The 56,759-nt window shown below is 55.6% G+C and carries 57 protein-coding genes and 2 pseudogenes (2 of these 59 cut by a window edge); 18 read left to right on the forward strand and 41 right to left on the reverse strand.

Translation table 11 applies throughout. The features are described from left to right. The 9 genes from arnD to AC07U6_RS10930 form a co-directional block, all read right to left on the reverse strand. A protein-coding gene (arnD, locus tag AC07U6_RS10890; protein WP_494761947.1) for a 4-deoxy-4-formamido-L-arabinose-phosphoundecaprenol deformylase crosses the window boundary here: on the reverse strand, nt 1-345 show its beginning. The gene continues 552 nt to the left of window position 1, outside the view; 345 of the gene's 897 nt are visible here — the first part of the coding sequence; its start codon is at nt 343-345; its stop codon lies beyond the left edge, outside the window. After that, on the reverse strand, nt 342-2,324 hold the full coding sequence (arnA, locus tag AC07U6_RS10895; protein WP_494764454.1) for a bifunctional UDP-4-amino-4-deoxy-L-arabinose formyltransferase/UDP-glucuronic acid oxidase ArnA: 1,983 nt from the start codon (nt 2,322-2,324) through the stop codon (nt 342-344). The genes arnD and arnA overlap by 4 nt, the downstream gene beginning before the upstream one ends. Then, nucleotides 2,324-3,298: an undecaprenyl-phosphate 4-deoxy-4-formamido-L-arabinose transferase gene (arnC, locus tag AC07U6_RS10900; RefSeq protein WP_494761946.1), complete on the reverse strand. Its 975-nt coding sequence runs from the start codon at nt 3,296-3,298 to the stop codon at nt 2,324-2,326. The genes arnA and arnC overlap by 1 nt, the downstream gene beginning before the upstream one ends. 1 nt (nt 3,299) lies before the next feature. Further along, nucleotides 3,300-4,439 (reverse strand): UDP-4-amino-4-deoxy-L-arabinose aminotransferase, encoded by a 1,140-nt coding sequence (arnB, locus tag AC07U6_RS10905; RefSeq protein WP_494761945.1) that lies wholly within the window; start codon nt 4,437-4,439, stop codon nt 3,300-3,302. Nucleotides 4,440-4,882: 443 nt separating this feature from the next. Then, complete coding sequence (locus AC07U6_RS10910; protein ID WP_494761944.1) at nt 4,883-5,872, reverse strand: substrate-binding domain-containing protein; 990 nt, start codon at nt 5,870-5,872, stop codon at nt 4,883-4,885. A gap of 78 nt (nt 5,873-5,950) precedes the next feature. Further along, the gene (locus AC07U6_RS10915) at nt 5,951-6,988 is read right to left on the reverse strand and encodes an ABC transporter permease (protein WP_494764453.1); all 1,038 of its coding nucleotides are present in this window, start codon (nt 6,986-6,988) and stop codon (nt 5,951-5,953) included. A gap of 83 nt (nt 6,989-7,071) precedes the next feature. Then, the gene (locus tag AC07U6_RS10920) at nt 7,072-8,577 is read right to left on the reverse strand and encodes a sugar ABC transporter ATP-binding protein (protein WP_494761943.1); all 1,506 of its coding nucleotides are present in this window, start codon (nt 8,575-8,577) and stop codon (nt 7,072-7,074) included. Continuing rightward, nucleotides 8,574-10,088, reverse strand: coding sequence for a xylulokinase (gene xylB / locus AC07U6_RS10925; RefSeq protein WP_494761942.1), 1,515 nt, complete (start codon nt 10,086-10,088; stop codon nt 8,574-8,576). The genes AC07U6_RS10920 and xylB overlap by 4 nt, the downstream gene beginning before the upstream one ends. Nucleotides 10,089-10,091: 3 nt before the next feature. Then, on the reverse strand, nt 10,092-11,126 hold the full coding sequence (locus AC07U6_RS10930) for an NAD(P)-dependent alcohol dehydrogenase (protein ID WP_494761941.1): 1,035 nt from the start codon (nt 11,124-11,126) through the stop codon (nt 10,092-10,094). 222 nt (nt 11,127-11,348) lie between these two features. Here AC07U6_RS10930 and AC07U6_RS10935 point away from each other — a divergent pair, with 222 nt between their 5' ends. The 3 genes from AC07U6_RS10935 (at nt 11,349) to AC07U6_RS10945 (ending at nt 13,632) form a co-directional block, all read left to right on the forward strand. Next, nucleotides 11,349-11,879, forward strand: a complete 531-nt coding sequence (locus AC07U6_RS10935; protein ID WP_494761940.1) for a D-lyxose/D-mannose family sugar isomerase — start codon at nt 11,349-11,351, stop codon at nt 11,877-11,879. A gap of 109 nt (nt 11,880-11,988) precedes the next feature. Further along, complete coding sequence (locus tag AC07U6_RS10940) at nt 11,989-12,975, forward strand: LacI family DNA-binding transcriptional regulator (RefSeq protein WP_494764452.1); 987 nt, start codon at nt 11,989-11,991, stop codon at nt 12,973-12,975. Between the two features lie 87 nt (nt 12,976-13,062). Further along, complete coding sequence (locus AC07U6_RS10945) at nt 13,063-13,632, forward strand: pyridoxamine 5-phosphate oxidase (RefSeq protein WP_494761939.1); 570 nt, start codon at nt 13,063-13,065, stop codon at nt 13,630-13,632. A gap of 1,120 nt (nt 13,633-14,752) precedes the next feature. Here the strand turns inward: AC07U6_RS10945 and AC07U6_RS10950 are convergent. The 5 genes from AC07U6_RS10950 to AC07U6_RS10970 form a co-directional block, all read right to left on the reverse strand. Next, the gene (locus AC07U6_RS10950) at nt 14,753-17,137 is read right to left on the reverse strand and encodes a glucose/quinate/shikimate family membrane-bound PQQ-dependent dehydrogenase (protein ID WP_494761938.1); all 2,385 of its coding nucleotides are present in this window, start codon (nt 17,135-17,137) and stop codon (nt 14,753-14,755) included. Nucleotides 17,138-17,304: 167 nt separating this feature from the next. Continuing rightward, on the reverse strand, nt 17,305-19,452 hold the full coding sequence (gene pqqU / locus AC07U6_RS10955; protein WP_494761937.1) for a TonB-dependent receptor PqqU: 2,148 nt from the start codon (nt 19,450-19,452) through the stop codon (nt 17,305-17,307). A gap of 437 nt (nt 19,453-19,889) precedes the next feature. After that, entirely contained in the window at nt 19,890-20,600 is a 711-nt protein-coding gene (locus tag AC07U6_RS10960; RefSeq protein WP_494761936.1) for an ABC transporter ATP-binding protein, read from the reverse strand. Between the two features lie 10 nt (nt 20,601-20,610). After that, entirely contained in the window at nt 20,611-22,296 is a 1,686-nt protein-coding gene (locus tag AC07U6_RS10965) for an ABC transporter permease (protein WP_494761935.1), read from the reverse strand. Further along, the gene (locus AC07U6_RS10970; protein WP_494761934.1) at nt 22,280-23,323 is read right to left on the reverse strand and encodes an extracellular solute-binding protein; all 1,044 of its coding nucleotides are present in this window, start codon (nt 23,321-23,323) and stop codon (nt 22,280-22,282) included. Before AC07U6_RS10970 ends, AC07U6_RS10965 begins: the two co-directional genes overlap by 17 nt. Before the next feature lie 526 nt (nt 23,324-23,849). On the opposite strand from AC07U6_RS10970, the gene AC07U6_RS10975 reads away from it, so the two are divergent. The 3 genes from AC07U6_RS10975 (at nt 23,850) to AC07U6_RS10985 (ending at nt 25,606) form a co-directional block, all read left to right on the forward strand. Beyond that, nucleotides 23,850-24,170, forward strand: a complete 321-nt coding sequence (locus tag AC07U6_RS10975) for a hypothetical protein (RefSeq protein ID WP_494764451.1) — start codon at nt 23,850-23,852, stop codon at nt 24,168-24,170. A 22-nt stretch (nt 24,171-24,192) separates the two neighbouring features. Further along, complete coding sequence (locus tag AC07U6_RS10980) at nt 24,193-25,332, forward strand: iron-containing alcohol dehydrogenase (RefSeq protein ID WP_494761933.1); 1,140 nt, start codon at nt 24,193-24,195, stop codon at nt 25,330-25,332. A 112-nt stretch (nt 25,333-25,444) separates the two neighbouring features. Further along, nucleotides 25,445-25,606, forward strand: coding sequence for an RcnB family protein (locus AC07U6_RS10985; RefSeq protein WP_494764797.1), 162 nt, complete (start codon nt 25,445-25,447; stop codon nt 25,604-25,606). A gap of 172 nt (nt 25,607-25,778) precedes the next feature. Here AC07U6_RS10985 and AC07U6_RS10990 read toward each other — a convergent pair. The 5 genes and pseudogenes from AC07U6_RS10990 to AC07U6_RS11010 form a co-directional block, all read right to left on the reverse strand. Continuing rightward, nucleotides 25,779-26,360, reverse strand: a pseudogene (locus tag AC07U6_RS10990) (ATP-binding cassette domain-containing protein); the annotation flags it as partial. Nucleotides 26,361-26,526: 166 nt separating this feature from the next. After that, complete coding sequence (locus AC07U6_RS10995) at nt 26,527-27,294, reverse strand: hypothetical protein (RefSeq protein ID WP_494761932.1); 768 nt, start codon at nt 27,292-27,294, stop codon at nt 26,527-26,529. A gap of 239 nt (nt 27,295-27,533) precedes the next feature. Further along, entirely contained in the window at nt 27,534-27,983 is a 450-nt protein-coding gene (locus AC07U6_RS11000) for an RcnB family protein (protein ID WP_494761931.1), read from the reverse strand. A gap of 177 nt (nt 27,984-28,160) precedes the next feature. Then, complete coding sequence (locus AC07U6_RS11005; RefSeq protein WP_105590976.1) at nt 28,161-28,592, reverse strand: OsmC family protein; 432 nt, start codon at nt 28,590-28,592, stop codon at nt 28,161-28,163. Between the two features lie 192 nt (nt 28,593-28,784). Next, on the reverse strand, nt 28,785-29,135 hold the full coding sequence (locus tag AC07U6_RS11010) for a hypothetical protein (protein ID WP_494761930.1): 351 nt from the start codon (nt 29,133-29,135) through the stop codon (nt 28,785-28,787). 209 nt (nt 29,136-29,344) lie between these two features. Here AC07U6_RS11010 and AC07U6_RS11015 point away from each other — a divergent pair. The 3 genes and pseudogenes from AC07U6_RS11015 to AC07U6_RS11025 all read left to right on the forward strand — a co-directional run. Then, nucleotides 29,345-29,667 (forward strand): annotated as a pseudogene (locus AC07U6_RS11015) (TonB-dependent receptor domain-containing protein); the annotation flags it as partial. Nucleotides 29,668-30,022: 355 nt separating this feature from the next. Then, a complete protein-coding gene (locus tag AC07U6_RS11020) occupies nt 30,023-30,409 on the forward strand; it encodes an ApeI family dehydratase (RefSeq protein WP_494761929.1) in 387 nt (128 codons plus the stop codon). Next, nucleotides 30,400-30,906 carry an acyl-CoA thioesterase gene (locus tag AC07U6_RS11025; protein WP_494761928.1) on the forward strand — a complete coding sequence of 169 codons (507 nt, stop codon included), beginning with the start codon at nt 30,400-30,402 and terminating at the stop codon, nt 30,904-30,906. The genes AC07U6_RS11020 and AC07U6_RS11025 overlap by 10 nt, the downstream gene beginning before the upstream one ends. On the opposite strand, the gene fabG is transcribed toward AC07U6_RS11025, so the two are convergent. After that, a complete protein-coding gene (fabG, locus tag AC07U6_RS11030) occupies nt 30,892-31,650 on the reverse strand; it encodes a 3-oxoacyl-ACP reductase FabG (protein WP_494761927.1) in 759 nt (252 codons plus the stop codon). The genes AC07U6_RS11025 and fabG overlap by 15 nt on opposite strands. Nucleotides 31,651-32,052: 402 nt before the next feature. Here fabG and AC07U6_RS11035 point away from each other — a divergent pair, with 402 nt between their 5' ends. The 8 genes from AC07U6_RS11035 (at nt 32,053) to AC07U6_RS11070 (ending at nt 39,095) form a co-directional block, all read left to right on the forward strand. Further along, nucleotides 32,053-33,270 (forward strand): beta-ketoacyl-[acyl-carrier-protein] synthase family protein, encoded by a 1,218-nt coding sequence (locus AC07U6_RS11035; RefSeq protein WP_494761926.1) that lies wholly within the window; start codon nt 32,053-32,055, stop codon nt 33,268-33,270. Nucleotide 33,271: 1 nt separating this feature from the next. Next, the gene (locus tag AC07U6_RS11040; RefSeq protein ID WP_494761925.1) at nt 33,272-34,777 is read left to right on the forward strand and encodes a phytoene desaturase family protein; all 1,506 of its coding nucleotides are present in this window, start codon (nt 33,272-33,274) and stop codon (nt 34,775-34,777) included. Continuing rightward, the gene (locus tag AC07U6_RS11045; RefSeq protein WP_494761924.1) at nt 34,768-35,997 is read left to right on the forward strand and encodes a beta-ketoacyl-[acyl-carrier-protein] synthase family protein; all 1,230 of its coding nucleotides are present in this window, start codon (nt 34,768-34,770) and stop codon (nt 35,995-35,997) included. Before AC07U6_RS11040 ends, AC07U6_RS11045 begins: the two co-directional genes overlap by 10 nt. Then, nucleotides 35,994-36,254 (forward strand): acyl carrier protein, encoded by a 261-nt coding sequence (locus AC07U6_RS11050; RefSeq protein WP_205065426.1) that lies wholly within the window; start codon nt 35,994-35,996, stop codon nt 36,252-36,254. Before AC07U6_RS11045 ends, AC07U6_RS11050 begins: the two co-directional genes overlap by 4 nt. Nucleotides 36,255-36,272: 18 nt before the next feature. Further along, a complete protein-coding gene (locus AC07U6_RS11055) occupies nt 36,273-36,695 on the forward strand; it encodes a hotdog family protein (RefSeq protein WP_494761923.1) in 423 nt (140 codons plus the stop codon). Nucleotides 36,696-36,710: 15 nt separating this feature from the next. After that, the gene (locus AC07U6_RS11060; RefSeq protein WP_494761922.1) at nt 36,711-37,595 is read left to right on the forward strand and encodes an alpha/beta hydrolase; all 885 of its coding nucleotides are present in this window, start codon (nt 36,711-36,713) and stop codon (nt 37,593-37,595) included. A gap of 115 nt (nt 37,596-37,710) precedes the next feature. Next, the gene (locus tag AC07U6_RS11065) at nt 37,711-37,812 is read left to right on the forward strand and encodes a YoaK family small membrane protein (protein WP_172606533.1); all 102 of its coding nucleotides are present in this window, start codon (nt 37,711-37,713) and stop codon (nt 37,810-37,812) included. A gap of 266 nt (nt 37,813-38,078) precedes the next feature. After that, the gene (locus AC07U6_RS11070; RefSeq protein WP_494761921.1) at nt 38,079-39,095 is read left to right on the forward strand and encodes a GGDEF domain-containing protein; all 1,017 of its coding nucleotides are present in this window, start codon (nt 38,079-38,081) and stop codon (nt 39,093-39,095) included. Between the two features lie 63 nt (nt 39,096-39,158). Here the strand turns inward: AC07U6_RS11070 and lafU are convergent, their stop codons facing one another. The 21 genes from lafU to flgB form a co-directional block, all read right to left on the reverse strand. Continuing rightward, on the reverse strand, nt 39,159-40,052 hold the full coding sequence (gene lafU, locus AC07U6_RS11075) for a putative lateral flagellar export/assembly protein LafU (RefSeq protein WP_494761920.1): 894 nt from the start codon (nt 40,050-40,052) through the stop codon (nt 39,159-39,161). Beyond that, a complete protein-coding gene (gene motA / locus AC07U6_RS11080; protein ID WP_494761919.1) occupies nt 40,049-40,915 on the reverse strand; it encodes a flagellar motor stator protein MotA in 867 nt (288 codons plus the stop codon). Before motA ends, lafU begins: the two co-directional genes overlap by 4 nt. Before the next feature lie 11 nt (nt 40,916-40,926). Continuing rightward, on the reverse strand, nt 40,927-41,622 hold the full coding sequence (locus tag AC07U6_RS11085) for a FliA/WhiG family RNA polymerase sigma factor (RefSeq protein WP_494761918.1): 696 nt from the start codon (nt 41,620-41,622) through the stop codon (nt 40,927-40,929). Nucleotides 41,623-41,631: 9 nt separating this feature from the next. Continuing rightward, nucleotides 41,632-42,105 carry a flagellar basal body-associated FliL family protein gene (locus AC07U6_RS11090; protein WP_494761917.1) on the reverse strand — a complete coding sequence of 158 codons (474 nt, stop codon included), beginning with the start codon at nt 42,103-42,105 and terminating at the stop codon, nt 41,632-41,634. Nucleotides 42,106-42,107: 2 nt separating this feature from the next. After that, complete coding sequence (locus tag AC07U6_RS11095; protein WP_494761916.1) at nt 42,108-43,265, reverse strand: flagellar hook-length control protein FliK; 1,158 nt, start codon at nt 43,263-43,265, stop codon at nt 42,108-42,110. Then, nucleotides 43,265-43,567: a hypothetical protein gene (locus tag AC07U6_RS11100; protein ID WP_494761915.1), complete on the reverse strand. Its 303-nt coding sequence runs from the start codon at nt 43,565-43,567 to the stop codon at nt 43,265-43,267. The genes AC07U6_RS11095 and AC07U6_RS11100 overlap by 1 nt, the downstream gene beginning before the upstream one ends. Beyond that, nucleotides 43,567-43,950: a flagellar export chaperone FliS gene (gene fliS / locus AC07U6_RS11105; RefSeq protein ID WP_494761914.1), complete on the reverse strand. Its 384-nt coding sequence runs from the start codon at nt 43,948-43,950 to the stop codon at nt 43,567-43,569. The genes AC07U6_RS11100 and fliS overlap by 1 nt, the downstream gene beginning before the upstream one ends. Before the next feature lie 17 nt (nt 43,951-43,967). Continuing rightward, a complete protein-coding gene (fliD, locus tag AC07U6_RS11110; protein ID WP_494761913.1) occupies nt 43,968-45,284 on the reverse strand; it encodes a flagellar filament capping protein FliD in 1,317 nt (438 codons plus the stop codon). 217 nt (nt 45,285-45,501) lie between these two features. Further along, nucleotides 45,502-46,356 carry a flagellin N-terminal helical domain-containing protein gene (locus AC07U6_RS11115; protein WP_494761912.1) on the reverse strand — a complete coding sequence of 285 codons (855 nt, stop codon included), beginning with the start codon at nt 46,354-46,356 and terminating at the stop codon, nt 45,502-45,504. A 183-nt stretch (nt 46,357-46,539) separates the two neighbouring features. After that, nucleotides 46,540-47,583 (reverse strand): hypothetical protein, encoded by a 1,044-nt coding sequence (locus AC07U6_RS11120; protein ID WP_494761911.1) that lies wholly within the window; start codon nt 47,581-47,583, stop codon nt 46,540-46,542. Between the two features lie 9 nt (nt 47,584-47,592). Further along, on the reverse strand, nt 47,593-48,501 hold the full coding sequence (gene flgL / locus AC07U6_RS11125; RefSeq protein ID WP_494761910.1) for a flagellar hook-associated protein FlgL: 909 nt from the start codon (nt 48,499-48,501) through the stop codon (nt 47,593-47,595). Nucleotides 48,502-48,517: 16 nt separating this feature from the next. Then, a complete protein-coding gene (flgK, locus tag AC07U6_RS11130) occupies nt 48,518-49,888 on the reverse strand; it encodes a flagellar hook-associated protein FlgK (RefSeq protein ID WP_494761909.1) in 1,371 nt (456 codons plus the stop codon). Between the two features lie 2 nt (nt 49,889-49,890). Beyond that, nucleotides 49,891-50,196, reverse strand: a complete 306-nt coding sequence (locus AC07U6_RS11135; protein ID WP_494761908.1) for a rod-binding protein — start codon at nt 50,194-50,196, stop codon at nt 49,891-49,893. After that, nucleotides 50,196-51,299: a flagellar basal body P-ring protein FlgI gene (locus AC07U6_RS11140; protein WP_494761907.1), complete on the reverse strand. Its 1,104-nt coding sequence runs from the start codon at nt 51,297-51,299 to the stop codon at nt 50,196-50,198. The genes AC07U6_RS11135 and AC07U6_RS11140 overlap by 1 nt, the downstream gene beginning before the upstream one ends. 10 nt (nt 51,300-51,309) lie before the next feature. Further along, complete coding sequence (gene flgH, locus AC07U6_RS11145) at nt 51,310-51,972, reverse strand: flagellar basal body L-ring protein FlgH (protein ID WP_494761906.1); 663 nt, start codon at nt 51,970-51,972, stop codon at nt 51,310-51,312. Between the two features lie 76 nt (nt 51,973-52,048). Then, on the reverse strand, nt 52,049-52,834 hold the full coding sequence (flgG, locus tag AC07U6_RS11150; RefSeq protein ID WP_494761905.1) for a flagellar basal-body rod protein FlgG: 786 nt from the start codon (nt 52,832-52,834) through the stop codon (nt 52,049-52,051). 19 nt (nt 52,835-52,853) lie between these two features. Next, nucleotides 52,854-53,585, reverse strand: coding sequence for a flagellar basal body rod protein FlgF (locus tag AC07U6_RS11155; protein WP_105590945.1), 732 nt, complete (start codon nt 53,583-53,585; stop codon nt 52,854-52,856). A gap of 2 nt (nt 53,586-53,587) precedes the next feature. Beyond that, the gene (gene flgE / locus AC07U6_RS11160; RefSeq protein WP_494761904.1) at nt 53,588-54,781 is read right to left on the reverse strand and encodes a flagellar hook protein FlgE; all 1,194 of its coding nucleotides are present in this window, start codon (nt 54,779-54,781) and stop codon (nt 53,588-53,590) included. An 11-nt stretch (nt 54,782-54,792) separates the two neighbouring features. After that, the gene (flgD, locus tag AC07U6_RS11165; protein WP_494761903.1) at nt 54,793-55,467 is read right to left on the reverse strand and encodes a flagellar hook assembly protein FlgD; all 675 of its coding nucleotides are present in this window, start codon (nt 55,465-55,467) and stop codon (nt 54,793-54,795) included. Continuing rightward, complete coding sequence (gene flgC / locus AC07U6_RS11170) at nt 55,467-55,892, reverse strand: flagellar basal body rod protein FlgC (protein ID WP_494761902.1); 426 nt, start codon at nt 55,890-55,892, stop codon at nt 55,467-55,469. Before flgC ends, flgD begins: the two co-directional genes overlap by 1 nt. Nucleotides 55,893-55,894: 2 nt before the next feature. Beyond that, the gene (gene flgB / locus AC07U6_RS11175) at nt 55,895-56,245 is read right to left on the reverse strand and encodes a flagellar basal body rod protein FlgB (protein ID WP_494761901.1); all 351 of its coding nucleotides are present in this window, start codon (nt 56,243-56,245) and stop codon (nt 55,895-55,897) included. Nucleotides 56,246-56,343: 98 nt separating this feature from the next. Between flgB and flgA the strand changes: the two genes are divergently transcribed. Next, nucleotides 56,344-56,759, forward strand: the 5' portion of a protein-coding gene (gene flgA / locus AC07U6_RS11180) for a flagellar basal body P-ring formation chaperone FlgA (protein WP_494761900.1). 328 nt of this gene lie beyond the right edge of the window; only the first 416 of its 744 coding nucleotides appear in the window; its start codon is at nt 56,344-56,346; its stop codon lies beyond the right edge, outside the window.

Genomic DNA, 56,759 nt, shown 5'->3' on the forward strand with positions numbered 1-56,759 from the left:
GGTTTGCCAGGCGAAATGGTCCCAGGCATGCAGCCCGATTTCATGCTGCTTTGCCGCTGCGCGGATCAGATCCGCATGGCCACGGCCAATATTGCGCCCCGGCCACGCGGTCCCCGCCAGCAGAATATCCCAGCCGTAGAGCGATGCGGCGTTAGAACGCAGCATCTTCCACAGGAAACGCGGCTTCAGCAGCCGCCACAGGTGGCGGCCCATATTGTCCGGGCCAACGCTGAAAAAAAAACTCGCCTGAGTCTGTTGCTGCTGCAAAATTTCCAGCAGACGGGGCACCCCGTCACGGGTGCCGCGCCAGGTATCCACATCAATACGCAGACCAACATTGATCATTCAGCTGACTCTCCGCCATCTACCGAATTGAGGAAGAAATCCAGCGTGGCATCGATGGTACGGTTCATCTGTACCGTCGGCTGCCAGCCGAGCAGCCGTTTCGCATTACGAATCGACGGTTTACGGTGCTCAACGTCCTGATACCCCTTACCATAGTAGCTGCTGCTTTCCACCTCGCGGAATCCGGCAAACGGCGGGAAGCGGTGGCGCAGCGGATGGCGGTCAAAGCTCTCCAGCAGCTGCTCTGCCAGCTGTTTGATGCTGGCTTCGTTTTCAGGGTTACCGATATTAATAATCTGCCCGTCGCAGTTCTGCTGCTTGTTTTCAATAATCAAAAACAGCGCTTCAATGCCGTCACGAATATCGGTAAAGCAGCGCTTCTGCCGCCCGCCGTCGATCAGTTTAATCGGTGAACCTTCCACCAGATTGAGGATCAGCTGGGTAATCGCCCGCGAACTGCCGATACGGGCGGCGTTGAGGGTATCCAGCCGCGGTCCCATCCAGTTAAACGGCCGGAACAGGGTGAAGCGCAGCCCCTCTTTCTCGCCGTAGGCCCAGATCACCCGATCAAGCAGCTGCTTGGAGACAGAGTAAATCCAGCGCTGTTTGTTGATCGGACCGACCACCAGATTCGAGTGGTCTTCATCGAAGGTGTCATCGGTACACATACCGTACACTTCGGAGGTAGACGGGAAGATGATGCGCTTCTGGTACTTCACGCAGTCGCGAATAATCTTCAGATTCTCTTCAAAATCCAGCTCGAAAACGCGCAGCGGATTGCGGGTATATTCAATCGGCGTGGCAATGGCGACCAGCGGCAGTATCACATCACATTTTTTAATATGGTACTCAATCCACTCCGAGTGGATACTGATATCCCCCTCAACAAAGTGAAAGCGCGGATGGCCCACAAAGCGGCTGATGGCGTCGGAACCAATATCCAGGCCGTAAATTTCAAAATGATCATCCTGCAGCAGGCGATCGGTCAGATGATTGCCGATAAAGCCGTTTACGCCGAGGATCAGTACGCGAGTCAGGCGCTTAATTGCCGACACCGGCTGATTGTGCAGAATCGCCCCGCTGACCAGCCCCAGCGTTTGCGCCAGCTGCCGGCCCTGCATATAGACACCGCTGTCGCCCTGGCCGGTGACGATCTCCAGCGCGCCGTCTCCGCTGGCTACCACCAGCGGATTCACCGACAGCACGGTGCCCGGCTTAGCCGCCGGGAAATCATGCCTGACCGCCGACTGCCAGACGATAAATTTGCCGGAACCCACGAAGCTGAACGCGCCCGGCCACGGATCGGTGACCGCGCGCACCAGGTTGTGAATACGATGGGCTGGCTGAGTCCAGTCAATACGCCCGTCTTCCGGAGTACGACGCCCGACGTAGCTCGCCTGGCTTTCATCCTGTTCCCGCTCGGAAAAATCACCGCTTAAAATGCCGGGCAGGCTGACCGCCAACAGCTCGGCGCTGCTGAGGCACAGCTTGCGGTGCAGGGTGATCGCATTATCCTGCGGATCGATAGCGACCCGCTGCTGGGCGACAATTGCGCCAGCATCGGCACGCTTCACCATGCGATGCAGCGTGACGCCGGTTTCGTCTTCGCCGTTGACCAGCACCCAGTTCAGCGGCGCGCGGCCACGGTAGCGAGGCAGCAGCGAAGCATGCAGATTAAATGCGCCTTCGCTGGCGCTGTTGAGGATCGCGTCACTCAGCATCTGCCGATAGTGGAACGAGAAAATCGCCTGCGGTGCCATGGCTTTAATACGCTCAACCCACAGCGGATGGTTCACATCCTCCGGGGCATAGACCGGCACGCTCAGCTCTGCCGCCGTGCGCGCCACCGAACCGTAAAACTGATTTTCAGCGGCATTGTCGGCGTGGGTGAAAATGGCTTGGATCTCGAATCCCGCGGTGTGCAGCGCACGAATACCCGTGCAACCAATATCATGGTAGGCGAAAACTACTGCTTTCATCATTGCTTGTCCTGTGTGGAGTCGGCGTTGTGACTGACAACGCGCTGAATAAAATAGCGAGGGCGAGCGCGGACATCGTTGTAAATTCGTCCGATATACTCACCCAGCAGGCCCATGCCAATGAACTGCGCGCCGATAAAAATAAACAACACGGCAAACAGCATAAACACCCCTTCCGCCGACCACTCCGGCCCAAGGAACAAGCGCAACACGACCAGCAGCACGGCAATGGCAAATCCCGATAGCGCGATAATGCTGCCGAACACACTCAGCAGACGCAGCGGCGTGGTAGTCAGACAGGTAATCAGGTCGTACATCAGGTTAATCAGCCGCATAAAGCTGTATTTGGAATCGCCAAATTCCCGCTCGGCATGCATCACCGGAATTTCCGTCGCCCGACGGGCAAAGGTATTAGCAAGAATCGGGATAAATGTGCTGCGCTCGTGGCAGTGCAGCATCGCATCGATGATATGGCGGCGATAGGCGCGCAGCATGCAGCCGTAATCCCCCATCGCCTTACCGGTGGTACGCTGGATCAGGCGATTAATCATCTGCGAGGCACATTTGCGGAACCAGCTGTCCTGGCGGTTCTGACGCACGGTGCCCACCACGTCATAACCCTCCATCGCCACCGCGACCAGCCGGGGAATTTCCTCCGGCGGATTTTGTAAATCCGCATCCAGAGTGATAATCAGATCGCCCGATACGTGGCTGAATCCGGCCATAATCGCCGAGTGCTGGCCGTAGTTACGGTTGAGCAACACCGCTATCACCCTGCTACCCGGCAGTTCAGCGGCGGCGGTCAACATCTCCGCCGAGCTGTCGTTACTGCCGTCATCCACCAGCAGGATTTCATAATCCACCGTCAACGTGTCGCAGGCAGCCTGCGTCCGGCGAATTAACTCGTTCAGGCTGTCCTGTTCGTTGTAAACCGGGATCACCACCGAGACCTTTTTAATATCCTGGTCTGTCATCTTATTTACCTGCAATCTGGCGCAGTGCCGCGATGACGCGATCGGTATCTTCATCGGTCATCGTCGGGAACAGCGGGATGGAACAAATGCGCGCGGAATTCCACTCCGTATTGGGGAGCGTTAGGTCAGGGAAGCGTTCGCGGTAATATTTTTGCGTGTGGGCCGCACGGAAATGCAGCCCGCTGCCGATGCCCTGTTCCTTCAGGCGCTGCATCAGCTCATCGCGGTTGAGGCCGCAGGTTTGCGGATCGATGCGCAGAATAAACAGATGCCAGGCGTGCTGGTGCGGCCAGGCGGGCTGCTTCAGCGGCAGGAACGGCGTATCGGCAAGCTCAAGCAGATAGCGGCGGGCAATCTGCTCGCGGCGGGCATTATGCTGCGCCAGTTTTTTCAGCTGAACCAGGGCAATAGCGGCATTCAGATCGGCCAGATTGTATTTGTACCCTGGCGCGATCACTTCCGCCTGCGGCGCGCGGCCGTGGGTCTGGCGATCGTAAGCATCGACTCCCAGCCCGTGAAACTTCAGGCTGCGCACGCGGTCAGCCAGAGCCACATCATCAGTCACCACCATGCCACCTTCGGCGCAGCTCATATTTTTAATGGCGTGGAAGGAGAAAATCGCCGTTCCCGTCGCCCCGACGTGGCGGCCCTGATAAAAGGTGCCAGCGGCATGAGCAGCGTCATCGATTACCGGGATACCGTAGCGTTTACCCAGCGCGTGAATCGCGTCGATGTCGGCCGGTACGCCTGCGTAGTGCACGGGAATAATGGCTTTCGTGCGCGGGGTGATCGCCGCTTCAATCAGTTCGGGCGTGACCATCAGCGTATCGCGATCGACGTCGATCATCACCGGCGTGGCACCGAGCAGCGCAATCATATTTAGTGTGGAAACCCAGGTCATTGACGGTGTAATGACTTCATCGCCCGCCTGAATGCCCAGCCCCATCAGCGTAACGTGCATCCCGGCAGTTGCCGAGCTGACGGCGATCGCGTGTCTGTTACCCGTAAGCTGGCAAAATTCCTGCTCAAGCTGCTGATTTTTAGGACCGGTGGTGATCCAACCTGAACGCAAAACCTCTGCCAGCGCGTCAAGCTCTTCGCTGCCCATTGCCGGGCGGGAAAAAGGTAAAAACTCCAACATTGATTAATCTCTCTAAACAGTTATCACCAATAAACTGGCAGAAATTAACCGTGGGGCGTGCAAAAACGCACCTCGGGAAAAGTGAGTAATAGTTGGGATGACCTCGTGAAAACGCCAGCGGCGAAAACATCGCCGTTAGCCACGAAAACAGACCGGAACAATAACTCACTAACAACAGGTGAGTTATCTTAGCTTCGCGACTATACACAGAGCATAAATGAATTTTCTTAGGGGAAGATTAAGAACATCTGCGGGGGGAGATTAAATCAGGTTGGTTGTCGTGCCGTTTATCTAAAGATGGCACGACGAAATGTAACCTACCAGGATAAACCTGAAATATAAAATAAAATTCATGTTTTTGTCACAGAACATTTGTGAATATTGCGATTGAGACAAATACAAAAACAGGGCCACCTGCTAACTCAAGGTGGCCCGGTGATAGATTACTTACGCGCGTCCAGCAGCTGAGTGGCGTTTTCCGGGGTGACTTCGGTCCACGGTACGGAGTAGCGTTTTGATATACCGTCATCCCAGGCCATTTTGCCTTCGTACTGTTTCCAGATAGTGGACTGTGGCTGATAGCTGTCACCCTTCACCGCACGCAGCGCCACGTCGATTGAGCCCTGCATCTGCGCGTGCGCATCCTGCAGAATCGACACCATTTCACCTGCCTGTACCGCACGGATCGCATCGGAAACGCCGTCCACACCAGCGATCGCAAAGTCTTTCACATTCAGATTGGCACCTTTGATCGCTTCAATCGCTCCCAGCGCCATTTCGTCGTTCTGCGCGATCACGCCGTTAATCTGACCACGGTGTTTTTGTAACCAGTTTTCCATCAGCGGCAGCGCTTCGGCGCGTGACCAGTTGGCGGTTTTGCGCTCCAGCACCTTCACGTTACCGGCACCGCATTCGGCGATAGCTTTATCGTTGCCCTGGCCACGCTGGATCTCACCGCTGCCGCCCTTCGGCCCTTCAATGATCACCACGTTGCCTTTGCAGTTCATTTTCTTCAGAACCGCTTTGGCTTCCAGATAGCCGCCCAGCACATCATCGGACACCACTTCGGAGGTCATTTTGTCGGTATTCAGACGCGCGTTAGTCACCACCACTGGAATTTTCGCTTTGTTTGCCATGGTCACCACGTCGATATTCGCTTCGTAGTCCATTGGGTTAATAATAATCGCGTCGGCGTGGGTCTGAATGGCGGTTTCCGCCTGGTTATTCTGCACCATCGGATCGTATCGTCCGTCGTAAACGGTTAACTGTACGTCGCCGCTTTTGACCGCCGGATGCTCTTTACCGGCTTTCTCCATCAGTTGGACAAACTCCGCTTTCATTCCGTACATCAGCACCGCAATTTTAACCGGTGCGGCGTGAGCGGCCATACAGCCCATTAACAGGCCGGAGGTCAGCAGAGCTGTTTTCGTCATCTTATGCATTTTAACTCCTGGTTTTTGTAGGATACTCACCTGTTAAACAGGCTGTTTATTTATTCCGTGAACACAGTATTAATCGCGCTGTTGTTTACGCGACGGATCGAGCAGTACGGCAACCACAATTAATGCGCCTTTAATAATCTGCTGGTAATAAGATTGCACGCCGAGCAGATCGAGGCCGTTATTCATTACACCGATAATTAAAATCCCAAACAGCGTACCGACCAGCGTTCCTACGCCTCCGGCCATACTGGTACCGCCAATCACCACGGCGGCGATGGCATCCAGCTCGTAGGCAGCCCCGGCGTTAGTTTGTGCCGAACCGGTGCGTGCGGTGAGGATCAACCCGGCAATCCCGGCCAGCGCGCCGCACAGGGTGTAAACCAGCACTTTGATTTTCACCACGCTGATGCCCGAGGTGCGCGCGCTTTTCTGGTTACCACCGACCGCGTAAACGTAGCGGCCAAACAGGGTTTTATTCAGCAAGACCCAGGCCAGAGCAAACAGCACCACGAACAGGATCACCGGCACCGGAATGCCCAGCACGTAGCCATTGCCTAACCAGCGGAAATCGGCATTGAGCTGGGATACCGGGTTACCGTCGGTGGTCAACAGCGCCAGCCCGCGCGCCGCAGACAGCATGCCCATGGTGACGATAAATGGCTGCAGGCGATAGCGCGCCAGGATAGTGCCGTTCAGCAGGCCGCAGACAATCCCGATGCCGAGCGCGATAATCAGCGGCATCAGCACCGCATGAGCAGTATCGCCAATCGCCAGACCGGTATTGGTGGTGGCAAAGCGCGCGGCCACGATGCCGCTCAGCGCCAGTACCGACCCTACCGACAGATCCACCCCGGCGGTAATAATCACGAAGGTCATGCCGATCGCCAGGATGCCGTTAATCGAAATCTGACGCAGAACAATCAGCATATTTTCGTTACTGAGGAAGTAGTTACTGCTCCAGACCCCCTTGGCAACCTGAACTTCACCAATTACCGTCACCACCAGGCACAGGACAAAGAACGCAATAATGATGCCGTATTTATGCAGGTGACGCTTATTTCGGGCGAATAAAGACAACCCCGGTGTGATTGAATGGGTAGTATTCATCATTTTATCTCTTATATTCTGTAAAAAATCAGCGCGCAGATAGATTATTGATCGCTAAATTTCGCCAGATAGTTAAAGCGGATTTACACCGCCAGCTTCATTAATTCTGCCTGGGTAACATTGTCAGCCGATAATTCCCCGGCCAGCGCACCATCTTTAAATACCAGGATACGGTCGCTCATGCCGATAATTTCCGACAGCTCGGAGGAAACCATAATAATGCCGCGATCCTTGAGCGCGAATTCCGACATAAAACGGTAAATCTCTTTTTTCGCGCCAACATCAATGCCGCGCGTTGGCTCATCCAGCAGCATCACCTGTGGATCGACCAGCGCCCAGCGCCCGAGTACCACCTTCTGCTGATTGCCGCCGCTCAGGTTGCCTACCAGCTGATCCCCGTTCGGCGTTTTGACGTTAAAACGCTGGATCATCTCGCGCGTGCGCTGCTGCTCGCGACGGTCGCTGATAAATCCTCCCCGACTGATATCCTGGAACGAGGCGATATTGATGTTTTCATTCACAGACCGACACAGCACTAAACCGGTCTCTTTACGATCTTCCGTCACATAGGCAATTCCGCTGGCGATCGACTCCTTTGGCGAATGGCGCGCCAGGGTTTTCCCGCCCAGTTGCACCGTACCGCTATCGGCATGATTAATACCAAAAATCAGATCGAGAAACTCGCTGCGCCCTGAACCAACCAGGCCGTAAATACCGAGAATTTCTCCGCGCTTCAGCGTCAGGCTGATATCCCGCACCTTCCTGCCCCAGCTCAGGTTATTCACCTGCATCATCACTTCGTCGCCGGGCCGGTTGAATTTAGCGAACTCATTTTCAAACTCGCCGCCGATAATATGTTCAATCAGCTGCTCGCGGGTGATATCACTCAGCAGACCTTCGTGGATATAGCTCCCGTCCCGGAAGATGGTGTAGCTGTCGGCGATCTGGAAAATTTCCGCCAGCCGGTGCGAAACATAGATAATCCCCTTGCCCTTCTGCGCCAGCCGGGTGATCACCTGGAAAATCTTCTGCACATCCTCCTCGCCAATCGCCGAAGTCGGTTCATCCATAATGATAATATCGGCGTTGGCGTGGGACAGCGCTTTGGCAATCTCCACCAGCTGCTGTTCCGCCACGCTGAGATTGCGCATCTTCTCGGTCGGCGACAGGGTAAAGTGCAGATCCGCCAGCAGCTCAGCGGTTTGCTGGTTCATGCGGCGAAAATCGACGAAACCAAAACGGCGCGGCTCGCGCCCCAGCCAGATATTCTCCGCCACCGTTAAATCGGCAATGGTGCTCAATTCCTGCTGGACGATGACAATACCTGCCGCCAGCGCCTCTTTCGGATGGGAGAACTCACAGCGCTTGCCGTTAATAAAGATATCGCCGCTGTCGGGTTGAACAAATCCCATCAGAATGCTGAGAAACGTCGATTTCCCCGCGCCGTTGCCGCCGCACAGGGCGTGGATCGATCCCCGCCGCAGGCAGAATTCGGCGTTTTTCAGCGCTACCACCGGGCCGAAGCTCTTCTTTACGCCGCTGACCTCCAGCAGATAGGCTGACTGCTCTCCTCCGGCTGACTGACTCATAAGCTCACCTCATACTCTTTATGCAGTAAATGCAGATAGCGCTGATAGAGATTGGCATAGCGACGCGTGCGGTCGGCATCCGGCTGCGCGCGGCTGCTTTCGTCCAGCTGTACAAACTGCTGGCACAAATCGGCAAGCAGAGTGGCCGGTGAACGCTTGTTGCCGCTGGCCAGCTGATGGCACCAGATAGCCTGTATTGCCGCTCCCAGAGCCGCACTCTCTTTCTCATGCAGGCACACCACCGGGCACGCCATCACATCGGCGACTATCTGCCGCCAGCGCGGGCTGTTTGCTCCGCCGCCGGTCAGACGGATCTCGCTGACCGCCACGCCCTGCTGGCGGAACAGATCCAGCCCGAAGCGCAGTCCGTAGGTCGCCCCTTCCACTACCGCCAGGCAGAGGTTGGCCGGCGTCAGATTATCGCTGTCCATATTGTGCAGACTGGCCTTAGCTGCCGGCAGTTCCGGTACGCGTTCCCCGTTAAAGAACGGCAGCAGTACCATACCGCCTGCGCCCGGTTCAGCCTGCTCCAGCGCCTGATTAAACGACGCCAGATCCTGATTCAGCAGATGTTGTACTGTGGTCGTCGCCGAAGTCACATTCATGGTACAAATCAGCGGCAGCCAGCCGTTGGTGCTGGAGCAGAATCCGGCGATCATTGCGGAATCCGCCACCACGGGGCTGTCAGAACAGGCAAACAGCGTACCGGATGTGCCAAGGCTCATGGTCAGTATCCCGGGCTGGATATTGCCCGTACCGATAGCCGCCATCATATTGTCACCCCCGCCGCTGGCCACCAGCGTGCCGGCACGCAGGCCCAGCGCCTCTATCGCCCGCTCGCACACCGTCCCCACCGCCCGTTCGGCTGAAATCAGCGGCGGCAGTGCGTTCCACAAGCGGCCGCTGTTGTCGATCAGTTCCACCGTGCGGCGGTCCCAGCAGCGCTGACGGATATCAAACAGTCCGCTGCCGGAAGCATCGCCATACTCGGCACAGCGCACATCGGTCAGCCAGAAGTTCAGATAATCGTGCGGTAGCAGCACCGTTGCCAGCCGCTGCCACAGTTCAGGATGCTGCTGTTTGAACCAGACGATTTTTGAGGCGGTATAACCGGTCGCGACCGTCAGGCCAAGCTGCTCCAGCGAACCCTGCTCGCCGCCGAGCTGTTCCAGCAGCCAGGCATTTTCTTCCGCAGTACTGGTATCGCACCACAGCTTGACCGCGTGCAGCACCTCTCCGGCGTCATCCAGCGCCACGAAACCGTGCTGCTGGCCGGAAACCGACAGCGCAGCAATCTGCTGCGGGTCCACGCCCGCTGCCACTGTTGCCTGCTTAAACGCGGCGATCAGCGCGTCGATCCACCATTCTGCCTGCTGCTCGCGCCGCCCGGATGAATCACTGATCAGCTGATGTGACGCGCTACCGCTACCGAGGAGAGTCCCGCTCTGGTCATCAACAATCACCACTTTGGTACCCTGGGTACCACAGTCAATGCCCGCATACAGCGCCATGACTTACTCCATTTCCAGCATAATTTTGATGTCGTCAGGGTTACCCGCCGCCGCCCGTTCGAATGCAGCGACGCTATCAACAAACTTATAGGTCTGCGAGATCAGCGGCTGAACGCGCAGCTTGCCGGAGCTCAGCAGACGCAGAGTACGCGGATACATATTGGCGTAGCGGAAAATGGTCTTGAAGGTGACTTCTTTCGCCTGGGCCGCCACAATATCCATTGGCGCGGCATCAATCGGCATGCCCACCAGCACCGCGGTGCCGCCCGGAGCGATATGTTCGCTGATCCCGGCAATGGCCGGCTTCGCACCACTACACTCAAACACCACATCAACGCCGTTGCCGCTGGTCAGGCGCGACACGGTAGCAGCCAGCTCGCCGCTTTTAATATTTACCGCATGCAGCCCTTCATAGTTCGCCGCCACCTGCAGTTTTTCATCAAACATGTCGCAGATGATCACGTCTGAACAGCCACCGGCCAGCGCAGCCAGCGCGGTCACCACCCCGATAGGACCTGCACCAATCACCAGCGCGATATCGCCCGGCTTAATCGCCGCTTTAGTGGCGGCATGCATACCGATTGCCAGCGGTTCGACCATCGCGCCCTCGGCAAAGCTGACGTTGTCCGGCAGCTTGAAGGTAAAGGCTGCAGGGTGGATCACCGTTTCGCGCAGGCAACCGTGGATCGGCGGCGTGGCCCAAAAACGCACCGCCGGATCGAGGTTATAGATCCCGGAACGTGACTGCGCGGACTGCATATCCGGAATGCCCGGTTCCATGCACACACGATCGCCCGGCTGTAGATGCTTCACGCCTTTACCGACCGCCAGCACCACGCCAGAAGCCTCGTGGCCCAGCACCATCGGCGCTTCCACCACGAATGGCCCGATACGTCCGTGCTGGTAATAGTGAACATCGCTGCCGCAGATGCCGACGGAGTGGATCTTGATCTCAACGTCAGTGTCGCCCAGCTGCTCATCAAACTGACGATCTTCAATGGCAATTTTGCCTGCTTCTGCAAGAACTAACGCTTTCATATTCGGCTCCCGGTGATATCTAAATGGTATCGATAACATTAATATGACAGCGACAATATCGGATTCAGGGTTAAAAATGTGTGACTCCGGTTAAATTTTTGGCTTTTTCATTACTGAAACATCTTTATGAGGCGGATAATGGCGTGTGAAAGACAATAAAAGCGATCCCGGGATCGTTTTTTCGATGTTACCGATACCAGTTTTTATCTCCGGAGGAAAATCATGAGTACGCGTCAGCAGGCCATTGAACAGACCCGACACTATCTGCAACAGGCTGCCATTCAGCTTACCGAAGCCGAGCAGCAGCAGATTGAAATTGCCACCTTCGGACTGCCGGACTACCCGATATCCGGCCTGCAACTGCTGACCTACATTAATACACCGCGCTACTGCGCCAAGGAGCTGGTGCTGTTCCCACATCAGACCTGCCCTGAGCATTTACATCCACCGTTCGGCGGCACGCCGGGGAAACAGGAAACCTTCCGCTGCCGCTGGGGTGAAGTGTGGCTGTTTGTTGACGATGAAAGTCTGCCCTCTTCGGCAGGCGTCGGGCATCCGCCGGAAGGTGCGGAACAGTGGTATACGGCAAAGAATTACATTTTGCTGCGCCCGGGTGAGCAGTACACTATTTCCCCAAACACGCGTCACTGGTTCCAGGCCGGGGAGCACGGCGCGGTGGTATCAGAGTTCTCTTCAGAAAGCCGCGACGATCTGGATGTCTTTACCGATCCCCGGGTAAACCGCCTGGGATAAGCACGTGCAAGGATTGACTCGCTTCAGGTCTGGCGATCTGTCATGATACGGTAATGGTACAAAATGATATTCAAAGAATCAGGAGTACAAATTGCCGCCAGGCCGGAAAATGAAGGCCACGCTGTCGAGCGTTGCCGCACAATCAAACGTCAGTAAAATTACCGTGTCGCGTGCTTTCTCTCATCCGGACAAGGTGCATCCTGAAACGCTGAAACGAGTGTTGGAAACCGCCGCAGAGATGGGCTACGTGGTCAACACCGCGGCACGTAACCTGCGGGCTCGCGACAGTAAAACCATCGGTATCGTGAATCCCGATATGGGCAATCCGTTCTTCGGTGGTTTAACTCGCCTGATGACGCTGGAGGCCGAAAAAGCGGGCTACGATACGTTGATCTTCGACTCCCGGGAGTCGCAGGAGCATGAGAATCGCATCATCGACAAACTGATTGGCTATAACGTTGATGCGATTGTGCTGTCGGTGATTTCGTCGGATCGCAACTATCAACCTGCCTATATGGCGCAGCTGGAAACCCTGAACATCCCGGTGATCCTGGTGGATCGCGAGCTGGATATCAGTTCATGCAGCGGGGTGTATATCGATAATCTGGATTGTGGTCTACAGGCGGGGCGCTATTTGCTGGATCGTAAAGCGCAGCGAGTGGTGGTGGTTTCCGGTCCGGAGGATTCCAACGTCGCTCGCGAGCGCGTAACCGGTCTGAGCGCCGCGCTGACGGGAAAAGTCGCCAGTTTTGAGGTGCTGTACGCCGATTTCTATATGGATATCGCCGCCAGCATCACCAGTGATTATCTGAAGAACAACCCGCCACCGGATTTCTTCGTGGGCTGTAATAACCAGATTTCACTGGGGATCGTTAAGTCATGTATCGATCATCAGCTTCAGCCGATGAAGGATGTTTCGCTATTCAGCATTGATGAAGTCTCCCATGCGGCGATTTACGGTTTCAATTTCCCCTGTATTTCCCACGATCTGCATGAGATGGCCTGGCAGGTGATCAATCTGGCCATTCGCCGTGCTACCGAGAGCGATATCAAGCCGGGCAAGGTGATTGTGCGCGGGAAGATGCTGGCCGGATAACGCACCCTCGTGTTCCTGCCGTCTGCACCTTTGTGGGCGGTAGCTGAGAGCGGTTCTGGCCGCTGGATTTGCTGAACAGCGGTTTGAATGCTGATGTTGATGCTGATGCTGATGCTGATGCTGATGCTGATGCTGATGCTGATGCTGATGCTGATGCTGATGCTGAAATTTTCACATGGAGTTTTTATGAGTGACACCTTTTTACCTGAAATGCTACTGACCCTGCTTGATGGTTCACTGCCCGATAGTCACCTGCATCAGGCTATTCGCCTTTCCAGCGTGGGCAGTAACGGCTGGCCATATGCGGCTCAGCTGAGCGTGGGGGAAATTATCGCCCTTTCTCCGCAGCAGCTGCGTTTCGCCATCTGGCCCGGCTCCACCACCACCGCCAATCTGGTCCGCGACGGTAAAATGACGCTGGCACTGGTGGATGACGGGGCGGTGATTGAGATTCAGGCGCTGGCGCAAAAGCGTGAAGAAGCGATTACCGATCTTCAGCTGGCAGTCTTTGATGCCGCGGTACAGCAGGTGGTGATTCACCGTGCGCCCTATGCAACCGTAACCAGCGGGGTAACGTTTAGCCTGAAGGATGAGGCAGCGGCGGTTGCGCGCTGGCGGCAGCAGATCGTGCAGTTGAAGGCGCTGCCGGGCGGTTGAGTATCGCGGGTAATAAGATAGTGAAATCTGTAGTTTGTTAAGTCGCGGGTTAAACCGTGCCGGGTTCCCAGCCTCTGCCGGGGCTTCCGGACGGTCCTCGCGCCACGCACTGCGTGATGCCTTCGGTTACAGCATCCGGCCGGACAGAACGGCTTTGTCGCTGATGGAATGGTGTCCGGTTCCCAGCCTCTGCCGGGGCTTCCGGACGGTCCTCGCGCCACGCGCTGCGTGATGCCTTCGGTTACAGCCTCCGGCCGGTCGGACCGGCTAAGACGTGTCATCCCTGACCCGACTTAGCCTGACGCCAACTTCCCTGTTGGCGTCTCCTGGCCTGCTGCTTTCACCTCAGCGCTGCGGATTGTCCGGTATCCCCGGCAGAGGCTGTGCACCTTCATTACACTGTTATCGCTGCCTGGTAAACGGTTCCGGCTGCGATGTATCGCTTGAAGACCACACCAGAGTTACGGCGATGACGGGTTGCTGCCACGACGGGCAATTCGCAGCGCTGAACGGAGAGAGGAAGCCAGGATAAGCCCGCAGGACGCGGGCGCAAGGCTCGGTCGGCACACGGATGTGCCGTCTGAGCCGATCCGACCGGCTGACGAATGCAGTGAGGGCACCACGCAGCGCGTGGCGCGAGGACCGCCCGTCGTGGCAGTAACCCGTCTGCGCAGTCACAACGATAACAGGCTGACTGCCAGTTTCCCCTGGCGCTCAACCGCAACGCCGAACGTAGAGAAAAACCTGGATTCATCCCTCAGGCAACTCGGAAGTCAGAAAGCAGGCTGGTTGTGCCCCCGGACGGGCAATCCGCAGCGCTGAACGCAGAGAGGAAAGCCAGGATTCGCCCACATGGACGTGGGCGAAAGGCACAGCCGCGCAGGACGCGCGTCTGTGCTGGTCCGGTAGGCTGACGAACGAAGTGAAGGCACCGCAACGCGGCGCGAGGACCGCCCGACCGGGGGCACAACCAGCCAGCGTAGCCACAGCAGTCACAGTCAACACAGTCACAACGGCACCGATTTCCCCAAACTACAGACAAAAAAAAGACGGCCGTAAAAACGGCCGCCCTCAACGCTATCTCAGTAGCGGACCCGCAGGCCCGCCCCGAATTAAACGCTTACTTACCGTCCGGCAAAGCATAAGCAATCACATGATCGCCCATCTTCGTACCGAATGAACCGTGACCACCGGCCACAATCACCACGTACTGCTTACCGTTCACTTCATACGTCATCGGCGTTGCCTGACCACCTGCCGGCAGACGCGCCTGCCACAGCTGCTCGCCGTTAGACACGTTAAACGCACGCAGATAGTTATCAGCGGTAGCCGCAATGAAGAACACGTTACCGGCAGTAGAAACCGGGCCGCCCAGCATTGGCATACCCATTTTAAACGGCAGCGGAATTGGTGAACTGTCGCGCACCGTACCGATGCGTTTTTTCCACACGATATCGTTAGTTTTCAGATCAATCGCTGAAATGTAGCCCCATGAAGGCTGCTTGCACGGGAAGCCCAGCGGAGACAGGAACGGATTCAGCGTCACGCCGTACGGCACACCGTACTGTGGCTGAATACCCGACTCGCTACCGGTGCCGCCCTTATCGTTCTCATCCGGCTCCATTGGATTACCCGGACCACGCGGTACCAGACGGGAAACGAACGGCAGCGCCATTGGGTTAGCCACGGCGACCTGACGGTCAGTATCCACAGAGATACCGCCCCATTCGAACATCCCCAGGTTACCCGGGAACACCAGCGTACCCTGCTCGGATGGCGGGGTGAACGGGCCTTCATAACGCAGCTGATGGAACATCACGCGGCAGATCAGCTGATCGTAGATAGTGGCACCCCACATATCTTTACCGGCCAGATGCTCTTTAGGACGGAAGCTCAGCTCAGAGTATGGCTGGGTAGGAGAAAGGCGATCGCCCTTCGCCGGGCCACCCGGTACCTTCATCTCAGGAGCGGGAACCACCGGCTTACCGTTGCGGCGATCCAGTACGAACAGGTCACCGGTTTTGGTCGGAACATAGATAACCGGCACTTTGTTACCGTTCTTATCATCAATGTCCGCCAGCGTTGGCTGAGCCGGAACGTCCATATCCCACAGGTCGTGATGCACGGTCTGGTAGAACCAGGCCAGCTTACCGGTTGTCGCATTCAGCGCCAGCAGGCCGGTCGCAAAACGCTCCATCTCTGGCGTACGGTTACCGCCCCAGATATCCGGGGTAGATACGCCAATCGGCAGATACACCAGGTCCAGCGCAGAATCATACGCGGCCGGTGCCCAGGAGTTCGGCGAGTTAGGCGTGTAGTGCTGATCCGCTTCCGGCAGCAGGTTTGGATCTTTAGCGCCGGTATCGAAGGCCCACAGCAGCTTACCGGTCTTCACGTCAAAACCACGGACAACGCCGGACGGCTCTTTGGTGGAGTAGTTATCGGTCACTGCACCCGCCATCACGATGGTGGTCGGTGTCACAATCGGCGGTGAGGTTGGCTCATAGCCGCCTACCTTGTTGAACGGCATATTGCTCTGCAGGTTCAGCTTGCCGTTGTCACCAAATTCCGCACACAGTTCACCGGTTTCGGCATCCAGCGCATACAGGTTACCGTCGTTCACCGGCAGCAAAATGCGGCGTGCGCACAGCGCAGGCCTGGCGTCCGCCGGCAGCGCAGCGGCTTCCGGGGTCTGATAGTAAGACACGCCGCGACAGGTCACGTGCTGGAACGTCGGGTCAGTCTTCATTTTCGGATCAAAACGCCACTTCTCTTTACCGGTCGCGGCATCCAGCGCAAACAGCTTCTGGTGTGCCGTACACAGGTAAAGCGCATTACCGATTTTAATCGGCGTAGCTTCGTTGGTGATTTCACCCGGATCGGTTGCGGTTTTCAAATCGCCGGTCTGGAAGTCCCACGCCTGCTGCAGCTCGCCGACGTTCTTATCGGTAATCTGCTTCAGCGGAGAATAACGGGTACCGCCCTGGGTGCGGCCATAGGCAGGCCAGTCACCGGCAGCAACGCCGTCAGCAGAAGGCGCAGGCTGTTCAACCTGGTCAGCGCTCAGGGTACCGTTCACTTCCTGCGGATCGTTAAATACCGAGTAAGCCAGTACGATAACCACAAACACCAGCACGCCGGCCAGCGCCGTGCGCGGGAAGGCGCCTTCGCTGGCCAGGCCGCGCCAGATAAACGGCAGTACCAGCCACAGGCCGAAGAAGAAGGTCACATCCAGACGCGGAGTCAGCGCCCAGAAATCCGATCCCACTTCCCACAGCGACCAGATGGTAGTGCCGAGCAGGAACAGTGCATAGAGCAGTAGCGCTGCGCCACGGCGGCGGAACAGCAAAAAGGCGATGATCAGCTGAATTACACCGGCAATAATGTAGTAGAGCGAACCGCCCAGTTTAGCTAACCAGATACCGCCAATTAACAGATACAGGCCGCTGAGTACGGCAAATATCGTCGTCAACAGGATCAGTATCCTTGATGCTTTACTTTGCATAATTTGAACCTTACCAATATTTAAAGTCGCCGATTAAGCGTACGCCTAATCTTTAAAAACACCCGGTTATTGTTTAGCCATCCATCCGGTGTGTTCTGGCCCGCCGCTGCCGGTGGCGTAAGCAGGCCGTTTTGGATCCGTTGCCGTTAAACTGTCGGCGTTAAAAATCAGAACTGATAAGCCAGCGTCGCGCCGCCGCCCCAGTTGCGTCCCGGAGCCGGTTCAAAGTAACGACCGTTGCCTTCGTTAACAATCACCGAACCGACGTACTGACGATCGAACAGGTTGTCCACGCGTCCGAACAGGTCCAGCGACCAGCGGCTCCAGTTAAAGCGATAGCCGGTACTCAGGCTGGTCACCGTATAGGACGGTGCCTGAGCATCGTTGGCGTCATCGGCCTGAATACTGCTTAAATAGCGAATATCCGCGCCGGCGTGCCAGCCGCTTTCCGGTGCATACTCCAGCGAGGCGTAGCCCATATTGCGGGCGATACCCGGAAGACGGTTGCCCGCCGGGGTACAGCTGCCGCTGGCGGAACAGGTTTCGTTACGGTAGGTCGCATCCAGCAGCGTCCACGCCATTTTCAGCCGCCAGTCCTGGGCGAACTGCTGATCGAAGCCCAACTCCAGGCCACGGCGGCGGGTTTCACCGGCGTTTTTATACACCGCACGACCGTACTGGCTCTTGTCCACCACCAGTTCGTTGTCGGTGTTGGTCTGGAAGATCGCGGCGGTCAGCAGACCGTAACCGATGCGGGTTTTGCTACCAATTTCAAAGGTATCGCTGGTGGCCGGTTTCAGGCCGAGATTCAGGCCGGTTTCGCTGCCGGACGTTGAGCGATAGGAAAGCTCGTTGATGGTCGGCGTTTCAAAACCGCGACCGGCGGAAGCATAAAGATTCCACGCATCGGTCACCGCATAGTTGATCGAGCCCATCGGCAGCAGCTTGTGGTAGCGCGCGCTGCCGCTGTCATCACCGTTGCCCTGAGTAATATAGTAGTCGGTAGAAGCAAAACTGACCGTGCTGTAGCGCAGACCGGCATCCAGCGTCCAGGCGGAAGAGAGCTGCCAGCTGGTTTGCAGATAGGGGTCGAGATTCCACATGGTGTTCTTCTCGTTGCGGCGCTGATCCCCTTTCTCACCGAACTGCGGCACGTTATTCACCAGGTTGTAGTTCTGGAAGCCCTGGCGGCGTTCGGTCATGGTTTCATAATCCAGTCCGGCAATCAGCGAAACCGGCATCGATCCCAGCTGGCCATCATGCTTCCAGCGGGTATCAATCCCCTGGTACTTACGCTCCAGCACGATCACGCCGCCCGGATAGGCCGCGTTCTGCTGCGTTGCGTAGGGGATGGACTGATACTGCGTGGTGTGGCGCTCGCCGTGCCACGTGGTCAACGTCAGCTCGTCGTTATCACTCATCTGGCGCTGGTAGCGCAGGCCAATCTGCGTCTGGTCAAGGCTCTTGCGCGTATTGTACCGATCGCCGCGCGGCGACTGCTTCGGGTTGGCTTTGTATTCGGCCTCGCTCAGGCCGCCGGGATCGTTGGCATCCACCGACACGCTGTTAAACATCAGCGTCAGGGTGCTGACGTCGTCCAGCCGCACGCCGAGTTTACCGTTGCCGAGGCTCTTCTGCGTACCGCTGTGGTCGCGGAATCCATGGGTGGTAAAGCGGGAGCCGGAAATGGTGTAGTTAACGTCACCTGCCTGAGTGCCGTCGCCGGTCGCACCGCTGGCCTTCACGCTGTTGCGCCAGGTGCCGTAGCTGCCGAAGTAAGTCCCCGCTTCCAGCGTGGTGGGCTGGCTGCCGCTGGTAGTATCAATGTTTACCACGCCGCCGGAGGCGTTGCCATAGAGCGCGGAATACGGGCCGCGCAGCACTTCAATTTTGCCAACGGAGTTGATATCGATATTCGAGGTCTGGCCCTGGCCGTCTGGCATCGTCGCGGGAATACCGTCAACGTAGATACGCACGCCGCGTACGCCGTACATCGAGCGGCTACCAAAGCCACGTACTGACAATTGCAGATCCTGAGCGTAGTTCTGGCGGTTTTGAATTTGCAGACCCGGCACGCTACCCAGGCTTTCAGACAGGTTCACCTGCGCCACGCTGTGGCGCAGATCGTCGCCCTCCACTACGCTGACGGCGGCGGGAGTGTCCAGTTCGGACAGGCCGCTACGGTGTTTGATAACCATCAGGGTAGGATTCTGCCCCTGATCGGTAGTCGCAGCGGTTTGCGCAAAACTGCCCTCGGTGGGAACGATGAAAAATATCGCCGTCAGCAGCAATGCAGAGATTTTATTTTTATTCACAGGGATGACTTAATGAGTTAGCAAGCACCAAAAAAAGACCTGCTCTACCACCCCACCCCATCCGCGAACGGTGTTCGCTTAATGCAAGTATCCCGGTATTTTCGAAGCAGGCACCAGCCTTTCCCTGACTCTCTGATATACCGTCATCGCAGAACAGGCTCGTCAACGTGTCTATCTTCTTGTACGATTTGCCTGTCAGCCATGCCTGGCACTCCCCAATTCCCTCAGGATTATCATACTGAAGCGTCCAATAAAAACCGCATTAATGTGATTAAAGTCACAAATAATTGTAGCACCCATCCGCTAACCAGCAAACTCTTGTTAACAAAATTACACAATTAGTTCGTCTGGATGTAAGAAATTTGGAGGGATTCGCCTGGTAAAGCAGGGGGAGATAACCGCGTACGGAGATGACACAGCACAATGTGTGTGGCTAGCTATTTGCCGAGATTCGGTACTGCGTCGGGTATAGAGCCCTGGTCGGTCAGACGGTTAAACTCGCCGTTATTTACATATCCTATGTGACTAGTCATCATTGCGGCCTCATCTTCATTATGAGTAACCAGCAACGCCGTTTGACCTGCGGCACGGAGAATATCGCGAACATCTTTCCCAAGACGCTCACGTGTTTGCGGATCAAGGCTGGAAAAAGGTTCATCGAGTAACAGAATTTCAGGCCGCGGCGCCAGCGCTCTTGCCAACGCAATACGCTGCTGCTGTCCGCCAGATAATTCGTGTGGATAGTATTTTTCGCGTCCTTGCAGTTCTACTAACTGTAATAGTTCTTTCACTCTTTTGTGCTGTTCTTCTCGTGGCATACGGCGAAGGCCAAATGCAATATTTTCCTCAGCCGTCAGATGAGGAAATAAGGCATACTCCTGAAAAACCATGCCCACCAGGCGTTTTTCAGGCGGTGTATGTATTCCTTCCCCGGCCACTCGCTGTTGGCCGATATAAATTTCACCGCTTGCTAAACGCTCAAATCCAGCGACTGTACGCAGCACCGTGGTTTTACCGCAGCCAGATGCCCCCAACAGGCAGACAAGCTCACCACGATGAACGACAAGTGAAAACCCCTGCAACACCGGATGAAAACGGTTGCCATAGCTAACGCAAACATTCTTTAAATGTAACGCGATTTCTGACATATCCAGTCCTTTAATCATCCTGCTGCGGTGAATGACGCATCAACAGGATCACGGGTAACGTTCCTACCAATACGATTAGCAGCGCCGCAATTGCTCCCTCTTCATATGTTCCTCGCGCCGCTTCAGAGTAAAGCAATGTCGCCAGGGTTTCGAAATTAACAGGGCGTAGCAATAGTGTGGTGGGCAACTCTTTCATCACATCGACAAATACCAGTAACGCACTACTGGCGAGTACCGGACGTAGCAAGGGTAAGTGCACCCGAACAAAAGTGCCGGTACTGCTTTCCCCCAACAAACGGGAAGCCTGCTCAAGCGATGGAGAGATCCGGCTCAAGCCAGAATCAATGGCTCCGATAGCGATCGTCTGAAAGCGAATAGCGCAACAGATCACCAACAATACTCCGGCTGACATCAGCGGCAAACCGCGAACATCCATCAGTTCTGCCAGCCATTTATCTGCTGCCATTGCCGGTGGCATAAAGCCAATAGCCAGAATGGTTCCCGGTACAACATAACCAAGGGAAGCAAGCCGCATCACGCCCCGGCGTACATTATGAAATGGATTACCAACGGCGATATGCCGCGCACTCCAGGCCACCAGCAAACTGACACCCATCACGACCAGGGTCACACCGACTGCCAGCACCAGCGTATTCTGCAACGCGGATAATAGTAAGGGGGAGAACGGATTACCGTCCCCCAGCCGTTTTATGCTTTCGCCAAGCAGAAACAGTACCGGTGCGACAAACCCCAATATGACTGGCAGCGCAACCAGTCCGCTCAGTGCCATGCCGCGCCAGCCACCTATCACCGTGGGTTTTTGCAAGCGCAGATTGCGACTGCTGTAGCCCTGCCTGCGGCGTCCATAAAACTCCATCGTCAGCAGACAGAAAATAAACACCAGCATCAGGCAGGCGATTTGTGCGGCGGAAGATAAATCGGATCGTGTAATCCAGGTGGTGTATACGGTAACCGTTAACGTCTGAACACCAAGGAACTCCGATGCGCCAATATCATTCAGTGTTTCCAGAAGTGCCAGGCTTAATCCCACTACCAGCGCCGGACGCGCCATCGGTAGCGCAACCCGGAAAAACGCCCCTGTTGCCGTACAGCCCAGTGTTCGGGCCGCTTCCAGCAAATGGATGGGCTGGCTGATAAACATGGCCCGCGTTGTCAGATAAACATAGGGATAAAGCACCATCCCCAATAGCAGAATAGCTCCCCAGATAGAACGAAGATCGGGCAGTCGGAACTGGCGCGGGCTGTCATATCCCAGCAGCCAGCGGATAGCACTTTGTAGAGGGCCAATAGGATGCAACAGATCCAGCCAGGCAAAAGCAACGATATAGGTCGGCATCGCCAGAGGCAATAACAGTGCCCAGTTCAGTATTTCGCTACCGGGAAAACGGCAGGCGGTGACCACCCAGGCGCAGCCAACACCAATAATCGTTACCATTAGCGCAACGCCGGCTAACAAAAGCAGCGTATTGGTTAGTGCGCCAGGGAGCACAAACTGAAAGAGATGCTGCCAGTGGGCCAGGTCAGTTTGAAATGCTTGCCAACACAGCGCAATCAGCGGTGCCAGTACACCAAGAACAATCACCACGACCACGCTCTGAAGCGGTGTCAGGAAAGACAGTGGCCTGGAAACCAGGCCATATAATACCATTCGGGAAGACTTACTGGTCGAATCCAACTTTATCTACCAGCAGGCTCGCCTGTTTACGGTGTTTCACGATTTCGGTAAGCGGCAAGGTATCCACGTTGATTTCACCAATAATTTCACTGATGACGGGGTCCAGAGCAACGCCTTTCAGTACCGGATATTCAAAGTTGGCTTTTGCGTAAAGCTGCTGCGCTGGTGCAGAAACCAGATACTCCATCAGTTTCACTGCCGCTTCTTTATTCGGTGCATTACGCGCCACCGCTGCACCGGTGATATTCACATGGGTCCCACCCTGTTCAAAGGTTGGCTTAACGACTTTAATCGCATCTCCCCATTTACGTGCATCACTCCCCTCTTTGGCATTTTTCATATGGCCAACATAGTAGGAGTTTGCCAGGCCGATATCACAGATACCTCCCAGGATATCACGCGCCACATCGCGATCTCCGCCGGTTGCCTTACGGGCCAGATTATCTTTCACACCACGCAGCCACGTTTCAGTTTTGGCTTCACCGTGATGAGCAATCATCGCTGCTATCAGGGCGATATTATAGGGATGCTGTCCCGATCGCAGGCAAACCTTACCTTTATATTGCGGATTAGAGAGCTGCTCGTAGTGCCAGTTATCAATCGGTAACGATTTGTCCGCATATAGAACTCGGGCACGCAGTGACAGTGCGAACCACTGGTTGTCCTCGCCGCGTAAATTAGCTGGAATAGCGGAATTCAGTGTTGATGAGCTTACTGGCTGAGTCACACCCGCCTCAACCAGATCGACCAGATTGCCAGCATCAACGGTCATTAACAGGTCCGCCGGGGAGTTTTCCCCTTCAGCCTTAACGCGTTCCAGCAAGCCATCCTTAATGAAAACAGTATTGACCTTTACCCCACTGCTGCTTGTCCAGCTATCGAGCAATGGCTGAATTAATCCAGGTTCACGGGTTGTATAGAGAGTCAGTGCATCCTGCTGTGCCGAGGCCGAAAAGCTGACAGGCAATAGAAAAGTGGACGCGATTGAAAACAGGATCCCATTACGAGGTGTTCTTAAATTAGTCATTATTTATTATTCCATTACGAGGTACAGTGAGGTGACCATGAAAAATAACAAACAAATAAACGCGTTATGCCGAACTAATCCAAGTTGCAGGAGGAAGTAACACAAGAAGAACCTGTAAGCCCAATCCCGGAAGTCACCCGGCTAAGCGAACGGAATCAACGTACCTGCAGATTGATGTAGTTAAACTTAATGATAATCACTAACACTTACAAACATGATTTACAAAAAATTCTGATAATTTACACAAAATAACAAATTAGATTTTAATTTGAGTTTACTTCTGCTGTAAAAACAGAAAATGCGTCTGCTTGAGTAATACTCAATCATTTTGTATCGTTATCGTTTTATGAAAATGGTTAAAAGTGATGCGGGACAGGCCTTGCGCTTTCCAGGCTAAAGCGATTTATTCGGTGATCGATTAATCTCCACCTTATCACGGTAAACTGTCTACAGACTGAATCAAGGAAGTGCCGAATTGCAACCACCACCTTCTGTCTTTGCTCTGTCCAAATATTTGATTAGCGGCATGATCCTGTTGCTCTCGGCCTGCTCGTCTGACTACAAAGGCGTTGAGTGCAACGGTCAGCGCCAGACCCTTGAAGGCCAGCCGCTGGGGAATGTGCAGGCGAATATTGTTGATCGCTTCACTTCATTTTCCGTTACCCTGCCCGGCTTGACACTGGACAGTGGGGCGCTCCAGTCCACCAATCGCGAACTGTACATTCCTTCCGCCGTCACGCGCGACGGCTGGCTGGCGCAGCGTATTTCCGATAGACAGTTCAGTATTATCAATTCGCCGCAAAATCAGATAATTACCTTCAGCTGTCCGACACCCGGTCAGCTGTAACCCTAAAGGCCACAGCCCGTTTATGAATACCAGCCAACTGATCGCTAATCGTCAGACCTTCTTCGGCAGCGGCAGCCTGCAACAGCTTCCGCGCCTGCTGACAGCCCACCCCTTACCGACCCTGCTATTCTGCGGCAGTTCGTTGCTGCGTAGCGAAGCGTGGAAAAACCTGGAGCCTCAGATGCAACCGCTGCTGGCCGGGATTGAAATCGTGCCGCACGAAGCCTCCCCCAGTGAGATCGACAGCTGGGTGGCGCGCTGGCGTGGAAAAATCCAGCGCGTCGTCGCCATTGGCGGCGGCAGCGTGCTGGATGCGGCTAAAGCGGTGGCGGCACTGAGCCAGCATCCGCTGAATACGCTGCGCTATCTGGAGAAAGTCGGCGATACGGCGGTAAGCGGCGCAACCCTGCCGCTGATCGCTGTGCCGACCACTGCAGGAACCGGCAGCGAAGTCACACAGAATGCGGTAATTACCGATAAAACCGAGATTAAGGTTAAAGCCTCGCTGCGCCATCCTGAATTTGTTCCGCAGGTGGCCATTCTCGATCCCGACCTGCTGCGCGGCGCGCCGGATAACGTGCTGGTCTGCTGCGCGGTGGATGCTTTCACCCACCTGTTCGAGGCGTATCTGTCGTCAAAGGGCAATGCCTTCACCCGTCAGACCGCCATCAGCGGCATGCAGGCCTTCGTTCGCGGCTGGCCGCAGTTAACAGCAAGCGGTTCACCGGGAGACAGTGCGCGTGAGCAGATGATGCTGGCTTCATGGCTTGGCGGCCAGAGTCTGAGCATGGCGGGGCTGGGGGTGATCCACGGCATCGCCGGAGAGCTGGGTGCCATCAAGGATTACCACCACGGTGAGATCTGCGGCCGTCTGCTGCTGCCGTTCCTCACGTTGCTGGATGAAAGCCCGCATCCGCAGCAGACGGTATTGATGCAGGAGCTTAACTTCGCGCTATTCCGGCAGACCAGCGAACAACCCGCAGAACGGCTAAAGCAGTGGCTAATGGCGAATGCCGGGCTGGCCTTCTGGCAGGATCTTCAGCCCCTCTCTCCGGATGAGGTTGACTGGGTCCTCGCGCGATCCAACAGTAAAAACTCGCTGGTCGGCTACAGCCGCGAACAGCAGCGCAGCATGCTGGAACAGGCTTATCGCGTCGGGTAATTCACAGAGCCGCTGAATACCTGCCTGCTCTCCTGATAACAGTAAGGAAGAACGGCAGGCACACGGCAATAAACCTGAGCACCAGCAGCCTGACTTCCGCAAAGGACGCCCGCTGCCGCAGCAGTATCGCGGCGCAGGCTATCAGGTCAACGACTGGAAAAAACACGGACTGAAAGCACCGCCGTCAGGTCATCGCTGGATGAACGTTAACGGCAACTACGTGCTGATTGCTATCGCTACTGGCGTGATTGCTTCGGTGATTGCCCACCAGTAACGACCAGAGGCTGTGCCGGGAATGGGGTGTGAATATGTCAACCGCAAATCACACCCGCTTCCGGGGCATCACGGCCTGAACGACTGCTGTCGCTCTTTTCGGCTAATTCCGGGTAGCAGAGTTATGCCACCGCCCCAGCTTCTTCCAGCCAGCCCACGCGCATTTCAGGCACCGCCCGCAGCAGCCGGGCGGTGTACTCGTCCAGCGGCGCGTTGAACACCTGATCCAGCCGCCCCTGGCGCACCACCTTACCGTGCCGCAGCACCATAATGCGCTGGCTGATATGAGCCACCACCGCCAGGTCGTGGCTGATATACAACGCAGCCACTCCGGTCAGGCGAATCACTTCGCGGATCACTTCGCGGATCGCCTTCAGCACTTCTAACTGAGTGGTCACATCCAGCACGGTGGTCGGCTCATCAAAAATGATCAGCTCAGGACCGGCACAGATCGCCATGGTAATCATCGCGCGCTGCAGCTGTCCGCCCGAGACCTGGTACGGATAGCGATGGAAAAAGTTCTGCGGCTGCGGTAGCTGTAGCTGACTGAAAATCTCAATCGCCCGCACTATCGCCTGCTGACGATTCAGTATCCGGTGACGAATAGCCGTCTCGATCACCTGCTCACCGATCTTTTTCGCCGGATTAAACGCCGCGCTGGCTGACTGCGCCACGTAGGCAATTTTCGCACCGCGCACGCCGCGCAGCTGGCGTTCGGAAAGCCCGGTCAGCTCACGCCCCATGCCCCCGTCCAGAATTTTTACCTGCTGCGACATTCGGTTGTTCCCGTTAACGAATTTCGAATGACAGCATGCTACATAAGCTGATGGCTATATATCCAGACGTCTATATGCTCAAGTCCGGGAAAGTTAAGTCTTAAATGCGCTCAAAGCGGATCTCAGGCCGTATCCGCCACGCTTGTTAAAACAGAAGTTTCGCCAGACCCAACCCAAAACCAAGTACGCCCACCTGCGAGGCAACAACCCACTTAGTTTGCAGTGCCAGCGAACGGTGAAGCTCCGTGCGCAAGCCCTCAAATTTAATATCAAACTTGTTTTCCAGGTTCAGCAGATCCGCTTTGGTGGTGTAGTTAGATTTAATCACCGCCACATCCGATTTTAGCTCCGCCATATCCGTCTGCAGCAGGGTGACATCCGCCTGCAGCACGCCAACGTCTTTCTTCAGACCCGTCACATCCGTTTGCAGCACGGCCACATCTTTCTTCAGCCCCGTCATGTCCGTCTGCAACGCACCAACATCTTGCTTCAGTACTTGCATATCAGTCTGCAACGCACCAACATCTTGCTTCAGTACTTGCATATCAGTCTGCAGCACAGCCACATCCGTTTTTAATCCGGTCATATCCGCCTGCAGCACACCAACATCTTTCTTCAGACCCGTCATGTCCGTCTGCAGCACGGCGACATCCGTCTTTAATCCGGTCATATCCGCCTGCAGCACGCCAACATCTTTCTTCAGACCCGTCATATCCGTTTGCAGCACGGCCACATTCGTCTTTAGGCCCGTCACCTCCGTCTTTAACTCTTTTGCATCCGCCTTCAGCACGTTCACATCGCTTTTTAGCGTGCTGACATCCGCCTTAATAACCGTCACGTCCTCTTTCACCGCGGTCATATCCTGCCGCAGTGTATCGGTGTTTTTTTCCAGCTTAACCACGCGCTCAACCATGTCATGTCCCTTTTCCGGTTGATGATAATTTCATCTGCGGGGATCGTAAGGTAAGCAAATACCGGCTGGCAACATGCCAAAGGGCGATTTTCTGCGGGCTGTCTCGGGAAATTGAGTTGTAACGATATGCAAGTCATCCTGTTGAAAAATATGCATAAGATGACTCGGTAACGGATTGGTATATTAGATGTGACAGGGAAGTAAAAAACCGGCGGCCGCGGCAGCCGGTCAGAATCAGCTTAGTCGTGGCCTAAGGCACTGTCCAGAATGATCGAGGTGATCACCCCGGTGGCGGCGGCAATCAGTACGTAGTTGCCGTCAATGTAGCCCCAATACGCGCCGCGCGGCGGTTCATACAGACCACGGCGATGCCAGTCATCAATACGGTAGTCGTAACCGCGGAAGTGAGGCGGCAGCGGCTGCCCGCGGCGGAAGTTGTGGCCGTTCCAGGCAAAGCGATCGCGCTCGGCAGGACGGAAGCGCTCATGGCGATCGCGATCGGGTCCGCGATTATCATGACGATCCGGGCCGCTGCGATCGCGACGATCGCCCCGGTCAGGCTGGCCCCCACCCTGCTGATGCCACTGACGTTCCGGACCATTTCCCGGGCCGCCAGCGTGCGAGAAGGTGGAAAAGAAGCTGCTTGCGGTTAATACGCTAAGAACCAGTGCCAGTGTTGTTTTTTTCATCTTGATGCCCTCAATTTGCTCACGACCTGCATGCTGTCGTTACCCAGCAATATCGGGCATTCGTCAACACTTCCCTATCTCCCGAACTCCTAATTCCGCCGGATTAGCGGATCTTTTTCTCGGGGCTTACGCATTCTTAACACTGTGGGCAAATTATGAATAAGCCCCGTATTCAGACTAGTTTTCCAACTGATAATCGAGGGTGATTTCGGTACTCAGCAGCTTAGAAATCGGGCAACCCGCTTTGGCCTGCTGAATGATTTTATCAAATTCATCTTTCGCGATACCCGGCAGCTTTACCTTGCTTTGCAGCGCCACTTTGGTAATGCCAAAGCCACCATCGACTTTATCCAGTGAAACGTCTGCCACGGTATCAATACTCTCAGGAGTAAATCCGGCCTCGCCCAGCATCAGCGACAGTGCCATTGAGAAGCATGCCGAGTGCGCGGCCCCGATCAGCTCTTCGGGGTTAGTGCCAGGTTTGCCTTCGAAACGGGTATTAAAACCATAGGGCTGATTATCCAGCGCCCCACTTTCCGTTGAGATGGTGCCTTTACCACGCTTGATATCGCCTTCCCAGTGCGCCTGTCCTTTCTTATGAATGGTCATCGTTATCCTCCGGTTGGTTTTCACAGCTACCAGTATAGTCACTGACTCAGCGCCCGCAGAAAATCAGCCCGCTTGCAGAACATTCTGGTGTGGAAAACCACCTGATTTTCCCGCACGCTAACGATGTCGGCTTACTCCTGCTCCTGCCACATGCGCCGATAGATTCCACCCTGTGCCAACAGCTGCTGATGGCTAACAATCTTGCCATGCTCCATGACCAGAATCTGGCTGGCGTACTCCACGGTGCGCAGGCGATGGGCGATGATCAACACCGTGCGGCCGCGCGCCAGCCGGGCCAGCGCCTGCTGAATATCCGCCTGCGAAAGCCAGCAGATATTTACACACCAGCGCCAGCCAGCCTCCCAGATGCAGCAGCGAACTACCCTGCTCCACCATGCCCACCGCCCGCCACAGCAGATACCAGGGCAGCAATTCCAGCAATAGGCTGCAGGCGGAGATCGTCAACGCCAGCAGCAACGTTGATTTTTCAGCAGCAAGAAGCCGCCGCAGCGTCAGCAGCGGTGATACCGTCTCAACCGTCATAGTCTGTCTGAAGTGGGGTTAATTAAGATCCTGTAGCCAGCGTTGCGCCAGCTGTTCCGCCCGCTGCCCGCTGGCAACAACTAGTAGGGATAGGGTATGGTGCGGGTGGTCAGATAGCGCAGCACTTTACGCCACAGCGAACGGCGCTTAGCGTCATCCGGCTCGACCTGAACCGCGCCCCGACAGTAGCGCCGATGGTCAGCGCCGCGCCGTACGATGCGGAGAAGTCAATTAACTACGAGAGCGGTACCCGCTATGAGGCCGAGACGCTGCGGGTGCCCTGTTCTACACCCACACCAAAAATCTGCAGCTCTACTCCGGTCCGGTGGGCTATCAGAGCCTGAGCAACGCCGGTGCCGCCGATGCAACTGGCGCTGAACTGAGCGCAAGCTGGACGTTCACACCGGGCGGGTCCTGGGATATTAACGGCAACTGGGTGCGTTCCGAGTTTACCGGCGACAGCGAGCTGTATGCTGATAACCGCGTGCCGTTCGTGCCGTGCTTCAGCGCCGGAACCAGCCTGAACGGGGTCCGGGTCGATCTATTCTGATCGATCGCTAGCGGGGTGGCTGTGATGCAGCCACTCCGTATTACCTGCGCCAGCCGTTGTCGTTATTATCAACGCGTCGCCATCCATGAGTATCGTTTATTTACAACATAAATTACGCATTAAATATTAAACACAAAAAACATTTCAAAAAATATATTAGTTAACATTTAACTTCCCATTTATAAACCACTCCCCCTTTAAATGAGGGTATAAATACCGCTACTAGTTAACCCTGCCAATAGCACATATGTAATCTCTGAACGCCATTTCACGACAAACAATGGATTATTCGGCGAGTATGATCGCCAGGACTGTCTGAAAATAAAGGGAGAAGAAGATGCCCGGATTATCCGAAGAGTTATCCCGCTTTGTCGTCTCGCCGCCGCAATTAATTTGCCGGGAGGGTGAGCCTGACAAAATGTACTGTAGCTTTATTTTGACGGCTGAATTTTCCGGTTTTCTCGGCCACTTTCCCGGTAACCCGCTGCTGCCAGGGATCGTACAGATTATGCTGGCCCGCTACACCGCTGCCGCAGGAAAAAATGCTCAGCTGGCCGGTGTTAAACGCTGTAAGTTTTTACATCCAATAAAACCAGGGGAAACGGTGTCCGTTGCCGTTAAACCGGGCCGCCATACTGGCGAGTACCAGGCAGTGATTTCCAGTAATGAGATAGACTGCACAAGCCTTGTTTTCGAACTGGAGCATACCGAGGCATGGCAATGACGCGATACCCCTATTTTACTTCATCCCACTGCCTTGACGGCAGTGCGGCACCAACGCCTATTGAATACTGCGTTGACCGTATTGTGCGTTTTGACGAAGTGGACTCGCTGGAAATTGTCTGGCACGGGCACTATGCCAGCTACTTCGAGGATGCGCGCGTCGCGCTGGGGGAACATCTGGGTATCGGTTATTTCACCCTTTATCGGGAACAGGTCCCGGCGCCGATTAAACAACTTTTTGTTAACTATCATCGCCCGCTGGCATTTGCTGAACGCTGCCGGATCGTTGCGCGCCTGCACTGGAGTGAATCGGCGCGAATGAACATGTCTTATAAAATTATTAACACGCAGGGCGAGACGGCAGCAACGGGCTTTAGCGTGCAGATGTTTACATTAAAAACGGGAGAGTACCTGACCCAGCAGCCCGACTTCTATGCCGCATTTTGCCAGCGCTGGAAGCTGGGTCAGCTCCCTCCCTCGCTATCAACCGGTAAATAATCCACCGTTAACGCCAATCACCTGGCCAGTAATATAGCTGGCCCCTTCAGAAGCGAAAAAGCTGACAACGGACGCCACCTCTTCAGGTTCGCCGACGCGGCGCAGTGGGATCGTACTGCTAATGCTTTCCAGCGGCAGCGCCGATGTCATATCGGTACTGATAAACCCCGGAGCCACAGCGTTAACCAGAATATTGCGGCGTGCCAGCTCAACCGCCAGTGAGCGGGTAGCGCCAATTAACCCGGCCTTCGCTGCCGAATAGTTTACCTGGCCCGCAACGCCGGTTTGCCCGGCGGTGGAGGCGATATTGATAATGCGGCCCCCCCGTCTGCGCTGCATGGCCGGCAGCACGGTCGAGGTCACATTGTAAAACCCGCCCAGGTGCACCTGTAACACACGATCCCACTCCTCCCGTGTCATCATCGCCAATACTTTATCGCAGGCAAAACCGGCATTATTCACCAGCACGGCAGGCGCGCCATGCTGCTCAAGCAGCGGCTCCAGTACCTCCCGGCATTGCTCGACATCAGAGACGTCAAAAGGCAGCAACCTGCATTCCCCCCCGGCAGCAACGATTTCATCATGCAGCGCTTCGGCAGCAGCGTGCTCACGGCGATAATTTAACCAGAGAGAGAAACCGTCTCCGGCCAGTCTGCGCGCAACTGCAGCACCAATTCCCCTGCTCGCTCCGGTTATCAGAGCAACGTGACTCCATGGCCTCTGTCGTGTTGCAGCCGTATCCATGTTAATTATCTCCTTCGCTTATAGAATGGGGTCTATAAGCTACTCGATAATCAGTTGAACTCTATTTAAATTTAAAAAATTATTACATTAGAATAATAATATTCATTAATTAGACACTTCGGAAACATAAAAAATTACTTTTAATAATAGCAGCATTAATAATTAAAATGAAAAACGGCATCAAACGGTAAGATGCCAGAATCATATCTCTTAATGATAAAGCACTTTAAACGATAACTAATAGAGCCTTTTTTACACCTGGCACTTAAAAAGGCATATTAGTAGAGTAAATGACTTGCAGACGTAAGCATATCCCCACGCAGGATTGCGGGGGTTCTATTGTGAATAAAATGATGCCTTGTGCGTCCTATTAATATTCTATCGTTCGAACAGGGAGTGGATATGTTACACCGTGTTGCTATTACAGGATTAGGTATTGTTTCCAGTATCGGAACGTCGGTCAGTGAAGTCACTGATGCGTTATTTCATGGCCGTTCTGGCGTCGTCATCGATCCTGTACGGCAGGATTTAGGTTTTAATTCACCGTTAACCGGTGCAATAAAAAACTTCGCTCCCCGTTTTCCACTTAACCGTAAACAGCGCAAAACAACGCCCCAGTTCGTTGAATGGGCTGCTGAAGCCACGTTTTGCGCTCTGGATGATTCCGGCCTGTCACCTGATGATATTCGCAATGACCGAAGTGGATTGATTTTTGGCTGTGACTCCAGCGTACTGGCCGGTATTGAACAGGCCAACCGCCTGGAAGAGGTGCGCAGTACTTCACGCCTGGGCAGTGGTCTGGTATTCCAGTCGATGACCTCAACCACCACCATTAACCTCAATGCAATCCTGGGTACGCAGGGCGCGAGTTGGTCAATCAGCGGTGCCTGCGCCAGTAGCGGACACGCGGTGGGCCAGGCTGCAGATCTGATTATGCTTGGGCGTCAGGATCGCATAATTTGCGGCGGAGCACAGGAAATCAACTGGCAGGCCACCTGCAGCTTTGACGGTCTGGGCGCGTTTTCAACCCGCGTTGATCACCCGCAATCAGCCAGTCGGCCGTTTGCCAAAAGCCGCGACGGGCTTATTCCCAGCGGCGGTGCCGCAGTTTTAATGCTGGAACGCTACGATCTTGCCGTTGCACGCAGGGCACCGATCTGGGGAGAAATTCTCGGCTACGGCTTCTCATCCGATGGAGAAAACATCGTCGCTCCGAGCCGTACCGGGCTGGGCCGCGCAATGCGTATGGCGCTGAAAAATGCCGAACTGATGCCGCAGGATATTTCCTATCTTTGTGCGCACGCCACAGCGACCCCGCTGGGAGATGCGATGGAAGCCGGAAACATTCTTGATATTTTCGGCGAGCGCGGCGTGCCAGTTTCTTCAACCAAATCAATGACCGGCCACGAATTATGGATGAGCGGTGCCGCACAGGTGGTGTACAGCTGCCTGATGGCAAGGAACGATTTTATGGCCGCCAACATTAACTTTGATGGGGCCGATGAAGCGACCTCGCATCTCGACATTATCACTGAAACCCGCCAGCAGCCGCTGACTTCCGCACTGTGTAATTCGGCAGGCTTTGGTGGCACAAATTCCAGCCTGGTAATAGGTTTTTAATATGGCAACCAGACCTTCAGCCGTTGTTATTGGGGCAGGCGCTTCGGGTATGGTGTCGGCGTTGTTACTTGCCATGCATGGCTATCGTGTTTCACTCGTCGAGCGGGCCAAAGAACCGGGCGTCACCCTGCGAGGCTTTCTGAAAAGCCGCGTCTATTTTGACAGCGGCGTTCACTTTGTCGGTGAAATGTCACCACACGGTGTATTAAACGCCTATCTGCGCTACCTGGGCATACGCGATCTGCCCAGCATCGAGTTTGATCGTAACTGCTTTGAAACCGTACGTTTTTCCGATCGCGGGGACTTTTCGCTGGCCGCCAATTACGACAAAATGCTGACCGGACTCTGTGCCGATTTTCCGGCAGAAAAAGAGGGAATTCGCCGCTATATGGCCGATGTTAAGGCCGCGTATTATTCGTCGGCCTTTCACACTCTGGAAGGTTCCCCCGTCAGGGACGAAACAGATTCTCGATGGCATATACCGTTACAGGACTATATCGCCGGTTATACCCGCGATCCCTGGTTACAGACCCTGCTGGCGATTCCCTGCCTGTACCACGGTGTTTCTCCTGAAAACGTCTCCTTCCTGCAGCACGCCCGCGTGGCGGGGACGCATTTTGACGGCGTCCGTACCTTTGCACAGGGTGGGTTGTCGCTGGTGAAAGCGTTCGAACAACGCCTTGCGGAAGAAGATGTTGCGCTGCATTGCAATCGTAGCGTTGTGCAGATCCACTGCAAATCCGACGGTACGCTGAGCGAGGTTGAGCTGGATAATGGCGAGCGTCTGGGCTGCTCTACGGTTATTTACACCGGGCACCCCTGTTTTCTGCCGCAGATGCTGCCAGAAAAAGCGCTGCGTCCGACGGCATTGAATCGCATGCATCAGCTCTACGATGGGATGTCGGCACACCTGCTGTATCTTTCCGGTGGAACCGAGCCGCCGCCGCTGCTGGATAAAAAGAATATCCTTTACTGTCAGCACGCCCGGTCATTTACCGAGGCTTTTAAGCTCCATCATCGGGGCACTGAGGGGCCGTTTTACATTATGCCGGGCCCGTCGGTGCTTAACCGCGACAGTGGGCTGTTTAATTCCGTTGATTTTGTCGCGGCGATCCCCTGCGACCCAACGGAATACCGTGCTTTTTACGGTACCGGCAGCGGCAAGCGCCCCTCCGCCTACCGGACGCAGAAAAAACAGCGTCTCAAAGAGCTTTACGCCTCACTATGCCGTTCTGTACCAGAAATCGAGGGATTGAGGCTGGTGGACGGTGCCACTCCCGCGACATTACAAAAGTATCTCTACTCGCCGGGCGCCGGAATGTACGGCATAGCACACGACATGACGCAGTTTAATCCTCTGCCGGTGACACGCGTTGCAGGCCTGTATGTTGCTGGCCAGGCGGTTACCGGCCCTGGGGTGATGGGCGCGACGATTTCAGCGTTTCTCGCCTGTGGCTATCTGCTGGGTCACCAGAATCTACTGAACGGAGTCAGAACATGCCGTTAAGAAGAGTCGTTATCACTGGCGTTGGGGCCGTATCTCCTTTTGGCGCTGGCGCTGAGAAAATGATGGCAGCATTAACCCATGGCGAATCGGGAATCAGCCGTTTGCCGCAGTACGACTACAGCGATACGCAGGAAGTTCCGCGAGTTGCCGGGCGTGTCCCGCAGCTGGACATATCGAGTATTCCACGCCGCTATCGCCGCACTATGTCGCCGATGTCCTGCTGGAGCCTGCTGGCAGCAGAGGAAGCACTGGCACAGGCGGCCTTTCCTCGCGAACGGCTGTCCGATCCGCGCTTTGGCGTTATCGTGGGTTCAACGATGGGCAGCATTGATACCTGGCGTTCTATTTTTGAAAATTACCTGGTTGCCCGCCAGTTTGCCGCCGTTAAAGCGCGTGATTTCTTTCGAATCATGGGCCATTCCGTCGCGTCAAATCTGGCGCAAGCACTGGATATCACCGGCCGGGTAATGGCCGTGACTTCAGCCTGTGCCTCCAGCGCCCAGTCGATCGGCATGGCCTATGAGGCAATTGCCTGCGGCTTACAGGATGCCATGCTGTGCGGCGGAGCCGATGAATTCCATCCGCTGACTATCGCAACCTTCGATCACATGGCCGCCGCTTCCAGAGGCTTCAATGAGCATCCTCACGCCACGCCGCGCCCGTTTGATCAACATCGTGACGGCGTGGTCTGTGCTGAAGGAGCCGGGATATTGCTGCTGGAATCTCGCTCAAAGGCCCTGGCGCGGGGTGCGACGATTCTGGCCGAAATTACTGGTTTTTCCTCCGCCAGCGATGTGTCGAGTATTGCCAATCCCGATCCGCTACCGCTTCGCCGCTGCATGCAGCAGGCACTGGATCATGCCCAGCTCCCGGTAGATGCCCTGAGCTACATTAACGCCCATGCCACCGGCACACGGTTAGGCGATATCGCCGAGAGCGAGGCGATTGCCGGGCTGTGCGGAAAGCTGGTGCCGGTATCCAGCCTGAAGGGACATTTGGGGCACACCATGGCAGCCAGCGGTGCACTGGAGCTTATCGCCTGCATCGGCATGCTGCAGCAGGAGGTACTGATCCCTACACGCAATCTTGATAATCCCGATGAGCGATGCGACAGCATTCGCCACGTCAGCGGGATTACCAGTACGCCGGTACAGCACGTACTGAAAAACAGTTTTGCCCTTGGGGGCATTATTTCAACGCTGATATTAAGGAAAATATGATGGACAAGAACGCACTGAAGGAAAAAGTTAATCAGATCCTGGCTGAAGAATTCGAACTGGAGCTGAGCGATCTGCAGCCCGAAGCGAAGTTGTACGAAGATCTGGGGCTGGACAGCCTTGATGCCGTTGACATGGTCGTGGCTTTCGAAAAAGCGTTTGCTATCAATATTGGTAAAAATACCGAACTGGTGAGCATCAAAACGCTGGGTGAACTTCAAGAGTTTATCTTAAAAACGTCCATTGCCCAGGCCGTCTGAATATTACGAGGAGCACGGATGACATTCCCCTTATCGGCGCGGAGCCTGATCCCTCATCGCGAAGGAATGTGTTGTATCGACAGTATTCTCAGTGTCGAGGGACCGCAGGTGCAGGCATCCGTAAAACTGCACGCCGATCATCTGTTATTAGATGAAAACGGTACGTTCGATCGCTGTGGTTATATCGAACTTGCGGCTCAGGCAGCCTGTGCATTAAAGGGTGTTGATGCCGTCAAAGGCCGGGAGTCTGCCACTGCACTGCTGGCCTCGGTCAATAATTTTCAGCTCTTTGACGATGCAGGAACGAGAGAAACGCTGCTGATTTCTGTTGCCATCACCACTGAACTTGCTGACCTGTCCATGCTGGAATTCAGCGTTTCCTGTGGGCAACGTTTACTGGCCAGAGGAGAGTTAAAAGTGTTTTATCAGGCAGATAATTAGGAGTATCACCGCACAATGACCACTGCTATTTTTCACCGGGGAAGCCGTATCGCCGTGCTGTTAATTCACGGACTTACCGGTACGCCAAAGGAGATGGACTCCATCGCGATGCGTCTGCACCGCTATGGATTTACCGTGTCCATTCCCGTGCTGCCGGGCCACTGCTCAGATATGAACGCGTTGTTGAAAACAACTCGGCTGGACTGGCTGCGGGAAATCGCCGCAGAATATAAGCGGCTGACGGACGAAGGCTATCAGGTTTTCGCCGGTGGCCTGTCTGCCGGAGCATCAATGGGGATTATTCTTGCTCATCATTTTCCGGATATGCGCGGGCTGGCGCTCTACGCCATCACGCTAAAATGTAACGGCTGGGCGGTATCAAAGTTCTCATTTATGCTGCCGCTGTTGCTTAAAATCCCGCTGTTCCGCAACAACTATCACTTTCAGGAAGCGCCGCCGTACGGCATTAAAAACGAGCAGCTGCGCGAGCGTATCGTGTTGAAACTGCAAAGCGGCGACAGTTCGGCCGCCGGTCACACCAACACACCCGGAGTGATGCTGCGCGAAGTGCTGCGCCTTGCCGGAGAGGCAAAAAAAGTGATGCCTGCAACCCGAGTGCCGGCTCTGTTAATCCACGCGCGTGAGGACGACGTGACGGATATTTCCAATTCCCGCTACGTGGAGCGGCACTACGGTGGTAAAACCGAATTTATCCAGCTGGAGGAAAGTTATCATCTGGTGACCATCGATCAGGAGCGTCAGCAGGTTGCAGAAGCCACCGCGCGTTTCTTTTATCAGCAGCTGGACGATCGCGAACGTCAACTGCTTGCCGCATCCGCGCGCAAGAAAATTCCGGGTATTGAATCGCAGCCGGAACCGGGAGGGAATCTGAAAAAGTAAGCAGCCGGGCTGCTTTCAGCGATCGTCAGCAGCGGCGCCTGTGCTATCATCCCGGTCAGTGTGCCGTTTCAGCAAGCGGTCCAACACTCTTTCAACCCTTCAAAGGTATGCAGCCGTGAATAAAAGAGCGATAGCCCCTACCGTTATCTTTATTGCCGCAATGGCGTTTTTGGTATGGTTTATCGCTTCCGGCGCGGCGATGCCCGGCAGTCAGTAAGCGGGTTCTGTAAACTGGTTGGACCAATATTGAATGGCACAAATCTGATAACGCCATTAATTAACACAATATATCCGCGTTGATACCTGTACGTATTGATCATTGCGAGTATAAATTGCATAATTTTTTCATCTGTAATTATGCACTTCTGAATACGTTTACGCTTTTTTTACCAAATAAAGTCGATTGGCTCCGGCACTTAGCTGGCGACTCACAACACTGATGTTTATCAGGCGCAGATTGACCCGCTACCAGGAAAAAAATCTATGTCCGAAAACTTGATTAAACGTATTTCAACGGCGCTGGGGTCGGAAAAAACGCTGGAAGGATTTGTGCGCCAGCTGCTGGAAATGCTCGAACTGGTTACCGATATGGAATCAACCTACCTGACGCATATTGATGACGCCGAAGGGCTTCAGCATATCCTGTACGCCCGCAACACGCAGAAAATGCAGATCCCCGAAGGACTGTCGGTGCCGTGGCAGGATACGTTGTGCAAACGCGCGATGGAAGATGGCCGCAGTTTCACCAACGATGTGCCCGGCGTCTGGCCCGATTCCGAAGCCGCCAAAGCGCTCGGTATCACCACCTATCTCAGCACACCGATTATGCTGGACGACGGCATGCTGTACGGCACCCTGTGTGCTGCCAGTGCGCAAAGCCACCCACTGTCGGGGCGTGCGGAACAGATCATCCATCTGTTTGCCGAGCTGATCGGCCAGTACATCCGTAAAGAACAGCTGCTGCAGGAGCTGCGCGAAGCGAACGACGCGCTGACCGCCGTCAGCATGACCGATGAACTGACCGGGCTCCCCAATCGCCGCTCGGTGTTCAACTATCTGCCAAAACTGTTTGCCACGGCGGCAATAGAGGAACGATCGGTGCTGGTTGCCTTTGTCGATCTCGACGGTTTTAAGGCCATTAACGACAGCTACGGCCATGAAAGCGGCGATCGTTTTCTACAGTCGATAGCGCAACGGTTGCGCCAGTTTGCAGAGCACGAAGATATCATCGGCCGTCTGGGCGGGGATGAATTTATCATTGCCAGTCTGGGACCGCCGCTCGACACCGTCAGCGACGATCACGTGCAGACGTTTAAAGCCCAGCTGGCTGAGAAACTGACAGGAAGGTATGAGTTGCGCGGCAATCCGATTGATTATGGCGGGGCCAGTCTGGGCGTCATCGCGGCGAATCCGCTGGCCTGTACGCCGGACCTGGCGATGCACGATGCGGACAGCTGCATGTATCAGGATAAAATACGCCGCAGGCATGTACAGCATTAAAAAAAACCGGCGGCAAATTGCCGCCGGCTGAGCCCGGACTTCTGACTCAAGGCACTGACAGAATCACTGCAGGCGTTCGGCAATCGGTTTAACCACATTGACGCCGTTACGTCCGTAAAATTGATACAGCGTGTCCGATGCCGACTGGGTCAGCACCATAATCTCGATTCGTCGGTTGCGGGCCGACAGCGGGTTACCCGGGTCCAGCAGCATGCGATCCGCCATCGCGTTCACCTGAAGTACCCGCTTCGCCTCCAGTCCCCCCTTCTCCAGCACCGTTCTGGCCGCCAGTGCGCGATCGCCGGACAGATTCCAGTTGTTGTATCCGGCGTTGTCGCGGTAGTTAGCCGCATCGGTGTGGCCGTTGATGATCACCTTGTTATCAATGCGATTAAAGACCGGGGCCAGCTCGCTCAGCAGACGAGTAAAGAAAGGAGTCATCTGTGCACTACCGCGTTCGAACATCACCCGATCGTCGTCATCCTGCAGCAGAATGCGCAGACCCTGCGGGACTTTTTCCAGCGATAGATTACCCTGCGCATTTAACTCTGCCGTGATACGGGCTATCGCCTCGCCCAGTTCATTCAGCTCGCGATCCGAACGCGACAATACATTTTCCAGCGACTCCGGCTGCGACGGTTCCTGCCCAGTGGGTTCGATCTCCTCGGCGGCTTGCACAGGCAGGCTGGTCATAATGGGCGCAGGACCGACAATCGCTGCCGGATCGCTAATCGGACTGAATACTGTGCCGTCAAAAATCGAGGTACCGTTCAGGTTAGCAACAATCTCCTCCCGCTCCTCTTTTGACACCGCGCCTACAATCCACAGCACCATAAACAGCGCCATCATCGCCAGCGTAAAGTCAGCGAAGGCTACCTTCCACGCACCGGTATGCACTCCATGATGGGCCTTTTTGCCACCGCGCTTAATAATGGTGGTATGCGCTCCCCTCTTCACTCTTCAGTCTCGTTCATGGCGTTCACCCAGCCGTCCAGCGTGGCAAAGGTCGGCTTGCTCTCCAGCGACAGCAACTTGCGTCCGGCGTCAACAGCCAACAGGGTGGGTTTACCGGCCACGTGGCTGACCAACACGGTGCGGATACAGAAGAAAATGGTCATGCGTTTGCGCATGCACTGCTCCATCGCGTTAGACAGCGGGTCCATCAGGCAATAACAGAAGAATACCCCGAGGAAAGTCCCCACCAGTGCGGCGGCCACCTTCAGACCGATCAACGCAATCGAGCCGTCAATCGACTGCATGGTAATAATGATCCCCAGTACCGCCGCACAGATACCGAATCCCGGCATCGCTTCCGCTGTACGCTGTAGCGAGCGCGAAGGCACCAGCATCTCCTCTTCCACCGCTTCTATTTCTGCTTCCAGCAACCCTTCCATTTCATGCTCGTTAATTTTTCCCATAGCCATCAGCCGGAAGTTGTCGGAAATAAAAGTAATAAAGTCCCGGTTCTTTAAGATCAGCGGGTACTTCTGAAACAGTGAACTGTTTTCCGGTATATCAATATGCTCATCCAACGCCTTCAGGCCGCCATCCTGTACCAGCTCCAGCAGTTCGTACATCAGCATTAAAAGCTGACGCTGAAATTCCGCATTCTGCTCATCTTTTCCTATGGCAGATTTAATCTGCACCCACATAGTTTTTAATACATGCTTCGGGTTGGCAATAACCATCGCCCCCACTCCGGCCCCGAGAATAATAATTAATTCCCCGGGCTGCCAGAATGCTGAAATACGTCCGCCGGACATCATGTAGCCGCCAACTACGCAGCCCAAAACCACGATTAATCCCAATAGTTTCTGCATTTTCTTTTCCTTTAAAAAAAGGCTTTAATTTTTTCACTTATCTTTTTATTCAGCTGGCAAACCCGCGCTTCGGTTAAATCAAGAACTAAAGCGATCTCTTTCAGGCTGATCCCCTGCTGGTAATAAAGATTGAGAATGATACGTTCGCGCTCATCAAGGCTGGTTAACGCCAGCGTCAGCGTTCGCTGGATATTCACCTCGTCTTCCAGCTCGCGTCCGGCGAACGAAGTAGTTTGACCACTACCCTCGGCGGAGAGGATCTCATCCAGGCTTTCCAGAGCACAGGCCGAGTCCAGCTGCTGATGTTCCAGCCACGCCTCGGGGCTCAGTTCAAGCTGCTGACAGATTTCTTCATCCGTCGGTTCTCGTCCCAGGCTGCGGGTGATAGCGCGAATGCCGTCATTGATTTTGTGCGTTTTCTGCCGCAGCGTACGAGGGCGCCAGTCGTGTAAACGGAACTGATCGAGCACCGCGCCGCGCACGCGCTGCATGGCGTAGCCCGCAAACTGTTCGTCCGGCTGACCGTAGCGCCGCAGCGATTCCAGCAGCCCCATCAGCGCCACCTGCTCAATATCTTCACGATCCATTATGCCGTTAGCCTGTGGCGACAGCTGACGAACGACTTTCTTCACCAGAGGCAGCCACTGCTGTATAAAGCGACTCTCTTCGACGGGTGACAGCGCCGTTATATCAGTAAAAGTGCTCATGGCGGTTCATCACTGGAAGACCATTTTAGAAATGGTCACGTCGTCAAAAGGAATGGTGACATTGATGTTATGGAAAGCGGACTGATAGCGTTCCATCATCAGCGACCGGAGTTCCATCACCGCCATACCGCGCACCTCGCTGTAGTCCATTGAAGTCAGCACATCCACCGCGATACCTTTAATTTTCGGCAACAGACTTTCCGCCCTTTTCGACTGTGCTTCATCGTGCGTAGTCAGTGCCAAATCCAGCAACAGATAGCGTTCTTTAACGCCGTTGCTTTTCAGGGTGATGACCAGGTTTTTAATTTCAACAAACTGCAGATTTTTCTTATCATTTGCCGGTTTTGAAGAAAGGAAAGAACCGCTTTCGCTGTTATCAGATTTATTATCCAGATACCTTGAGCCGGCCAGAACCAGCAGCGCGGTGATAATTGCCGCGATCAGCATCAGAATAAAATTCAGTATTAACGTCTTTATATTCATAATTAAACCATTGTCAGTATTGTGCCGTCGGTGCCATGCTGCTGCGGGGTCACCTCTTCGTTATTATTTGCAATCGCCGTTTCCGGCCGATCGCGGTGTCGATGTTGATGGCGGCTATCACCGCTCTGGGTCGACACCTGTACGTTCACCTGAACGTTGTTCTGCTCACTGAGACTGGCGCGCATTTCATGGCTGACCTGCTGCAGTAAGCGAGTAACTTCAGGCTGTGCTGCCTGAATCTGAACCAGCAGTTTTCCCGACTCGAAATGGATCGAAATATCCATCTTCCCCAGGTTAGGGGGATCGAGGCGGATCGTCGCCTTCTGAACGCGCCTGTCGATCTGCATTTCCAGCCGTTCAGCCAGCGCCTTTTGCAGCGCTTCCGCCTGCTGCTCGGGGGCGGCCGGTAAAGTGATAGTCGGCAGTTTTGCGCCGTTTACCTCCCCTTTCAGCAGCGTATTGACCAGCGGTGGAGCAGTAGGTAGCAGCGTGCTTTCCGCTACGGAAGGCTCGCGATTTACACGCAGCATCTGTTGCACTGATTGACTGACCAGCAGCGCATCGGCCGGCGTTACCAGCTTTTTCGGTGTGTTATGCATGGCAAACTCCGCCGTATCCGCTTCTGAGCCTGCGGTTTGCACCGCCGAGGACTGCATGACGAATGCCGGCATCGCCGTCATGGCGCCGCGGCCCGCCGCCGCGAGTGGCGTCACCGGGGCCTCCCCTGGCAACGACGACACTTTCATTTCCGTCTGCGGCACACCGCTTAACGGGCTGCCTGCAGCCAGCAGGCTGTTTCTCAGCAGTTCGGCGCTCTCCGCCTGTGGGTTCAGCGCTGAAATATCGCCGCCGTCGTGTGGCGAAACGGCTGCCGCAACACGCACAGAGAGAGCCGCTGCCTCTTCCGGAGTCTGCCCAACCGAAGCCGCCAGCAGCAGATCCAGCAGCTGCTGGGGATCGCTGTCGGCGGCCTGGGTCTCCTCATCAGCCGGCGGCACGGCGATCTCCCCCTGCGGCTGGAACGACGGCATGGCCATCGGCGGCAGGCTCCCTGCCAGCGACCGGCCTGGCAGGGCTGAAGTAGCAGGCTGTGGCGCGATGCCGGTCAACGGCGTGCCGGCCAGCATTGATGCGCCCGCAGAGGCAGAGATCGTTGACATTATTCATTCTCCTCATGGCTTTCCGAGAACAGCGCATAGGCCTGCAGCCGTTCCTGGTTTTGCTGAAACTGCTGAATTTTCATTTGCAGCAGGTCATGCTGTTCACGGCAGGTTTTGGCTACCCGCAGGTGGCTGCGGCGAAGCTGATCCAGATCGCCACGCAGCGCATCCTGCAATCCCTGTTCACGAATCGCGACCAGTAGCTGGCTAATCCGCGCGTCAATGCGGCGGATCTCATCCCAGCTTTCGTCAGCCGCCGCCTGTTCCAGCGCCTGCCCCAGTTGAAGAATGCGCTGATCCATCACGCCCCCATCCCTTCCCAGCCTTCCTGGATATTGCGCAGAATGGTCTCCACCTCGGCTATCTGCTCTACGGAAAGGTGGTGGCTGGCGTCATACAGGCGGTACACGCAGTAGTCGTAAAGCCCGGCCAGACGCAGGGCCAGTTCGCCACCGCGCTCGTAGTCGAGGGCGCTGGTTAATGCGTTGAGAATATCGATGCATTTGTTGATGCTCTCCGCCTTGCGCTCAAAGCGACGTGCCTGGATATGGCCTTTAGCGCGAGTCAGCTCATCCATCAGACCGCTGAACAGCATCACCACCAGCTGATGCGGGGTGGCGGCGGCGGTGCGGATCGCCAGATCGGCATCCTGATACTGCGAAAAGTCGTTAGAATTTCCGTACATAACTGTCTGTCAAACTCCTAGAAGAATTGCCCCATCGTCTGGTTCATTTGCGCGATGATGGTTTTCATATTGGTGAATTCCTTCACGTAACGATTGAAGGTGGTCTCGTAGCGTGTCTGGATCTGCGCGTCCTTGCGGCTCAGCTGTTCGCTTTTGCGGTCCAGACTTTCCTGGCGTTGCTTCAGCGTGCCTTTGGTACCGCTAAGAAAGGTATCCAGCGCCTCTTTTTCTACCCGTTTCAGCAGGCCGCTGTTGCCGTCGAACAGGGCATTGAACGCATCCGGTTTCTCTTTCAGCGCCTCTTCGAACTGCTTGCCGTCCAGCTTCAGCTGGCCTGATTTGTCCGGGGTGATGCCGAAATCCGCCAGCTTCGCGCCGTTGAATTCGGTGCGCAGCAGGGAATTCAGCTTGCTTTCCAGCGCGTTGATCCCGGAATCCCCGGCCAGGGCGCCACGTGCCACGGTTCCGTCGCTGTTGCCGCTTTTGGTCAGCTCGTCCAGCTGCTTACGCAGCTTGTTGTAGGCATCAACAAAGGTATTGGCCTGTTCGCGGGTACCGGCCGCATCGTTATCAACGTTGATAATCAGCGGCTCATCGTCGGCGGTTTTGCGGATCACCGTCAGCTCTACCCCGGGAATGGTGTCCTTAAAGGTATTGGTGCTGCTGGTGAAGGTCATCGCGCCGTCGCCCATGGTGATCACCGCATCCTTCGCCGTTGAAATCTGCGTGGCCTGAGTGGTCAGCTGACCGTGCAGCGCGGCATCGTCGGCGGTCAGGGTGACGGCGTTGTCAGCCCCGGTTTTATCGCTGCTGATCATCAGAATGTTCTTGCCGTTCTGCTTCACCAGCGACGCCGTTGCGCCCGAGTTGCCGCTGTCCACGTTGATTTTGTCGCGCAGTTCCGCCAGGTTGCTGACGGAGGACATATCAATATCGATCTCTTTCTCGCCAATGCTGATTTTCAGGTTGCCGCTGGCGGCGGCGATATCCGCATCGGTCAGGCTTTCGAACGCTTTCTGATCGGCACTGGCCGTCTCTTTGACGTTGATGTTGTACAGCCCTTTTTTTGCGCTGCTGCTGGCACTGAGCGAGACGTACCCTTCCTGACTGGCAGTGGCGCTGTTTTTCACCATGCCGCCGCTGCTGCCGCTCACGGCAAGCCCTTTCAGCGCCGACTGAAAATCGGTAAGCGCGGTCTTCAGCGTGGTCAGCGCTTTCTGCTGCTCTGAAACCCGGTTCTGCTGATTTTTCAGCTGCGACTGCTGCGCGCTGATGCTGGCCATCGCCAGCTGCTGGGAGATAGTTTGCGGATCGAAACTGTCTAGCCAACTCATAGTTGCCTCTCTTCGCCAGCTCTGCGACTGACGTCAATGAAATCGTGTTTATACGCAGTTAATAGCAAATCGTGTGCCAATTTTTAAAGTTGTTATTTTTCATAATGTTAAATTAAAGGAAGGAAATATTATTTCCGCAAAAAGCGGTAAAGAATTTCCGCCAGAGGAAACAAAAACACCGCTACGTGAGCGGTGTTTTTGATAATCAGAAAGGGGATTAACCCAGCATGCCCAGAACCATCTGGCTCATGCCGTTAGCCTGCTTCAGCATCGCCTGGCTTGACTGCGTCAGCATCTGGTTACGCGTCATATTCGTGGCTTCGGTTGCGAAGTCCGCATCACGAATGATGCCCAGGTTAACGTTGGTGTTGTCCTGCATGTTGGCCAGGTTAGCCGCAGTGTGGCCCAGACGGTTAATGTTGGCACCCAGAGAAGAACGCATTGAACCCACTTCTTTAATGGCGGTGTTCAGTTCGTTAATTGCCGTGTTACCACCGGTTGCCGAGCTCAGGTCAGAACTGAGCAGCGTTTTCAGTGAATCGGTCACTTTGGTCATATCTGCACCGAAGTTCACTTTCAGCGTTTCGTCGGTGCTGGAACCAATCTGGAACTGCATTTCCTGGGCCATCTTGCCGGAAACGCTACCGCTTATGGAAGAGAGCAGTTTCTCGGTGCCATAAGAGGTGTTGCTCATGATGTTTTCCAGCTCTGAGTTCAGCTCACCGAATTCAGAGGTGATCGCCGCACGGTCGTCACTGCTGTTGGTGTCATCCGCAGCCTGGGTAGCCAGATCTTTCATGCGGTACAGGATGTTGTTCACTTCATCAAATGCACCTTCTGCGGTCTGCATCATCGCAGTTGCTTTGGCGATGTTCTGCTTGGCCACGCCCATACCGTTTGACTGCGCCTGCAGACGGGTTGCGATTTGCAGGCCCGCTGCGTCATCGGCCGCTGAGTTGATGCGCTTGCCGGTGCCCAGGCGCTGCATCGCAACGTTCAGGCTGCCGGTGGCTTTGTTCATTGCGTTGGTCGAGCTCATTGAGGCGGCGTTGGTGAAAATAGAAAGTGCCATTATTTTTTCTCCTCGAGGAATCACCGTGATTCCGTTTCCAGTACTAGAGATAAGCGGCAGGCCTGCGGGGATAATTAAGCGTGAGAGGAAAAATAATTGAAAAAAGTCGAAATCATTAGCTTATTTCAGTAAAAACATGATGTTGTCGATCCCGCCGGGGCCAGTGACGGCCCCGAAACAGGATCAGGCCGCCGCCAGTACGTTACGAACCCGCGCGCCCTGCACGTTGGCCTGGCCCGCCAGCGCCTGTGATACGCCGCTAAAACCAGTCTTGCGCAGCTGGGCGGCAACGTCTTCCGCCGCCCGCAACGCCGAAGACGGACCGCTGAAGGTTGCCATACTGTCAATCCGTTGCTGAACCCGACCGCGAATTCCCTGTAGCGTACGGCGCTGGCGGGTGACGGTTTCCAGCGACTGCTCAAAACTGCCGAGCAGCGCACTGCCGCTGCCGGGTGCACGCACCAGCTGCTGCAACGTCTCCTCCAGCCCGCTTTCCACCTGCGGCTTCAACGGGTAAAACTGTCCCTGCGGATAGCGTTCACCGCTGCCCTGCACGCTGAGATGCTGGCTGACCTCCGGCCAGCGCTGCTCGCCCACTTCAAAATTCAGCTGGCCGCCGCTGAGCTGGCCATGAATACCCCACTTACCCAGCGCCTGATTCAGCCGTAGCAGGTTTTGCTGCGGCGAGCTGCCGTCCAGCTCCGCCGCGCTGATGGCGCGCTGGCGACCCGCGAGGGAAAATGTCAGCACTTCCGGGCGTTCATCATGCAGCAGCGCCGCGCCGTCCTGCAGGCTGAAATTGACCGTTGGCTGGCTTTGCAGGCTGAGCTGAAGCTGGCGATCGATCGTGCCGCCGGAAAGCGATTCACGCTTTGCCAGCAGCTGTTGCAGGTTCTCCGCCTGCTTCACCACCTCACCCGCCGCGCCGCGCCGGGCAATCAGGTGGTTAAGCTGCAGCAGCTGTTTTTCGGTCTCCAGCAGGAAGCCGTCCGCCTGCTGCACGGCGGTAAGCTGCTGGTTAAGCTGCACGTTATAGCGCAGCGGTTCCGAGGAGATTAACGGACGATCGGGATACGCCGCTGCCGCCGCTTTCTGCGCGGACTGAGCAACCGGACTGACGGCCGCTGCCGCCGATGAACGGGTTGTAAGCTCGGCTTTCCCGGCGGCGGCAGCGGTGCTGAGCGTTGTCGGGGCTGCTGCCCCGGAACGAGGATTTACCTGGATCATGTGGCTGTCTTAAATCAGTGAGAACAGCGAAAGCTGTTGGATTTTAGTGTAGCTTTTCTGCGCGCCGACCGTGGCGTTGTACAGGCTGCTCAGTTCAATGCTCGCCTCATACATATCCAGCTGCGTCAGGCTTCTCATCACCGTATCGGTCACCACGTTATTGTCTTCGTGGATATCCTTCAGCAGACTCAGCCGGTTCTGCCGACCACCCAGCTCGGTATACAGTGCGCCGACCTTGCCGTGCGTCTCCTCAATAGCGTTAAATGCCGCCTGCATATCCCCGAAGTAGTCCACAGGAGCCAGCGTGCCGTCCTGCATTTTCGTCACCACCTGCTGCAGGCTATTCAGCGTGGCAAGATCGTCACCGAAAGCCGCGGCCAGTGCCGTGGTGACCTGGATTTCCTGTCCGCTGGAAACCAGCGTGCTGGCGGTGTCATCGTTGCCCTGATAAGACCAGGTTTTACTCTCTTCATCAAATACCATCGGCTGCTGGCCGGTTTTGGTACCGGAATAGAGGTAGCGACCGTCCTCGTCGCGCGTATTCACCAGGGTGACGGTGGCTTCCAGCATCGATTCCAGCTCTTTGCCGTAGGCGCTGATTTCCTCCACCGACAGCGTACCGCCCATCGCCTCCTGGAGCTTATCTTTCATCGCCAGCAGTTGCTGCTCGCAGCCCTTGATGCTGCTCTCCTGGGTGGCCAGATTCCCCGATAGACGCTGAATATTGGTCTGATACTGGTTAATTGCTGACTGCTCCCGGCGCAGCCTGGTCAGCTGAGAACTGGCGATCGGATCGTCGGACGGCTTCAGAATGCGCGTTTGCAAACTGATCTTGTTCTGCACGGCAAACAGCTTGCCGTTGTTGCGGTTAAAATTCAGCATGATGCTGTTGGAAAAACTCTGACTGCTGATACGCATAATCGCTCCCTCTGAATCAGAACAGTGCCAGCAGATCGCTGAAGATCCGATCGCCGGTTGAAATCACTTTCATGTTGGACTGATAGGCTTTGGTGTAAACGATCAGATTGATCGCTTCCTCGTCTTCCAGCACGCTGCTGTAGTTACTGCGATCGTTTTCCGTTTGGGTTAACAGTGAGGACGCCGCCTCCAGCGCTGCCTGATTGTCCCGGCTTTTTGTCGCAACAGTACCGACCAGCGTGGCGCTGGCGTTGGATAATGTCGTCTCTCCCATCCCCGGGATATCCATCGCCATATTGCCGATTTCAATCAGCTTTTTCAGGTTATCGTTGTTACCGTCAGCGTCCGGCAGGCTTGAGAACGCCAGCTCATCCCAGCTGATGTCGGTCAGCTGCAGCATGCCGTTCTGATTAGCCAGATCGAAGCTGAAGAGCGGTTTGCCGGGATTGCCGTTGCGGTCAAACCCTGCCACAAGCTGGCTGTTAAACGCCTCGGCCAGCGACTGCGCCATCCCCTGCACCGAGTTTTCCATCCCGGCCAGCGTTTCAGTTTCATAGTGGTGCAGACCGCCCAGCGCGCCGCCGCAGGCCATCTCGACCGGGAAAGTGGTATTGGAAAACGCCAGCGACAGGCTGTGACTACCATTGCTTTGTTTCATCTCCAGCTTACCCGCCGTGCTGCCGCTGACTAACGGCTGCCCGCTGTTCAGCGCTACGGTGTAGCTACCGTCGCTGGTTTCATTGACACGCACGTCAACGAAGCTGCTCAGCTGTTTCACGATCTCATCGCGCTGGTCGCGTAAAATGCTGGTATCACCGCCCAGCGCTTCGGACTCGGTGATTTTCTTGTTGTAGTCGGCAATATTACCGCTCAGCGTGTTGATGCTACCGATGCTGCTCTGCTGCTGGCTGCGGATATCACTGTGCTGCTTGTTGATAAACTCCTGCAGCTTATTAAAACGGGTCGCCAGCAGCTGTGCATTGGACAGCACGTCCTGACGCATTGCCTGGCTTTCCGGCCTTTCCGTCGCACCGCTTAAGGCACCGAACAGATTATCCAGCCCGTCGCCCAGCCCGGAGGTTTCGGAACCGATCATGGTTTCCATCTGGCTAAGGTAGTTCTGCGAGGTGGCATAAAAGTTGCCACCGCTGGTCGCCCGCCACACCTGGCCGGTCAGAAACGGATCGGCCATGCGGCGAATGCTGGTCACTTCCACGCCGCTGCCGCTGTCAAAGCGCGACTGGCCCATTGGACCTATCGCCATCTGCTCAACCCGCTGGCGGGTGTAGCCCGGCGTGGCGAGGTTGGCGGTGTTCAGCGCAGAGACATTAAGCTGAGTTTGTGCCGCCCTCATCCCGCTGTAACCAATATTGAATAGAGAGTTCATCGTTACCTCGTAGTGATGTTGTCTGAAAGCTGCTGAATTAACAGCCCGGCAATACCGGTTGTGCGCTGGCTGGCCAGCTCCTGCGCCAGCGCATCGTCATAGAAATCGCGCAGCGTGCGGGCTTCACGACTGTTGAACAGACTGTTTTCTCCGGTGAGAGCATCCACGCTTTTACGCATCTCCTGCAGCATCTGGCGCAGAAACATCGCTTCGAATTCTCCGGCAGCCTCTTCAAGATTTTTCGGCTTCACCCGTGCGGTAAAATCGCCCGCGCCCGGCGGCAGCGGCGTGCTGATTGCATTCACCATCAGATCACCACCAGTTCTGCGTCCAGCGCCCCGGCTTCATGCAGCGCCTGCAAAATCGCGATGGTGTCATCCGGTGATGCGCCCAGGCTGTTAATCGTATTCACGATGCTGCGCAGGCTGGTGCCCGCCGGAACCATCACCATCTGTCCCTTACCGCGACTGACGCCGATATCACTTTCCGGCGTTACCGCCGTTCTGCCGCCGCTAAGCGCGCCGGGCTGACTGACGTTTTTTGACTCGCTGATAGTGACGGTCAGTGAACCGTGTGACACCGCCGCCGCACGTACCACAATGCCTTCGCCCATCACCACTGTGCCGGTACGGGCGTTGAATACTACGCGGGCAGGCTGTTTACCGGCGTCGATCTGGACCTCCTCCAGCATCGACATAAAGGCCACCCGCGCGCTGGCCTCTTTCGGCGCACTGACCGAGACATTGGTGGCGCTTTTGGCCTGAGCAGTGCCGCTGCCGAAACGCTGATTCAGAGCGACGGCAATATTGTTGGCGGTTTTAAAGCTCGGACGCTTGAGGTTAAGATAAACCTCGTTGCTCTCAACGAAATCACTGGGGATTTCGCGCTCCACCGTTGCGCCATTGGGCACGGTGCCGACGGTCGGCGTATTAATAGTGATACTGGAGCCGCTGTCGCCGCTGGCTTTTACGCCGCCCACCACTACGTTGCCCTGCGCCAGCGCATAGACTTCACCATCGGCGCCGCGCAGCTGGGTCAGCAGCAGCGTGCCGCCGCGCAGGCTTTTGGCATCGCCCATCGATGAGACGGTGACGTTAATGGTCTGGCCGCGTGCGTACATCGGCGGCAGCGTGGCGCTCAGCGCCACGGCGGCCACGTTTTTCACCTTCGGGTCAATTTTCGCCGGCATCTGTACGCCGAACTGACGCAGCATATTGGTCACCGACTGGTTAGTGAACTTCACCTGGTTGCGATCGCCGGTGCCGTCCAGCCCGACCACCAGGCTGTAGCCCACCAGTTGGTTGCCGCGAATGCCCTGCACATCGACCAGCTGGCTGAGCGGCTGCGCCAGAAGCGGTGTTGCCGCGCCAAACAGGCCGGTGAGCAGCAGAGGTAATAAATAACGAAACATAATCAAAACCTTAAATCGGGAACAGCGGGTGATTGAAGAAGCGCGTCAGCCATCCGGCGGAGTTCGCGTCGCTCAGCGCACCGCGACCAGCATAGGAGATGCGCGCGTTGGCGATACGCTGTGAGGAAACGGTGTTATCGCGGCTGATATCTTCGGAACGCACCAGGCCAGAGACTCGCATATACTCATCCCCCTGGTTCAGCGTCAGCCATTTTTCACCGCGCACCACCAGCACGCCGTTGGGTAATACCTGATGCACCGCCACGGTTATCGATCCGCGCAACATGTTTTGCTGAGCAGAGGTGGCGTTGCCGTTGAAATTGCGATTGCCGGAGAGCGAACCGCTCAGCTTATCCAGCGTTTTACCAGCCACGGAGGGCGCACCCAGCTCCACATTGTTCTTTTTGCCGAAGTTGGTTTTCGCCTGCTTGCTCGACTGGGTGGACTCGTCCAACAGCAGGGTCAAAATGTCGCCCACGCGATAGGCACGGCGATCCTGAGTCAGCGACCAGTTATAGCTACTCTGATAAAGTCCGCCGCCGCGCACGGTGGCGGCGGGCTGACTGAAATCTGACGGCGGTGCAAACTCGGCGTCATCTTTCTGCACCAGATAGGGCGAACTTTCGCAGCCGCTCAGCAGCACGATGGTGGCCAGCAGCAGGTTCTTGTTCATGTTATTTCCTGTCAATACGGATTTTGTTCTGCTTATGCCGGGCGGAAAGCGACTTTCCGCGCCGGATGATTACGGGTTACACCTGCTGGTTAAGGAACTTCAGCATGTCGTCAGCGGCTGAGACCATTTTTGCGTTCATCTCATAGGCACGCTGTACGGTGATCATATCGACCATCTCTTCCACCACCTGCACATTGGAACCTTCCAGTGCACCCTGCTCCAGTTCACCAAACGCCTCTTCACCCGGCACACCTTCGAAGGCTTCGCCGCTGGCGGTGGTTTCGCGGTAAAGGTTACCGCCCGTCGCTTCCAGTCCGGCCGGGTTGATAAAGTTCACCAGCGTGATCTGCCCCAGCTCGGCCGGCTCGCTTTCGCCGCCGACCTGCGCCGTTACCGTGCCGTCTTTGGCAATGCCGATGCTCCTGGTGCCCTGCGGCAGCTCGATGCCCGGTATCAGCGGCAGCCCCTGAGCGTTGGTCAGCACGCCGTCGGCATTGACGCGCAGGTTCCCTGCGCGGGTGTAGGCGATATCACCGTCCGCCGTTTCCACCTGGAAAAAGCCCTGGCCGGTAATCGCCACGTCCAGCTCTTTCGAGGTCACCTGAATGGAGCCGGTAGTAAACGATTTCTCGGTGCCGAGGATCTTCACCCCACTACCGAACTGGATGCCGCCGGGGGTGTTGTTGTTCTGATCCAGCGCCACGCCCGGCGCGCGCTGGGTCTGATAGAACAGATCTTCAAAGACCACGCGATCGCGCTTAAAGCCGGTGGTGTTGACGTTAGCCAGGTTGTTGGAGATGGCGCCCATCTTGGCGTCCTGCGCCGCCAGCCCGGTTTTACTGACCCATAATGCGGGATTCATAACTGTCGTTCCTTCTTGATTAGCTGCCACGGATCAGCCGGTTGCCCGCCTGCGCCAGCGTTTCAGCCGCTTTCATCATTTTGATTTGTGCTTCGAACTGACGGCTGAGCGATACCGTGGCCACCATTTCGTTAATTGCCGAGACGTTGCTGGTTTCCAGATGTTCACTGGCAACCTGCACGCTTTCGCTGCGCGGTTCGGTTCGGCGGGTACTGACCAGCAGACCGTCATCGTTTTTACGCAGGCGGTTGGCGGGAACATCCACCAGCTTGATGCGATCCACGTCCATCGCCGCGTCCAGATCGCCGCTCTCGGGGATCACTGAGATCGTACCGTCATCGCCAATCGCCACTTCGGAAAACGGCGGCAGCTGGATCGGGCCGGCTTCACCCAGCAGGGGTTTACCGTTGACTGACAGATTGCCCATTTCATCAATGTCGATATGGCCATTGCGGGTATACACCTCACGACGCCCCTCGCGCAGGGCGATAAGTCCGTCGCCGCGAATACCAATATCCAGCTCGCGGCCGGTTTCTTTCAGCGCGCCGTTGGCCATATTGATGCCGCCGTTGGCGCTGTTGACCTGGTAGCGACTGTTGTAGCCGTAACCCGCCACCTGCTGACTGTTGGCCCGTTCCAGATCGGCACGGAAGCCTTCGGTATTGGCATTGGCCAGGTTGTTGGCGTGGATCATCTGCTGGTTCAGACTACGATTGGCACCGCTGACCGCGGTATAAATAAGGCGATCCATAATTACAGCGCCTGGAACAGGGCGTTCATCATCTGATCGTTGGTCGAGATGACTTTGGTATTCGCCTGATAGTTACGCTGTGCCGACATCAGCCCCACCAGTTCGGCGGTCAGATCGACGTTGGATGACTCCAGCGCGGCGGATTTGATGGTGCCGTACATGCCCGACTTCGGCGTGCCCAGCAGCGGCGCGCCGGACGCGTTAGTCTGCTGCCAGGTGGTGCCGTCGGTGGCCTGCAGGCCGTCGGGATTGGTGAAGTTCGCCAGCACCATCTGCCCCTGCAGTAAACGCTGGCCGTTGCTGAAGGTGGCATAGACCATACCGTCTTCATCGATCTGCTGACCGGTCTTCTCGCCCGATTTATAGCCGTCGGCCTTATTTTTGCTGACCGAGAAATCAGAACCGTACTGGCTGCCGCCGCCGTAGTTGATGTTGATATTCAGATCGTTAGCGCCGGCCGCCGGCGCGGTGACATTGACCGGGCCGGTCGGGTTAGTCAGCAGGCCGTTGGTATCAAACTCCAGAGAGGAAGAGGTAGCATTGGCCTTATCACCATCTACCACGTAGTAAGCCGTCCACTTGTTTTCGTCGTTTTTGACGAAGTACTGCGTCAGGGTGTGCTCGCGGCCCAGCGAGTCGTAAACCTGCGAGGTGTAGCTGTTATTAAAGGTGTCATTATTATCCGGATCGAAGGCCGGATCGTCCGGTTTTGCCTCGGCGCGCGCGTCCAGATTGGCCACAAAATCCAGCGTCGATGAGCTTTTGGCCGGCAGGCCGCTGGCGTTGATTTGCAGATCGCCAATGGTGCCGCTTTGCAATTTACCTTCGGCGTTGACCGGGTAGCCCTGTAGCTTGCTGCCCATATTGTTAACCAGATAGCCGTCGTTATCGGTACCGAAGTAGCCGGCACGGGTGTAGCTGGTGCTGCCGTTGGTATCGCGGACGACAAAGAAGCCGTTACCGTTGATCGCCAGGTCAAGGTTGCGCCCGGTGCCGGAAATGCCTCCGCCGGTGGAGATGCTCTGCGACAGGCTGCTGACACCCACGCCCAGCGGGGCGCTGCCGGCATACAGCGCGGAGAACTCAGCGCGCATTGACTTATAGCCGGTCGTACCGCTGTTGGCGATATTGTTGCTGATGGCATTCATCTGCTGGGTAATCGCATTTAACCCGGAGGTGGCAATATTAAAACTCATCACTAAAATCCTTACGCTTTGGCAGTCGCGGACTGGCCGCCAAACTGACTGATATTGAAGAAGGGAATTTCGCCCAGGCCTGGTATATTGAGCAGCGCCGAGCCGTCCGGCCCAATGCGCACGCTGTTAACGGTGCCGGCAATCTCGATCGGCACTTTTACGCCCCCCTCATCCGTCACCACCGACAGGGTGTATTCGCCTTTCTCAAGGCCCAGTTCATTCGGATCGATGCTGAACTCCACCAGGCCTTTTTCCTGTTTGCCCAGCTCGAGCGTGGTTTCATTTCCTGCAGCGTCTTTGATATGCACGGTCACGTTGCTGGACGGGTGATCCAACGTCAGGCGGCCATCAATCGGCTGTCCGTCCAGATTGGTTTTGTCGGAACGCACCATCACCGTCTGACCGGCCAGATTACCGATCGCCAGCACCTGCAGGTTATCCACCAGCGTGGTGGCGGTTTGCATCATGCCGGTCATATTCTGCATCGACTGCACCTGGGTCATCTGCGCCAGCTGGCCGACATATTCCGTGCCGTCGGTGGGATTCAGCGGGTCCTGATTCTGGATCTGCGCTACCAGCAGCTTCATAAACATATCGTTGAGATCGTTGCCGCCGTTACCCGTCGGCGCGCGTGGCGCATTGATGTCGTCGCTGTGATAGCCACTCTCTACATTACGCACGCTCATCAGGCTTCTCCCAGTCTCAGCAGGCTCTGCTGCATGCTTTTCACGCTGTTCAATACCTCAACGTTGGTTTCAAAATTACGCGATGCCGACATCATGTCGGCCATCTCTTCTACCGTGTTGATATCCGGGTAGAACACCTGGCCGTCGGCGTTTGCCAACGGGTTGCCCGGTTCATAGCGGCGGATCGCCGAACCGGTTTCCACCACGTCCAGCACCTGTACGCGGGCTCCCGGCATGGCCGAAGTGTCCATTAGCTGGCTGCGCTGATAGACCGCCGCAAAAACCGGGCGGCGCGCTTTATACGTCGCTTCCTCGCTGGCCGCCGGGGACTCCGCATTCGCCAGGTTGCTGGCGATGGTGTTCAGGCGTACCGTCTGCGCCGTCATCGCTGAACCTGACACGCGATAAATGTCGTTAAATGACATGGTTATTTCCCTTCAATGGCCTGTTTGAGGCCAATTAGTTTCGAATTCAAAAACTGCAGGCTGGTCTGATAATCCAGCTGGTTCTTCGCGAATTCGGCCTGCTCCACGTCAAGGGCAACGGTGTTGCCATCCGTAGAGGGTTGATAAGGCACGCGATATTTCACCACATGAGAAGAACCTAACGAAATTTTGCTCTGATAACGTTGCATCTCGGAGGCAAAATCAATATCTTTAGCCTGAAAGTTTGGGGTATCGACATTAGCCAGGTTGGCCGACAACAGCTCTGCTCGGGAAAGTCGAAGCTGTAGTGCGGCTGGATGAATGCTCAATGCCTTGTCAAAACTTATTCCCACGTTAAAACCTCAGTTAAACAATGATTCACACGCTTTATAGCAACAAGCGTGCCAACTTTTTAATTGATTGATTTTTCGAGGTTTATATGAATAATCCGATGACAAAGGGGAAGGCCTCTTTCCTCTGCCTGGCACTGTGGGGAGTGACCTTCTTTTCCGCTGCCGCCCCCGAACCGCAAACCGCCCGCAAGCAGATCTACAACCAGGCCGTGGCCAGCGCCGATGCGGATATCAAACGCGTGGCCACGCTGAAAAAATGGCAGGGCTATCAAACCAAAATCAACGTTTTTATCCCTACGGAAGCCAGCCGCTTTGCGCGCTGTTCCCGCCCGCTGAGCGTGGCCATGCCGGTCAGCGATCGCCCTGATTTATCACGACTGCGCTACGATATTCGCTGTGAGGGAGCGAACGGCTGGGAAATTAACGTCACGGTTAAACCCGATATTTACCTGCCGATTCTGGTGGCGAAGAACACCCTGGAACGCGGCAAGCTGCTGGCGGCCAGCGACGTGGA

The organism is Erwinia sp. GW821-FHT03D09, assembly GCF_059420805.1.

Coding starts and splice junctions, on each gene's coding strand:
- arnA (WP_494764454.1), bottom strand. CDS start 2,324: ATGAAAGCAGTAGTTTTCGCCTACCATGATATTGGTTGCACGGGTATT.
- arnC (WP_494761946.1), bottom strand. CDS start 3,298: ATGACAGACCAGGATATTAAAAAGGTCTCGGTGGTGATCCCGGTTTAC.
- arnB (WP_494761945.1), bottom strand. CDS start 4,439: ATGTTGGAGTTTTTACCTTTTTCCCGCCCGGCAATGGGCAGCGAAGAG.
- AC07U6_RS10910 (WP_494761944.1), bottom strand. CDS start 5,872: ATGACGAAAACAGCTCTGCTGACCTCCGGCCTGTTAATGGGCTGTATG.
- AC07U6_RS10915 (WP_494764453.1), bottom strand. CDS start 6,988: ATGAATACTACCCATTCAATCACACCGGGGTTGTCTTTATTCGCCCGA.
- AC07U6_RS10920 (WP_494761943.1), bottom strand. CDS start 8,577: ATGAGTCAGTCAGCCGGAGGAGAGCAGTCAGCCTATCTGCTGGAGGTC.
- xylB (WP_494761942.1), bottom strand. CDS start 10,088: ATGGCGCTGTATGCGGGCATTGACTGTGGTACCCAGGGTACCAAAGTG.
- AC07U6_RS10930 (WP_494761941.1), bottom strand. CDS start 11,126: ATGAAAGCGTTAGTTCTTGCAGAAGCAGGCAAAATTGCCATTGAAGAT.
- AC07U6_RS10935 (WP_494761940.1), top strand. CDS start 11,349: ATGAGTACGCGTCAGCAGGCCATTGAACAGACCCGACACTATCTGCAA.
- AC07U6_RS10940 (WP_494764452.1), top strand. CDS start 11,989: ATGAAGGCCACGCTGTCGAGCGTTGCCGCACAATCAAACGTCAGTAAA.
- AC07U6_RS10945 (WP_494761939.1), top strand. CDS start 13,063: ATGCTGATGTTGATGCTGATGCTGATGCTGATGCTGATGCTGATGCTG.
- AC07U6_RS10950 (WP_494761938.1), bottom strand. CDS start 17,137: ATGCAAAGTAAAGCATCAAGGATACTGATCCTGTTGACGACGATATTT.
- AC07U6_RS10960 (WP_494761936.1), bottom strand. CDS start 20,600: ATGTCAGAAATCGCGTTACATTTAAAGAATGTTTGCGTTAGCTATGGC.
- AC07U6_RS10970 (WP_494761934.1), bottom strand. CDS start 23,323: ATGACTAATTTAAGAACACCTCGTAATGGGATCCTGTTTTCAATCGCG.
- AC07U6_RS10975 (WP_494764451.1), top strand. CDS start 23,850: ATGATCCTGTTGCTCTCGGCCTGCTCGTCTGACTACAAAGGCGTTGAG.
- AC07U6_RS10980 (WP_494761933.1), top strand. CDS start 24,193: ATGAATACCAGCCAACTGATCGCTAATCGTCAGACCTTCTTCGGCAGC.
- AC07U6_RS10995 (WP_494761932.1), bottom strand. CDS start 27,294: ATGGTTGAGCGCGTGGTTAAGCTGGAAAAAAACACCGATACACTGCGG.
- AC07U6_RS11000 (WP_494761931.1), bottom strand. CDS start 27,983: ATGAAAAAAACAACACTGGCACTGGTTCTTAGCGTATTAACCGCAAGC.
- AC07U6_RS11005 (WP_105590976.1), bottom strand. CDS start 28,592: ATGACCATTCATAAGAAAGGACAGGCGCACTGGGAAGGCGATATCAAG.
- AC07U6_RS11010 (WP_494761930.1), bottom strand. CDS start 29,135: ATGACGGTTGAGACGGTATCACCGCTGCTGACGCTGCGGCGGCTTCTT.
- AC07U6_RS11020 (WP_494761929.1), top strand. CDS start 30,023: ATGCCCGGATTATCCGAAGAGTTATCCCGCTTTGTCGTCTCGCCGCCG.
- AC07U6_RS11025 (WP_494761928.1), top strand. CDS start 30,400: ATGGCAATGACGCGATACCCCTATTTTACTTCATCCCACTGCCTTGAC.
- fabG (WP_494761927.1), bottom strand. CDS start 31,650: ATGGATACGGCTGCAACACGACAGAGGCCATGGAGTCACGTTGCTCTG.
- AC07U6_RS11035 (WP_494761926.1), top strand. CDS start 32,053: ATGTTACACCGTGTTGCTATTACAGGATTAGGTATTGTTTCCAGTATC.
- AC07U6_RS11040 (WP_494761925.1), top strand. CDS start 33,272: ATGGCAACCAGACCTTCAGCCGTTGTTATTGGGGCAGGCGCTTCGGGT.
- AC07U6_RS11045 (WP_494761924.1), top strand. CDS start 34,768: ATGCCGTTAAGAAGAGTCGTTATCACTGGCGTTGGGGCCGTATCTCCT.
- AC07U6_RS11050 (WP_205065426.1), top strand. CDS start 35,994: ATGATGGACAAGAACGCACTGAAGGAAAAAGTTAATCAGATCCTGGCT.
- AC07U6_RS11055 (WP_494761923.1), top strand. CDS start 36,273: ATGACATTCCCCTTATCGGCGCGGAGCCTGATCCCTCATCGCGAAGGA.
- AC07U6_RS11060 (WP_494761922.1), top strand. CDS start 36,711: ATGACCACTGCTATTTTTCACCGGGGAAGCCGTATCGCCGTGCTGTTA.
- AC07U6_RS11070 (WP_494761921.1), top strand. CDS start 38,079: ATGTCCGAAAACTTGATTAAACGTATTTCAACGGCGCTGGGGTCGGAA.
- motA (WP_494761919.1), bottom strand. CDS start 40,915: ATGCAGAAACTATTGGGATTAATCGTGGTTTTGGGCTGCGTAGTTGGC.
- AC07U6_RS11085 (WP_494761918.1), bottom strand. CDS start 41,622: ATGAGCACTTTTACTGATATAACGGCGCTGTCACCCGTCGAAGAGAGT.
- AC07U6_RS11090 (WP_494761917.1), bottom strand. CDS start 42,105: ATGAATATAAAGACGTTAATACTGAATTTTATTCTGATGCTGATCGCG.
- AC07U6_RS11095 (WP_494761916.1), bottom strand. CDS start 43,265: ATGTCAACGATCTCTGCCTCTGCGGGCGCATCAATGCTGGCCGGCACG.
- AC07U6_RS11100 (WP_494761915.1), bottom strand. CDS start 43,567: ATGGATCAGCGCATTCTTCAACTGGGGCAGGCGCTGGAACAGGCGGCG.
- fliS (WP_494761914.1), bottom strand. CDS start 43,950: ATGTACGGAAATTCTAACGACTTTTCGCAGTATCAGGATGCCGATCTG.
- fliD (WP_494761913.1), bottom strand. CDS start 45,284: ATGAGTTGGCTAGACAGTTTCGATCCGCAAACTATCTCCCAGCAGCTG.
- AC07U6_RS11115 (WP_494761912.1), bottom strand. CDS start 46,356: ATGGCACTTTCTATTTTCACCAACGCCGCCTCAATGAGCTCGACCAAC.
- AC07U6_RS11120 (WP_494761911.1), bottom strand. CDS start 47,583: ATGATCCAGGTAAATCCTCGTTCCGGGGCAGCAGCCCCGACAACGCTC.
- flgL (WP_494761910.1), bottom strand. CDS start 48,501: ATGCGTATCAGCAGTCAGAGTTTTTCCAACAGCATCATGCTGAATTTT.
- flgK (WP_494761909.1), bottom strand. CDS start 49,888: ATGAACTCTCTATTCAATATTGGTTACAGCGGGATGAGGGCGGCACAA.
- AC07U6_RS11135 (WP_494761908.1), bottom strand. CDS start 50,196: ATGGTGAATGCAATCAGCACGCCGCTGCCGCCGGGCGCGGGCGATTTT.
- AC07U6_RS11140 (WP_494761907.1), bottom strand. CDS start 51,299: ATGTTTCGTTATTTATTACCTCTGCTGCTCACCGGCCTGTTTGGCGCG.
- flgH (WP_494761906.1), bottom strand. CDS start 51,972: ATGAACAAGAACCTGCTGCTGGCCACCATCGTGCTGCTGAGCGGCTGC.
- flgG (WP_494761905.1), bottom strand. CDS start 52,834: ATGAATCCCGCATTATGGGTCAGTAAAACCGGGCTGGCGGCGCAGGAC.
- AC07U6_RS11155 (WP_105590945.1), bottom strand. CDS start 53,585: ATGGATCGCCTTATTTATACCGCGGTCAGCGGTGCCAATCGTAGTCTG.
- flgE (WP_494761904.1), bottom strand. CDS start 54,781: ATGAGTTTTAATATTGCCACCTCCGGGTTAAATGCGATTACCCAGCAG.
- flgD (WP_494761903.1), bottom strand. CDS start 55,467: ATGAGCGTGCGTAATGTAGAGAGTGGCTATCACAGCGACGACATCAAT.
- flgC (WP_494761902.1), bottom strand. CDS start 55,892: ATGTCATTTAACGACATTTATCGCGTGTCAGGTTCAGCGATGACGGCG.